General features: G+C 66.6%; 55 protein-coding genes (1 of these 55 cut by a window edge). 32 read left to right on the top strand and 23 right to left on the bottom strand.

All coding sequences use genetic code 11. The annotated features are described in order from the left end of the window. The 14 genes from rseP to EJI01_RS02320 form a co-directional block, all read left to right on the top strand. Positions 1-1,346: the 3' portion of an RIP metalloprotease RseP gene (gene rseP, locus EJI01_RS02385; protein WP_126835495.1), read on the top strand. The gene continues 25 nt to the left of window position 1, outside the view; the window shows 1,346 of its 1,371 coding nt (coding positions 26-1,371); its start codon lies off the left edge, out of view; its stop codon occupies positions 1,344-1,346. A 38-nt stretch (positions 1,347-1,384) separates the two neighbouring features. Beyond that, positions 1,385-3,799, top strand: a complete 2,415-nt coding sequence (bamA, locus tag EJI01_RS02380) for an outer membrane protein assembly factor BamA (RefSeq protein WP_126835494.1) — start codon at positions 1,385-1,387, stop codon at positions 3,797-3,799. Beyond that, complete coding sequence (locus tag EJI01_RS02375) at positions 3,799-4,332, top strand: OmpH family outer membrane protein (RefSeq protein ID WP_126835493.1); 534 nt, start codon at positions 3,799-3,801, stop codon at positions 4,330-4,332. Before bamA ends, EJI01_RS02375 begins: the two co-directional genes overlap by 1 nt. A gap of 14 nt (positions 4,333-4,346) precedes the next feature. After that, positions 4,347-5,333 carry a UDP-3-O-(3-hydroxymyristoyl)glucosamine N-acyltransferase gene (gene lpxD / locus EJI01_RS02370; protein WP_126835492.1) on the top strand — a complete coding sequence of 329 codons (987 nt, stop codon included), beginning with the start codon at positions 4,347-4,349 and terminating at the stop codon, positions 5,331-5,333. Next, positions 5,330-5,773, top strand: a complete 444-nt coding sequence (gene fabZ / locus EJI01_RS02365) for a 3-hydroxyacyl-ACP dehydratase FabZ (protein ID WP_076997069.1) — start codon at positions 5,330-5,332, stop codon at positions 5,771-5,773. Before lpxD ends, fabZ begins: the two co-directional genes overlap by 4 nt. Before the next feature lie 13 nt (positions 5,774-5,786). Next, complete coding sequence (gene lpxA, locus EJI01_RS02360) at positions 5,787-6,575, top strand: acyl-ACP--UDP-N-acetylglucosamine O-acyltransferase (RefSeq protein WP_126835491.1); 789 nt, start codon at positions 5,787-5,789, stop codon at positions 6,573-6,575. A 7-nt stretch (positions 6,576-6,582) separates the two neighbouring features. Then, positions 6,583-7,728: a lipid-A-disaccharide synthase gene (gene lpxB / locus EJI01_RS02355; protein WP_185878787.1), complete on the top strand. Its 1,146-nt coding sequence runs from the start codon at positions 6,583-6,585 to the stop codon at positions 7,726-7,728. Next, positions 7,700-8,407: a ribonuclease HII gene (rnhB, locus tag EJI01_RS02350; RefSeq protein ID WP_260602276.1), complete on the top strand. Its 708-nt coding sequence runs from the start codon at positions 7,700-7,702 to the stop codon at positions 8,405-8,407. Before lpxB ends, rnhB begins: the two co-directional genes overlap by 29 nt. Beyond that, the gene (locus tag EJI01_RS02345) at positions 8,404-9,183 is read left to right on the top strand and encodes a TrmH family RNA methyltransferase (RefSeq protein WP_126835490.1); all 780 of its coding nucleotides are present in this window, start codon (positions 8,404-8,406) and stop codon (positions 9,181-9,183) included. Before rnhB ends, EJI01_RS02345 begins: the two co-directional genes overlap by 4 nt. Before the next feature lie 136 nt (positions 9,184-9,319). Continuing rightward, positions 9,320-10,519, top strand: coding sequence for a glutamine-hydrolyzing carbamoyl-phosphate synthase small subunit (gene carA / locus EJI01_RS02340; RefSeq protein WP_126835489.1), 1,200 nt, complete (start codon positions 9,320-9,322; stop codon positions 10,517-10,519). After that, complete coding sequence (gene carB, locus EJI01_RS02335; RefSeq protein ID WP_126835488.1) at positions 10,512-13,748, top strand: carbamoyl-phosphate synthase large subunit; 3,237 nt, start codon at positions 10,512-10,514, stop codon at positions 13,746-13,748. The genes carA and carB overlap by 8 nt, the downstream gene beginning before the upstream one ends. Before the next feature lie 8 nt (positions 13,749-13,756). Continuing rightward, positions 13,757-14,626: a Kdo hydroxylase family protein gene (locus tag EJI01_RS02330; RefSeq protein ID WP_126835487.1), complete on the top strand. Its 870-nt coding sequence runs from the start codon at positions 13,757-13,759 to the stop codon at positions 14,624-14,626. Positions 14,627-14,692: 66 nt separating this feature from the next. Then, positions 14,693-15,172: a transcription elongation factor GreA gene (gene greA, locus EJI01_RS02325; protein ID WP_126835486.1), complete on the top strand. Its 480-nt coding sequence runs from the start codon at positions 14,693-14,695 to the stop codon at positions 15,170-15,172. A 10-nt stretch (positions 15,173-15,182) separates the two neighbouring features. Beyond that, the gene (locus EJI01_RS02320) at positions 15,183-15,599 is read left to right on the top strand and encodes a DUF4149 domain-containing protein (protein ID WP_126835485.1); all 417 of its coding nucleotides are present in this window, start codon (positions 15,183-15,185) and stop codon (positions 15,597-15,599) included. Here EJI01_RS02320 and EJI01_RS02315 read toward each other — a convergent pair whose 3' ends face one another. Continuing rightward, positions 15,600-16,364 (bottom strand): glycosyltransferase, encoded by a 765-nt coding sequence (locus EJI01_RS02315; protein WP_126835484.1) that lies wholly within the window; start codon positions 16,362-16,364, stop codon positions 15,600-15,602. A gap of 2 nt (positions 16,365-16,366) precedes the next feature. After that, the gene (locus tag EJI01_RS02310) at positions 16,367-16,846 is read right to left on the bottom strand and encodes a YhbY family RNA-binding protein (RefSeq protein WP_126835483.1); all 480 of its coding nucleotides are present in this window, start codon (positions 16,844-16,846) and stop codon (positions 16,367-16,369) included. A gap of 20 nt (positions 16,847-16,866) precedes the next feature. Here EJI01_RS02310 and EJI01_RS02305 point away from each other — a divergent pair, with 20 nt between their 5' ends. The 5 genes from EJI01_RS02305 (at position 16,867) to EJI01_RS02285 (ending at position 22,355) form a co-directional block, all read left to right on the top strand. Beyond that, positions 16,867-17,535, top strand: coding sequence for an RlmE family RNA methyltransferase (locus tag EJI01_RS02305; RefSeq protein WP_126835482.1), 669 nt, complete (start codon positions 16,867-16,869; stop codon positions 17,533-17,535). A 165-nt stretch (positions 17,536-17,700) separates the two neighbouring features. Next, positions 17,701-19,620 carry an ATP-dependent zinc metalloprotease FtsH gene (ftsH, locus tag EJI01_RS02300; RefSeq protein ID WP_126835481.1) on the top strand — a complete coding sequence of 640 codons (1,920 nt, stop codon included), beginning with the start codon at positions 17,701-17,703 and terminating at the stop codon, positions 19,618-19,620. A gap of 58 nt (positions 19,621-19,678) precedes the next feature. Then, positions 19,679-20,539: a dihydropteroate synthase gene (gene folP, locus EJI01_RS02295; RefSeq protein ID WP_260602275.1), complete on the top strand. Its 861-nt coding sequence runs from the start codon at positions 19,679-19,681 to the stop codon at positions 20,537-20,539. After that, positions 20,536-21,870, top strand: coding sequence for a phosphoglucosamine mutase (gene glmM, locus EJI01_RS02290; protein WP_126835480.1), 1,335 nt, complete (start codon positions 20,536-20,538; stop codon positions 21,868-21,870). The genes folP and glmM overlap by 4 nt, the downstream gene beginning before the upstream one ends. Then, a complete protein-coding gene (locus EJI01_RS02285; RefSeq protein ID WP_409513923.1) occupies positions 21,867-22,355 on the top strand; it encodes a GNAT family N-acetyltransferase in 489 nt (162 codons plus the stop codon). Before glmM ends, EJI01_RS02285 begins: the two co-directional genes overlap by 4 nt. Here the strand turns inward: EJI01_RS02285 and EJI01_RS02280 are convergent, their stop codons facing one another. The 5 genes from EJI01_RS02280 to EJI01_RS02260 form a co-directional block, all read right to left on the bottom strand. Then, the gene (locus EJI01_RS02280; RefSeq protein WP_126835479.1) at positions 22,356-23,627 is read right to left on the bottom strand and encodes an acyl-CoA dehydrogenase family protein; all 1,272 of its coding nucleotides are present in this window, start codon (positions 23,625-23,627) and stop codon (positions 22,356-22,358) included. Between the two features lie 122 nt (positions 23,628-23,749). Next, entirely contained in the window at positions 23,750-24,838 is a 1,089-nt protein-coding gene (locus tag EJI01_RS02275) for a phosphotransferase (RefSeq protein ID WP_126835478.1), read from the bottom strand. Between the two features lie 14 nt (positions 24,839-24,852). After that, positions 24,853-25,572, bottom strand: a complete 720-nt coding sequence (locus EJI01_RS02270; RefSeq protein ID WP_093107781.1) for a Crp/Fnr family transcriptional regulator — start codon at positions 25,570-25,572, stop codon at positions 24,853-24,855. A gap of 55 nt (positions 25,573-25,627) precedes the next feature. Continuing rightward, positions 25,628-26,407 (bottom strand): oxepin-CoA hydrolase, alternative type, encoded by a 780-nt coding sequence (locus tag EJI01_RS02265; RefSeq protein WP_126835477.1) that lies wholly within the window; start codon positions 26,405-26,407, stop codon positions 25,628-25,630. 12 nt (positions 26,408-26,419) lie between these two features. Further along, entirely contained in the window at positions 26,420-27,940 is a 1,521-nt protein-coding gene (locus EJI01_RS02260) for a 3-hydroxyacyl-CoA dehydrogenase (RefSeq protein WP_126835476.1), read from the bottom strand. Positions 27,941-28,087: 147 nt separating this feature from the next. On the opposite strand from EJI01_RS02260, the gene EJI01_RS02255 reads away from it, so the two are divergent. After that, positions 28,088-30,223, top strand: coding sequence for a tetratricopeptide repeat protein (locus tag EJI01_RS02255; protein ID WP_126835475.1), 2,136 nt, complete (start codon positions 28,088-28,090; stop codon positions 30,221-30,223). On the opposite strand, the gene EJI01_RS02250 is transcribed toward EJI01_RS02255, so the two are convergent. The 4 genes from EJI01_RS02250 to lexA form a co-directional block, all read right to left on the bottom strand. Beyond that, positions 30,213-31,385: an MFS transporter gene (locus tag EJI01_RS02250; protein WP_126835474.1), complete on the bottom strand. Its 1,173-nt coding sequence runs from the start codon at positions 31,383-31,385 to the stop codon at positions 30,213-30,215. The genes EJI01_RS02255 and EJI01_RS02250 overlap by 11 nt on opposite strands. After that, positions 31,382-32,389: a D-2-hydroxyacid dehydrogenase family protein gene (locus EJI01_RS02245; RefSeq protein ID WP_126835473.1), complete on the bottom strand. Its 1,008-nt coding sequence runs from the start codon at positions 32,387-32,389 to the stop codon at positions 31,382-31,384. Before EJI01_RS02245 ends, EJI01_RS02250 begins: the two co-directional genes overlap by 4 nt. A gap of 93 nt (positions 32,390-32,482) precedes the next feature. Next, positions 32,483-32,818: a hypothetical protein gene (locus tag EJI01_RS02240; RefSeq protein ID WP_126835472.1), complete on the bottom strand. Its 336-nt coding sequence runs from the start codon at positions 32,816-32,818 to the stop codon at positions 32,483-32,485. 121 nt (positions 32,819-32,939) lie between these two features. Beyond that, a complete protein-coding gene (lexA, locus tag EJI01_RS02235) occupies positions 32,940-33,614 on the bottom strand; it encodes a transcriptional repressor LexA (protein ID WP_093107767.1) in 675 nt (224 codons plus the stop codon). A 74-nt stretch (positions 33,615-33,688) separates the two neighbouring features. Between lexA and EJI01_RS02230 the strand changes: the two genes are divergently transcribed. Genes EJI01_RS02230 through EJI01_RS02220 form a run of 3 tightly spaced genes read left to right on the top strand, consistent with a single transcriptional unit; the run spans position 33,689 to position 35,600 of the window. After that, positions 33,689-34,684, top strand: a complete 996-nt coding sequence (locus tag EJI01_RS02230; RefSeq protein ID WP_126835471.1) for an asparaginase — start codon at positions 33,689-33,691, stop codon at positions 34,682-34,684. A gap of 4 nt (positions 34,685-34,688) precedes the next feature. After that, complete coding sequence (locus EJI01_RS02225) at positions 34,689-35,105, top strand: hypothetical protein (protein ID WP_126835470.1); 417 nt, start codon at positions 34,689-34,691, stop codon at positions 35,103-35,105. A gap of 21 nt (positions 35,106-35,126) precedes the next feature. Then, positions 35,127-35,600, top strand: a complete 474-nt coding sequence (locus EJI01_RS02220; RefSeq protein ID WP_126835469.1) for a DUF6152 family protein — start codon at positions 35,127-35,129, stop codon at positions 35,598-35,600. Here the strand turns inward: EJI01_RS02220 and adk are convergent, their stop codons facing one another. From adk to EJI01_RS02190, 6 genes are all read right to left on the bottom strand, one after another. Next, on the bottom strand, positions 35,601-36,257 hold the full coding sequence (adk, locus tag EJI01_RS02215) for an adenylate kinase (protein ID WP_126835468.1): 657 nt from the start codon (positions 36,255-36,257) through the stop codon (positions 35,601-35,603). A gap of 123 nt (positions 36,258-36,380) precedes the next feature. Beyond that, the gene (gene kdsB / locus EJI01_RS02210) at positions 36,381-37,145 is read right to left on the bottom strand and encodes a 3-deoxy-manno-octulosonate cytidylyltransferase (protein WP_126835467.1); all 765 of its coding nucleotides are present in this window, start codon (positions 37,143-37,145) and stop codon (positions 36,381-36,383) included. Between the two features lie 2 nt (positions 37,146-37,147). After that, positions 37,148-37,330, bottom strand: coding sequence for a Trm112 family protein (locus EJI01_RS02205; RefSeq protein WP_093107755.1), 183 nt, complete (start codon positions 37,328-37,330; stop codon positions 37,148-37,150). Continuing rightward, the gene (gene lpxK / locus EJI01_RS02200; protein ID WP_126835466.1) at positions 37,311-38,291 is read right to left on the bottom strand and encodes a tetraacyldisaccharide 4'-kinase; all 981 of its coding nucleotides are present in this window, start codon (positions 38,289-38,291) and stop codon (positions 37,311-37,313) included. The genes EJI01_RS02205 and lpxK overlap by 20 nt, the downstream gene beginning before the upstream one ends. A gap of 1 nt (position 38,292) precedes the next feature. Then, the gene (locus EJI01_RS02195) at positions 38,293-38,718 is read right to left on the bottom strand and encodes an ExbD/TolR family protein (protein WP_126835682.1); all 426 of its coding nucleotides are present in this window, start codon (positions 38,716-38,718) and stop codon (positions 38,293-38,295) included. A gap of 94 nt (positions 38,719-38,812) precedes the next feature. After that, positions 38,813-39,445, bottom strand: a complete 633-nt coding sequence (locus EJI01_RS02190) for a MotA/TolQ/ExbB proton channel family protein (RefSeq protein ID WP_126835681.1) — start codon at positions 39,443-39,445, stop codon at positions 38,813-38,815. A gap of 313 nt (positions 39,446-39,758) precedes the next feature. On the opposite strand from EJI01_RS02190, the gene xseA reads away from it, so the two are divergent. Together xseA and EJI01_RS02180 are read left to right on the top strand one after the other, a co-directional pair. Then, positions 39,759-41,069, top strand: a complete 1,311-nt coding sequence (gene xseA, locus EJI01_RS02185; RefSeq protein ID WP_126835465.1) for an exodeoxyribonuclease VII large subunit — start codon at positions 39,759-39,761, stop codon at positions 41,067-41,069. Between the two features lie 47 nt (positions 41,070-41,116). Then, positions 41,117-41,698 carry a superoxide dismutase gene (locus EJI01_RS02180; RefSeq protein WP_126835464.1) on the top strand — a complete coding sequence of 194 codons (582 nt, stop codon included), beginning with the start codon at positions 41,117-41,119 and terminating at the stop codon, positions 41,696-41,698. Positions 41,699-41,758: 60 nt separating this feature from the next. Here the strand turns inward: EJI01_RS02180 and EJI01_RS02175 are convergent, their stop codons facing one another. Next, positions 41,759-42,211: a DUF192 domain-containing protein gene (locus EJI01_RS02175; RefSeq protein WP_126835463.1), complete on the bottom strand. Its 453-nt coding sequence runs from the start codon at positions 42,209-42,211 to the stop codon at positions 41,759-41,761. Positions 42,212-42,353: 142 nt separating this feature from the next. Then, positions 42,354-42,671, bottom strand: coding sequence for a cell envelope biogenesis protein TolA (locus EJI01_RS02170; protein WP_126835462.1), 318 nt, complete (start codon positions 42,669-42,671; stop codon positions 42,354-42,356). Positions 42,672-42,865: 194 nt separating this feature from the next. Here EJI01_RS02170 and icd point away from each other — a divergent pair, with 194 nt between their 5' ends. From icd to EJI01_RS02135, 7 genes are all read left to right on the top strand, one after another. After that, entirely contained in the window at positions 42,866-44,125 is a 1,260-nt protein-coding gene (gene icd, locus EJI01_RS02165; RefSeq protein WP_126835461.1) for an NADP-dependent isocitrate dehydrogenase, read from the top strand. Positions 44,126-44,335: 210 nt separating this feature from the next. After that, on the top strand, positions 44,336-44,695 hold the full coding sequence (gene clpS, locus EJI01_RS02160; protein WP_106559544.1) for an ATP-dependent Clp protease adapter ClpS: 360 nt from the start codon (positions 44,336-44,338) through the stop codon (positions 44,693-44,695). Between the two features lie 54 nt (positions 44,696-44,749). Further along, entirely contained in the window at positions 44,750-47,071 is a 2,322-nt protein-coding gene (gene clpA, locus EJI01_RS02155; RefSeq protein ID WP_126835460.1) for an ATP-dependent Clp protease ATP-binding subunit ClpA, read from the top strand. Positions 47,072-47,150: 79 nt separating this feature from the next. After that, a complete protein-coding gene (gene cls, locus EJI01_RS02150; protein WP_126835459.1) occupies positions 47,151-48,608 on the top strand; it encodes a cardiolipin synthase in 1,458 nt (485 codons plus the stop codon). A 2-nt stretch (positions 48,609-48,610) separates the two neighbouring features. Beyond that, entirely contained in the window at positions 48,611-50,050 is a 1,440-nt protein-coding gene (gene sbcB / locus EJI01_RS02145) for an exodeoxyribonuclease I (protein ID WP_126835458.1), read from the top strand. Between the two features lie 17 nt (positions 50,051-50,067). Beyond that, positions 50,068-50,472 carry a DUF3224 domain-containing protein gene (locus tag EJI01_RS02140; protein ID WP_126835457.1) on the top strand — a complete coding sequence of 135 codons (405 nt, stop codon included), beginning with the start codon at positions 50,068-50,070 and terminating at the stop codon, positions 50,470-50,472. A gap of 22 nt (positions 50,473-50,494) precedes the next feature. Then, positions 50,495-51,016 (top strand): GNAT family N-acetyltransferase, encoded by a 522-nt coding sequence (locus EJI01_RS02135; protein WP_126835456.1) that lies wholly within the window; start codon positions 50,495-50,497, stop codon positions 51,014-51,016. Positions 51,017-51,018: 2 nt separating this feature from the next. Here EJI01_RS02135 and EJI01_RS02130 read toward each other — a convergent pair whose 3' ends face one another. From EJI01_RS02130 to EJI01_RS02115, 4 genes are all read right to left on the bottom strand, one after another. Next, complete coding sequence (locus tag EJI01_RS02130) at positions 51,019-52,299, bottom strand: amidohydrolase family protein (RefSeq protein WP_126835455.1); 1,281 nt, start codon at positions 52,297-52,299, stop codon at positions 51,019-51,021. A 4-nt stretch (positions 52,300-52,303) separates the two neighbouring features. After that, a complete protein-coding gene (locus EJI01_RS02125) occupies positions 52,304-53,227 on the bottom strand; it encodes an ABC transporter permease (RefSeq protein WP_126835454.1) in 924 nt (307 codons plus the stop codon). Next, a complete protein-coding gene (locus EJI01_RS02120; RefSeq protein WP_126835453.1) occupies positions 53,224-54,285 on the bottom strand; it encodes an ABC transporter permease in 1,062 nt (353 codons plus the stop codon). Before EJI01_RS02120 ends, EJI01_RS02125 begins: the two co-directional genes overlap by 4 nt. An 85-nt stretch (positions 54,286-54,370) precedes the next feature. Next, positions 54,371-55,897, bottom strand: coding sequence for an ABC transporter ATP-binding protein (locus EJI01_RS02115; RefSeq protein WP_126835452.1), 1,527 nt, complete (start codon positions 55,895-55,897; stop codon positions 54,371-54,373). Between the last annotated feature and the right edge of the window lie 95 nt (positions 55,898-55,992).

Raw genomic sequence — 55,992 nt, 5'->3', positions numbered from 1 at the left:
TCGCGCTCGGCTTGCTGATCGCGGTGCACGAGTACGGCCACTATCGGGTGGCGGTTGCATGCGGGGTCAAGGTGCTGCGCTTTTCGATCGGCTTCGGCAAGACGCTGTATCGCTGGCAGCCCAAGCGCCAGCACCCGGGGCAGGAAACGGAGTTCGTGATCGCCGCGTTCCCCCTCGGCGGCTATGTGAAGATGCTCGACGAGCGCGAGGGCCCGGTGGTACCCGAGGAACGGCACCGCGCCTTCAACACCCAGCCGCTGCGTTCGCGCGCCGCCATCGTCGCCGCCGGCCCGATCGCCAATCTTCTGCTGGCGGTCGTGCTCTACACCGTAGTCAATTGGATCGGCGTCGAAGAGCCCGTCGCGAAGCTGGGCCGGCCGGTGGCCGCTTCGCTGGCCGAGCAGGCCGGATTGCGGGGCGGCGAGCACATCACGCGCGCCGGTTTCGACGGTGACCTGGAGCCCGTGCAATCCTTCGAAGACCTGCGCTGGCGCATGACGCGCGGTGCGCTCGACGGCCGCGATCTGACGCTCGAAATCGCGGGGGAGGGCACCCGCTCTGCGCGCGAGATCGTGCTGCCGCTGAGTCGCATCGAGGCCAAGGATGCCGACGCGCAGATGTTCCGCAGGATCGGCGTGGTCGCACCGCTGACGCAACCCGAGATCGGCGAGGTGATGGCAGGAGGCGCCGCCGAGCGCTCGGGCCTGCGTCGCGGCGATGTGGTGCGCTCGGTCGGCAGCATGGCCATCGTCGACGGCCAGCAATTGCGCGACGTCATCCGCGCCTCTGTCGATGGCGGCCAGCCGCGCGCGCAGACCTGGGAGATCGAGCGCGGCGGCCAGATGCTCCGCATCGACGTCACGCCGGAGGTGCGCGACGAAGCTGCGACCAAGGTCGGCCGTGTCGGCGCCTATGTCGGTGCGCCACCCGAGATGGTGACGGTGCGGCTGGGCTTGGTGGACGGTGTCTGGCGCGGCGTGATCCGCACCTGGGAGGTGTCGACACTCACCGTGCGCATGCTCGGCAAGATGCTGATCGGCGAAGCCTCGATCAAGAACCTGAGCGGGCCGCTGACGATCGCCGACTACGCGGGCAAGTCCGCCAGCATGGGTCTCACGCAATACCTGGTGTTCCTCGCGCTCATCAGCGTGAGCCTCGGCGTGTTGAACCTCATGCCGCTGCCGGTCCTCGATGGAGGGCACCTGATGTATTATCTTTGGGAGGGCCTGACCGGTAAGAGCGTCTCCGATGCATGGATGGAACGGCTCCAACGCGGGGGTGTCGCGTTGCTGCTGGTCATGATGTCGATCGCACTCTTCAACGATGTGACTCGACTCTTTGGTTAACTTTCTGCCGGCCCATTCCGCGCCGGCTCAATTCACAGATGAACAATAAATTCAGTCGCTTTCGCCTGCGCAGCGTTGCCGCGGTGGTCGCCAGTGCACTCGCCGCCACGGCCGCCTGGGCCGTCGAGCCCTTCACGGTACGCGACATCCGGGTCGAAGGCCTGCAACGGGTGGAGCCCGGCACCATCTTCGCCTCGCTGCCGCTGCGCGTGGGCGACACCTACAGCGACGAGCGCGGCAGCGCCGCCATCCGCGCGCTCTTCGACCTGGGCCTGTTCAAGGATGTGCGCATCGACGTCAGCGGCAACGTGCTGGTGGTGATCGTCGAGGAGCGTCCCACCATCGCCGACGTCGACTTCGTGGGCACCAAGGAGTTCGACAAGGCTGCGCTGCAGAAGGCGCTGCGCGAAGTAGGGCTGGCCGACGGCCGCCCCTACGACAAGGCCCTGGCCGACCGCGCCGAGCAGGAGCTCAAGCGCCAGTACGTCAGCAGGAGCCTCTACAACGCCCAGGTCGTCACCACCGTCACGCCCATCGAGCGCAACCGGGTCAACCTCACCTTCACCGTGACAGAAGGCGAGTCCGCGCGCATCCGCGAAGTGCGCATCGTGGGCAACAAGGCCTTCAGCGAGGGCACGCTACTGGACCTGTTCGACCAGGACGCGGGCGGCTGGATGAGCTGGTACACCAAGAGCAACCAGTACTCGCGCGCCAAGCTCAACGCCGACCTGGAGACTCTGCGCTCCTACTACATCACCCGCGGCTACCTGGAGTTCCGCATCGACTCCACGCAAGTGGCGATCTCGCCGGACCGCCAGGACCTCGCGATCACGGTGAACATCACCGAGGGCGAGAAGTTCGTGGTGGCCGGGGTCAAGCTCGAGGGCAACTACCTCGGGCGCGAGGAGGAGTTCAAGTCGCTGGTGACGATCCAGCCCGGGGAGCCCTACAACGGCGAGCAGGTGACGGAGACCACCAAGGCCTTCACCGACTACTTCGGTACCTTCGGCTATGCGTTCGCGCGGGTACAGGCCGAGCCGGAGATCGATCGCACCAACAACCGGGTGTCGCTGACCTTGAAGGCGGAGCCCTCGCGGCGCGTCTACGTGCGCCGGGTGGCCATCGGGGGCAACAACCGCACGAGGGACGAGGTGATCCGGCGCGAGTTCCGCCAGTACGAGGCGTCCTGGTACGACGGCGACAAGATCAAGCTGTCGCGCGACCGGGTGGACCGCCTGGGCTTCTTCACCGAGGTGAACGTGGAGACGCAGGAGGTGCCGGGCTCTCCCGACCAGGTGGACTTGACGATCAACGTGGCGGAGAAGCCGACGGGCACGCTGCAGCTCGGTGCAGGTTTTTCGAGTGCCGAGAAGGTGTCCTTCACCTTCGGCATCGCGCAGGAGAACGTGTTCGGTTCGGGCAACTACCTGGGCTTGCAGGTCAACACCAGCAAATACAACCGGGCGCTCTCTCTGACGACCACGGATCCGTATTTCACGAAGGACGGCATTTCTCGCACCTTCGGCATCTATCACACGACCACGCGGCCCTATTACAGCGTCGACGGCGACTACCGGCTGGTCAACGAAGGCGCAAGCATCCGCTTCGGCGTGCCGTTCAGCGAGGTCGACACGGTCTTCTTCGGCATCGGATTGGAGCGCTATCGTTTCGATCCGGGCGGCAACGTCGCCTTCCTGACGCCGCAGTCGTACCGGAACTATTTCGGCTGCAGCACCAGCGCGTCGGGCCTTGTCACCGGCTGCACCAACGACAGCGTCTGGGGCGTGCCCTTGACCGTCGGCTGGTCGCGCGACGACCGCGACAGCGCCCTGGTGCCGACCCGCGGACGCCTGCAGCGCGCCAACCTCGAGGTGGGCGTGGGTGGCGACATGAAGTACCTGAAGACCAACTACCAGTACCAGCAGTTCTTTCCGATCACCAAGCAGTACACCTTCGCGATCAACGGCGAGGTCGGCTATGGCAAGGAGTACGGCGGCAAGCAATACCCGATCTTCAAGAACTTCTACGCCGGCGGCCTGGGGTCGGTCCGCGGCTTCGAGCAGAACTCGCTGGGCCCGCGCGACGTGCCGCTGCTGGGGCAAACCGAAGGCGCAGCGGTGGGCGGCACGAAGAAGGCGATCTTCAACGCCGAGCTCAGCACGCCGTTTCCGGGCGCCGGCAACGACCGCACGCTGCGCCTCTACGGCTTCTTCGACATCGGCAACGTGTTCGGCACGCGCGATGCCTTCTCGACCGATGCGCAGTGGAAAGCGGCGAAGAAGCTCCGCGCCTCCGTCGGCCTTGGCATCAGTTGGATCTCGCCGCTGGGGCCGCTGCGCCTGGCCTACGCCGTCCCTGTCAGGCACCAGGATGAAGACTTGACCGACCCGTTGCATCCGATCCCGAAGGATAGAATTCAACGCCTGCAATTCCAGATTGGAACCTCTTTCTAATGAATCCACTGCTTCGCGCCGCCGGTGCGCTGCTGATTCCCGCTTTCGCTCTGGCGGGTGCGCCCGCGCACGCGCAGGAAACCTTTCGCATCGGTTTCGTCAATCCCGATCGGGTGCTGCGTGAAGCGCAGCCGGCCAAGGCCGCGCAGGCGAAGCTCGAGTCAGAATTCCTGAAGCGCGAGAAGGACCTGACGGCGCAGGGCGAAGCACTCAAGGCCGCCTCCGAAAGGTTCGAGCGCGAGGCGCCGACGCTGTCCGAGAGTCAGCGCGTGAGCCGCCAGCGCGCACTGGTCGACCAGGATCGCGACTTCCAGCGCCGCCGCCGCGAGTTTCAGGAAGACCTCAACGCGCGCAAGAACGAAGAGCTGCAGCAGGTCTACGAACGCGCCAACCGCGTGGTCAAGCAAGTGGCCGAGGCCGAGAAGTACGACGCGATCCTGCAGGAAGCGATCTACATCAATCCGAAGCACGACATCACCGAGAAGGTGATCAAGGCGCTGAACGCGTCCACTTCTGCCGGCGGCGGCAAATAGCGCCGCGAACCGGCGTGGCACTGCGGCTAGGCGCAATCGTTGAAGCCCTCGGGGGCGAACTGCAAGGTGACCCCGCGCTGTCGATCGAGCGGCTAGCGCCGCTGGCGACGGCGCAGGCCGATGCGCTCAGCTTCCTGAGTCATCCAAAGTACCGCAAGGAACTCGCCGCCTCGCAGGCCGGCTGCGTTATCGTGTCGCCCGCCATGCGGGAACTCGCGGCGCAGCGCGGCGCCTTCATCGTGACGGCCGACCCGTACCTTTATTTCGCGCAGCTGACCCAGCTCTGGAAGAAGTCTCACGCCAGGCCGGCCGGCGCGCGCATCCATCCGAGCGCGGTGATCGACCCCGATGCGCAGATCGACCCCAGCGCCCTCATCGGCGCGCTGTGCGTGATCGAGCGCGGCGCGCGCATCGGCGCGCAGACGGTGCTGAAGTCCAGGGTAACGGTGAGCGAGGACTGCGTCGTCGGCGCGCGTTGCCTGCTGCATCCCGGCGTGGTCGTCGGCGCCGACGGCTTCGGGCTCGCGCCGCACGAAGGCGCCTGGGTCAAGATCGAGCAGCTCGGCGCGGTGCGCATCGGCGACGACGTGGAGATTGGCGCGAACACCTGCATCGACCGCGGCGCGCTCGAGGACACCGTGATCGAGGACGGCGTCAAGCTCGACAACCTGATCCAGATCGGTCACAACGTCCGCGTCGGCAAGCACACTGCGATGGCGGGCTGTGTCGGCGTGGCGGGCAGCGCGGACATTGGTGCGAACTGCACCATCGGGGGCGGCGCGATTGTGCTCGGCCACCTGAAGCTGGCCGACGGGGTGCACATTTCGGCCGCGACGGTGGTGACCCGGTCCATTCTCAAGCCCGGCCAGTACACCGGCATGTTTCCCATCGACGACAATGCCGCCTGGGAGAAAAACGCCGCCACGCTCAAACAACTGCACGCTCTGCGCGAGCGCCTGAAGGCGCTTGAAAAACCGGTGGTGCAAGACAGAAAATCATGACGCTCGACATCCATCAGATCCTCAAACTACTGCCGCACCGCTACCCCTTCCTGCTGGTAGACCGCGTGCTCGAGATGGAAAAGGGCAAGCGCATCACCGCGCTCAAGAACGTGACCATGAACGAGCCGTTCTTCAACGGCCACTTCCCGCACCGTCCGGTGATGCCTGGCGTGCTGATGCTCGAGGCGATGGCGCAGGCCGCCGCCTTGCTTTCCTTCCACTCGCTGGACATCGTGCCGGACGACAACACCGTGTACTACTTCGCAGCCATCGACGGCGCGCGCTTCAAGCGCCCGGTGGAGCCGGGCGACCAGCTCACGCTCGAGGTCGAGATCGAGCGCATGAAGGCCGGCATCTCGAAGTTCAAGGGGCGCGCGCTGGTCGGCAGCGAGCTGGCCTGCGAGGCCACCTTGATGTGCGCGATGCGCCAGATCAATTGATCGTGCTCGAGGCATGACGCAGGTTCATCCGACGGCCATCATCGACCCCAAGGCCGAACTCGACCCGACGGTCAGTGTCGGCCCCTATGCTGTGATCGGCCCGCATGTGCGGGTCGGCGCCGGCACCACGATTGGGTCGCATTGCGTGATCGAGGGCCGCACCACCATCGGCCGCGACAACCGCATCTTCCAGTTCGCATCGCTGGGCGCCATCCCCCAGGACAAGAAGTACGCGGGCGAGCCGACCGAGCTCGTGATCGGCGACCGCAACACGATCCGCGAGTTCTGCACCTTCAACATCGGCGTACCGGGTGCCGGCGGCGTGACGCGCGTTGGCAGCGACAACTGGATCATGGCCTACACGCACATCGCGCATGACTGCCGCGTCGACGACCACACCACGCTCGCCAACAACACGACGCTCGCGGGGCACGTTCACCTGGCGGACTGGGTGACGGTGGGTGGTCTGACCGGCATCCATCAGTTCGTCTCGGTCGGCGCCCACGCGATGATCGGCTTCGCCAGCGCGGTGGCGCAGGACGTGCCGCCTTTCATGCTGGTCGACGGCAACCCGCTCGCAGTACGCGGCTTCAATGTGGTCGGCCTGCGTCGCCGCGACTTCTCCGCGGCACGGATCGCAGCAGTGAAGCAGATGCACCGGCTGCTCTACCGCCAGGGCAAGACGCTCGAGGAAGCCCGCGCAGGGATCGAGGCGCTGGCCGTCGAGGTGCCCGCATCGGCCGCCGACGTCGCGCTGATGAGCGGCTTCCTGTCCACTGCCACGCGCGGCATCGCGCGTTAGGCGCTGCATGTCCGACACACAGCGGCAGTTCGCACTGGTCGCAGGCGAGCCCTCGGGCGACCTGCTGGCGGGGCTGTTGCTCGATGGCCTGCAGGCGCGCTGGCCGGCCATGAAGTCGATCGGTATCGGCGGCCCGCAGATGCTCGCGCGCGGCTTCGAAAGCTGGTGGCCGCAGGAAAAGCTGGCTGTGCGCGGCTATGTCGAGGTGCTGCGCCACTACGCCGAGATCGCCGGCATCCGGCGCCAGCTCCGCGCCCGGCTGCTGCTCGAGCGGCCCGAACTCTTCATCGGCGTCGATGCGCCGGATTTCAACCTGGATCTCGAAGCAGCCCTGCGGGCCCGCGGCATGAAGACGGCGCATTTCGTCTGCCCTTCGATCTGGGCCTGGCGCCCGGAGCGCGTGCAGAAGCTGCGCACGGCGGCGGACCATGTGCTGTGCATTTTTCCGTTCGAGCCCGCGCTGCTGGCCGAACACGGGATCGAGGCAAGCTACGTCGGCCATCCGATCGCCAATGTGATCCCGATGACGCCCGACCAGGCCGGCACACGCTCCTCGTTGGGACTGGACGCGCATGCGCCGGTCGTCGCCTTGCTGCCGGGCAGCCGGCGTTCGGAGATCCACTACCTCGCTGCTAGCTTTTTCGAAGCGGCCGCGTTGATGCTGCGCGCCCGGCCTGAACTCCAGTTCATCGTCCCCGTGCTGCCGGGCCTTCGGGACCAGGTCGAGCAACTGCTGCAGGCCAGCGGCATGGCCGGCCGCGTGAAACTGCTCGACGGCCGTTCGCACGCCGCGCTCGCGGCCTGCGACGCCACCCTGATTGCCAGCGGAACCGCGACGCTCGAAGCCGCGCTGTTCAAGCGGCCGATGGTGATTGCCTACAACATGAATCGGCTGTCGTGGGCGCTCATGCGCCGCAAGCAGCTGCAGCCCTGGGTGGGCCTGCCGAACATCCTGTGCGGCGAGTTCGTCGTGCCCGAGCTGCTGCAGGAGGCGGCGACCCCGCAGGCGATGGCCGATGCGACGCTCGCCTGGCTCGCTTCCCCGGACAAGGTTCACGCCTTGCAACAACGTTTTTGCACGCTGCATGCCGAATTGCAGCGCGATACGCCGACACTGTGCGCCGATGCGATCCAGAAAGTTCTTGAAGGCTGAGCAGGCCAGGCTGGCGTGGGATGCGCCCGGGCTTTTGGCCGGCGTCGACGAGGCTGGCCGCGGCCCGCTGGCCGGGCCGGTCGTGGCCGCGGCCGTGATCCTCGACGACCTGCGGCCGATCCGCGGGCTGGCCGATTCGAAGACCCTGACCGCGCTGCAGCGCGAGCGCCTGAACGACCAGATCCTGGCCAAGGCGCTGTGCTGCTCGGTCGCCCAGGCCAGTGTCGAGGAGATCGACACCCACAACATCCTGCAGGCCACGATGCTCGCCATGCGGCGGGCGGTCGAAGGGCTGCGGCTCAAGCCGGCCAAGGTGTTGGTGGACGGCAACCGGCTGCCCACGCTCGACGTGCTGGCCGAGGCCGTCATCGGAGGCGACGCGCGGGTCAAGGCGATCTCGGCTGCCTCGATCCTGGCCAAGGTGCACCGCGACAGGCTCTGCCAGGATCTGCATGCCGAATTCCCGCACTACGGCTTCGCAGGCCATAAAGGCTACGGCACGCCCGAGCACCTTGAGGCGCTGCTGCGTCACGGCGCTTGCGTGCACCACCGCAGATCCTTCAGCCCGGTCGCTGCCGTGCTCGCAGGCGCGGCGGGGCAGGCGGAGCCCATCACGGCGGCGATGCTGAGCGGGATGGTCGCGGAAACCACCCAGATCGAGGTGCGGATCTCCCAATGACCGCGGACGAGGTCAGCCACATCACGTCGCGGGACAACCCGCTCCTGAAGGAACTGCGCAAGCTGGCGCATGACCCGGGCGCCTACCGCAAGGCGGGCCGCATCTGGCTCGAGGGCGATCACCTCTGCCGGGCGGCGCGCGAGCGCGGCGTCCGGCCGGCCGTGGCGGTCTTTGCCGAGTCGCTGTGGCCTTCGGCGCGCTCCGAATGGAGCGGGGCGGCGGCCAAGACCGTGGTGCTGGCCGACGCCTTGCTCGCCGGCGTGAGCGGCCTGGAATCCCCCGCCCCGATGGGCTTCGTGCTCGATCTGCCGGCGCCATCGCCGCTCGCGCCCGATGCACCCACGGTAGTGCTCGACCGCCTGCAAGACGCCGGCAATGTCGGCTCCATCCTGCGCAGCGCGGCGGCCTTCGGCTTCGGCCAGGTGATTGCGCTCAAGGGCACTGCTGCGCTGTGGGCGCCCAAGGTCCTGCGCGCCGGCATGGGCGCCCACTTCGGACTGCGGCTGATCGAGGGCGCGGACGTCGAGATGCTCGATGCGCTGGCCGTGCCCTGGATCGCCACCAGTTCGCACCATGGCGACTGGCTGCATCGCACGCAGCTGCCGTACCCTTGCGCCTGGCTGATGGGGCACGAAGGGCAGGGCGTCTCCGCCGTCCTGGAGGCGCGCGCGGCCCGGCAGGTGCGCATTGCGCAGCCGGGTGGCGAGGAGTCGCTCAACGTCGCGGCGGCGGCGGCGATCTGCCTGCATGCGAGTGCCGCCGCGGCCAAGGGATAAGCCTGCGCCGGCTATAATCAAGGGCTTTCCCGCTCACACCCCGCCCACAGCGCACGCAAGCCAACTCCTCGACGAAAGTCGCAGCCCAAAGTCACTTCTTGGGTTCGCTTTGGGCGTCATCCATCCGGAGATCCCAGTGCTTTTGTCTCTCAAGGGAAATTTCCCGCCCGCCATCCTGGCGCTTGCAGACGGCACGGTCTTTCTCGGCAACTCGATCGGCGCCCAAGGCGCCACCACCGGCGAAGTGGTGTTCAACACCGCCATGACCGGTTACCAGGAAATCCTGACCGACCCGAGCTATTGCCAGCAGATCGTGACGCTCACGTATCCGCACATCGGCAACTACGGCGTCAACGAGGAAGACATCGAGGCCGACAAGATCCATGCCGCGGGCTTGATCATCAAGGACCTGCCGCTGCTCGCGTCCAACTTCCGCATGACCGCGACGCTCACCGATTACCTGGTGCGCGGCAATACGGTCGCCATCGCGAACATCGACACGCGCAAGCTCACGCGCCATCTGCGCACGAACGGTGCCCAGAACGGCTGCATCCTCGGCCTCGCAGCGGGCGAAAGCGTGACGCAGGCGCTGATCGACAAGGCGGTGGCCAGTGCCAAGGCTGCACCCAGCATGTCCGGCCTCGATCTGGCCAAGGTGGTGTCGGTCAAGCAGACCTACGAATGGACGCAGACCGAGTGGAAACTCGTGCATGTGGACGGCAAGCCGGGCTACGGCGTGCAGATCACGCCCAAGTTCCACGTCGTTGCCTTCGACTACGGCGTCAAGAAGAACATCCTGCGCATGATCGCCCAGCGCGGCGCGCGCATCACGGTGGTGCCGGCCCAGACGCCCGCGGCCGACGTGCTCAAGCTGCGTCCGGACGGGGTCTTCCTGGCCAACGGCCCGGGCGACCCCGAGCCCTGCGACTACGCGATCGAAGCCACGCGCGAGTTGATCGAAACCGGCATTCCGGTCTTCGGCATCTGCCTCGGCCACCAAATCATGGCGCTCGCCTCTGGCGCGAAGACCTTCAAGATGAAGTTCGGCCACCATGGCGCCAACCATCCCGTGAAAGACCTGGACAACGGCCGCGTGAGCATCACCAGCCAGAACCACGGTTTCGCGGTCGACGAAAAGACGCTGCCTGCCAACCTGCGGCCGACCCACATCAGTCTGTTCGACAACACGCTGCAAGGCCTGGCGCGCACCGACAAGCCGGCCTTCTGCTTCCAGGGCCACCCCGAGGCCTCGCCCGGGCCGCACGACATCGGCTACCTGTTCGACCGCTTCACGGCACTCATGCAAAGTCACAAAGAAGGACAGAAGAATGCCTAAGCGTACCGACCTCCAAAGCGTTCTCATCATCGGCGCCGGCCCGATCATCATCGGCCAGGCCTGCGAGTTCGACTACTCCGGCGTACAGGCCTGCAAGGCGCTGCGCGAGGAGGGCTACAAGGTCATCCTGATCAACAGCAACCCCGCGACGATCATGACCGACCCAGCCACGGCCGACGTCATCTACATCGAGCCGATCACCTGGCAGACGGTCGAGAAGATCATCGCCAAGGAGCGGCCTGACGCGATCCTGCCGACCATGGGCGGGCAGACTGCACTCAACTGCGCGCTCGATCTCTGGCGCAACGGCGTGCTCGACAAGTACAAGGTCGAGCTGATCGGCGCCACGCCCGAGGCCATCGACAAGGCCGAAGACAGGCTGAAGTTCAAGGACGCAATGACCAAGATCGGCCTGGGCTCGGCGCGCTCGGGCATCGCCCACTCGCTCGACGAAGCCTGGGCGGTGCAGAAGACGGTCGGCTTCCCGGTGGTCATCCGCCCCAGCTTCACGCTCGGCGGCACCGGCGGCGGCATCGCCTACAACCCGGAAGAGTTCGAGACCATCTGCAAGCGCGGCCTGGAAGCCTCGCCGACCAACGAACTGCTGATCGAAGAGTCGCTGCTCGGCTGGAAAGAGTACGAGATGGAAGTGGTGCGCGACAAGGCGGACAACTGCATCATCGTCTGCTCGATCGAGAACCTCGATCCGATGGGCGTGCACACCGGCGACTCGATCACGGTCGCCCCTGCCCAGACCCTGTCGGACAAGGAATACCAGATCCTGCGCAACGCCTCGCTGGCCGTTCTGCGCGAGATCGGCGTCGACACCGGCGGCTCCAACGTGCAGTTCTCGATCAATCCGAAGGACGGCCGCATGGTCGTGATCGAGATGAACCCGCGCGTTTCGCGCTCCTCCGCGCTGGCCTCCAAGGCCACCGGGTTCCCTATCGCCAAGGTTGCGGCCAAGCTGGCCGTGGGCTACACGCTCGACGAACTGCGCAACGAGATCACCGGCGGCGCCACGCCCGCGAGCTTCGAGCCCAGCATCGACTACGTGGTCACGAAGATTCCGCGCTTCGCCTTCGAGAAATTCCCGCAGGCCGATTCGCGCCTGACGACCCAGATGAAGTCGGTGGGCGAGGTGATGGCCATGGGCCGGACTTTCCAGGAGTCGTTCCAGAAGGCGCTGCGCGGCCTGGAAGTCGGCGTCGACGGCCTCAACGAGAAGACGCAGGACCGCGAAGTGCTCGAGAAAGAGCTCGGCGAACCCGGCCCCGACCGCATCTGGTACGTCGGCGATGCCTTCGCCATGGGCCTCTCCGTCGATGAAGTGTTCGCGCTGACCAAGATCGACCCGTGGTTCCTGGTCCAGATCGAGGAGATCGTGAAGATCGAGCTCGAACTCGAGACCAAGTCGCTGGACGACATCGACAAGAACACCTTGCTCGCGCTGAAGAAGAAGGGCTTTTCGGACCGCCGTCTCGCCAGGCAGCTCAAGACCACCGACACCGCGGTCCGCGAGAAGCGCCGCGCGCTCGGCGTGCGCCCGGTCTACAAGCGGGTCGACACCTGCGCGGCCGAGTTTGCGACTAATACCGCCTACATGTACTCGACCTACGAGGACGAGTGCGAAGCCGCGCCGACGGACAGGAAGAAGATCATGGTGCTCGGCGGCGGTCCCAACCGCATCGGCCAGGGCATCGAGTTCGACTACTGCTGCGTGCACGCCGCGCTTGCGATGCGCGAGGACGGCTACGAGACCATCATGGTCAACTGCAATCCCGAGACCGTCTCGACCGACTACGACACCAGCGACCGCCTGTACTTCGAGCCGCTCACACTCGAGGACGTGCTCGAGATCGTCGACAAGGAAAAGCCCACCGGCGTGATCGTGCAGTACGGCGGCCAGACGCCGCTGAAGCTCGCGCTCGATCTCGAAGCCAACGGCGTGCCGATCATCGGCACCAGCCCCGACATGATCGATGCGGCCGAAGACCGCGAGCGTTTCCAGAAGCTGCTGCACGAACTCCAACTGCGCCAGCCGCCGAACGCGACCGCGCGCACCGAAGCCGAGGCGCTCGAGAAGGCCGCTCAGCTGGGCTATCCGCTGGTGGTGCGCCCGAGCTATGTACTCGGCGGCCGCGCGATGGAGATCGTGCACGAGCAGCGCGACCTCGAGCGCTACATGCGCGAAGCCGTCAAGGTCAGCAACGATTCGCCGGTGCTGCTGGACCGCTTCCTGAACGACGCCGTCGAATGCGACGTCGACTGCCTGCGCGATGCCGAGGGCAACACCCTGATCGGCGGCGTGATGGAGCACATCGAACAGGCCGGCGTGCACTCTGGCGACTCTGCCTGCTCGCTGCCGCCTTACAGCCTCAAGGCCGACACCGTGGCCGAGCTCAAGCGGCAAAGCGCCGCCATGGCCAAGGCCCTCAACGTCGTCGGCCTCATGAACGTGCAGTTCGCGATACAGGAGAAGGGCGGCCAGGACGTGATCTATGTGCTCGAGGTGAATCCGCGCGCCTCGCGCACGGTGCCCTACGTGAGCAAGGCCACCGGCATTCAGCTGGCCAAGGTGGCGGCGCGCTGCATGGCGGGCCAGTCGCTGGTGGCGCAGGGCGTCACGCGCGAAGTCACGCCCCCATACTTCAGCGTCAAGGAAGCGGTCTTCCCCTTCGTCAAATTCCCCGGCGTGGACACCATTCTTGGCCCCGAGATGAAGTCGACCGGCGAAGTGATGGGCGTGGGCAAGACCTTCGGCGAGGCCTTCGTGAAGTCGCAGCTCGGCGCCGGCACGCACCTGCCGAAGTCGGGCAAGGTCTTCATCTCTGTCAAGAACAACGACAAGGCACGCGCGGTCGAGGTGGCGCGCGGCCTGGCTGCGCTGGGCTTCGAACTGATCGCGACCAAGGGCACTGCCGCTGCCATCAACGCGGCCGGCATCGCCTGCGCCGTGGTGAACAAGGTCACCGAGGGCCGGCCGCACATCGTCGACATGATCAAGAACAACGAGATCGCGCTGGTCATCAACACTGTGGAAGAGCGCCGCAACGCGATCACCGACTCGCGCCAGATCCGCACCTCGGCGCTGCTGGCCCGCGTGACCACCTTCACCACCATCTTCGGCGCCGAGGCCGCGGTCGAAGGCATGCGGCACATGGACGAACTCGACGTGATCTCGATCCAGGAGATGCACGCGCAACTCGCGCAGTTCGCACTCGCCTGAGGCGGTCGATGGAAACGCAGCTCGTCGAACTCGACCTGGCGGACTGGAACGGCGCTGCACCGAACGAGGCGTGGATCGCCGCGCTCGAAGCCGGCAAGGTGCTGTACTTCCCGCGGCTGGGCTTCGACGTGCTGCCGGAAGAGCGCGCCTTGCTGTCGCCCGCCGTGTTGTCGCCCGACGTGCGAAACATCAGCCTGGATGCCAACGGCCGCTTGAAAGGCGTGGTGGGCGACGAGAACATGCAGCGCGCCGTGGCGGCGATGGTCGGGCGTTTTCGTACGCAGGCGCAGCAACTGATCCACGGCTTGCTGCCGCACTACACGCCGGCCCTGCGGCTGGCGCCGACCAGCTACCGCCCGGCGCAGGTGGAAACACGCGTCCAGTCCTGGCGGGCCGACGATCGGCGGCTTCATATCGACTCGTTCCCGTCGCGTCCCAATTACGGCGAGCGCATCCTGCGCGTGTTCACCAACGTCAATCCCGAGGGCGCCCCGCGCGTCTGGCGGGTCGGCGAGCCCTTCGAGGCCGTGGCGAAGCGCTTCCTGCCGCGCGCCAAGCCCTACTCGCGCTGGCAGGCCCGCCTGCTGCGGGCGCTGCGCGTCACCAAGTCCTTGCGCAGCGAATACGACCATCTGATGCTGCAGTTGCACGACGGCATGAAGTCCGACCTGGAATACCAGACGAACGCCCAGCAGCAGACCGTCGCCTTCCCGGCCGGATCGGTATGGGTGTGCTTCTCGGACCAGACCTCGCATGCCGTGATGTCCGGCCAGTACATGCTCGAGCAGACGCTGCACCTGCCCGCCGCAAGGCAATACAATCCCGATTCGAGCCCGCTCGCCATCCTGAGCCGGCTCACTGGACGTCAACTCGTCTGATCATTTCCCTTCCATGAACCGCCGAACGGCAGCGTTCGGCGGTTTCGCTTTCTGGAGAGACAAAACATGGCCACCACCATCCCGATTACCAAGCGCGGCGCGGAGAAACTCCGTGACGAGCTGCAACGACTGAAGTCCGTCGAGCGGCCTGCCATCATCACGGCGATCGCCGATGCCCGCGCCCAGGGCGACCTCAGCGAGAACGCGGACTACGACGCCGCCAAGGAGCGCCAAGGCTGGATCGAAGGCCGCATCAAGCAGGTCGAGGGCATGCTCTCGAATGCCCAGATCATCGATCCTTCGGACCTCGATGCGGGCGGCAAGATCGTCTTCGGCTCCACCGTGGAACTCGAGGATGAGCACACGGGCGAGGCCGTGAAGTACCAGATCGTCGGCGAGGATGAAGCAGACCTGAAGCTGGGTCTCATCAACGTCTCCAGCCCGATCGCTCGCGCGTTGATCGGCAAGGAGGAGGGCGACACCGCCGAGGTGCAGGCGCCGGGTGGCGTCAAGCGCTACGAGATCGTCGGCGTCAGCTACCTCTGATTCGCCCTTCGTGAAAGACCGCCTCGCGCTGCTCCTGGCCGCCCTCTGGTGGGGCAGCCTGACGACGATCGGCTTTCTGGTCGTGCCGATGCTGTTCGCCCAACTCGGCAATCCGAGCCTCGCGGGCAATTTCGCGGGACGGCTGTTCGCGGCCCAAAGCTGGGTTGCGCTGGCCTGCGGGCTGGCGCTTTTGACCTATTTCAGGTCGAAGGTCCAGGAGGATCTCGCGGACAGGTCGTCACGTACTGCGGTCGGTTGGATCGTTGTGGCGCTGCTGCTGGCCCTGCTGCAGGAATACGCGGTCGCGCCTCGGATCCTCGCGCGCGAAAACCTTCGCCTTTGGCACTCGCTCGGCAGTGCCATGTACCTCGGCCAGTGGCTGTGCGCCGGCGTGCTGCTCTGGCGCATGGGGCGCCGCCTCGATTGATCAGGCCTTCCAGAAGCTGGTGATCCAGCGCGCCGGCCGGATGAAGCGGAAGCGCCGGTTGCGCCGCCCCGCCAGCGCGTCCGGCGGATTGCATTCCCCGTGGAACACCATGATCCGCGCGCCCTCGGGCACGAAAGGCTCGCGCCAATAGTTGGTGGGCCAGGTCGGAATGCCGTGGTACTTGAAGCTCGGGCACCATTCGGCGGGCCAGTAGGCGAGCTTGCCCTTGCGGTCCATGAAGTCCGACAGGTACGCCTGCTCGTTGCGATATTCGGCCTGCACCGCGTCCATGTTCTGGCGGAAATGCGCCAGCACGTCGGGGTGTGCACCCAGCTCGAAGCGGTATACCGACGAGTTGCCGGTGATGCGCCGGCGCCGCCAGGGCCGGGCGTAGTCATGGATGATCAGGAACTCGCCCGGATGCTCGAAAAAGGCGTCCAGGCTGCCTACGACGACCACGTCGAGATCGATGAAAAGCGCGCGGCCCCTCAGGCCGTAGAGGTCCTGCTCGAAGGTGGTCAGCTTCTTCCAGGCGCGGTCCGCCTGTCCCGGCTTGAGCTCGAGGTCGAGCGGCGGGATCGGAAAGCACTGGACCTCGCTGCGGATGCCTTGGCTGTTGTCGGTCAGGCAGACGAAGTTGAAGTCGCCGCGGAGGTGGCGCCGCACCATCGCATAGAGGCGGTTGACGTACTCGGCGCCGTACTTGGTGCCCCATTTCATGCAGAGGATGTGACGCTGCGGCGCTGCCGTCGGCTCGATCGGCATCCTCAGTCCGCCTGGCGACGTTTCTTGACCGACAGCGGCTTCTTGGCCTTGGCGCGCTTAATGGTGCCGCCGGGCGTCAGCCGCTGGTTGCCGAGCACGCGCAGGGTCTTGATCTCCGGGCGCTGTCCTCCGCGCTTGCTGTACTTGATCACCTTGACGTCGCGCGGACCCGGCATGCGGTCTTCGTCGATCTCGCGCTCTTTTTCGGGAATGGGGCGCCAGAGCACGAGCAGCTTGCCGATGTGCTGGATCGGCGCCGCGTTCAGTTCGTCGGCCAGGGTCTGGAGCATGGCTTCACGGGCGGGCCGGTCGTCGGAGAAAACGCGTACCTTGATGAGGCCGTGAGCCTTGAGCGCGGCATCGGCTTCTTTCCTGACGGCTGGTGTGAGCCCGTCGCCGCCGATCATGACGATCGGGTCCAGATGGTGCGCTTCGGAGCGGTGCACCTTGCGCTGCGCAGGGGTAAGTTGAATGGCGGGCATCCCCGTATTATCGAGCGTCAATGAATCCCAAACCCAAAGCCAAGAAGCTCAACAAGGCATGGCTGCATGACCACATCAACGACCCCTACGTGAAGCTGGCCACGCGGGAGGGATACCGGGCCCGCGCGGCCTACAAGCTCAAGGAAATCGACGAGACGCTGGGCCTGATCCGGCCGGGCAACCTGGTGGTCGACCTGGGCTCGACGCCCGGCGCCTGGAGCCAGTACGTTCGGCGCAGGCTGTCGCCCGGCGGGGCAGCGGCCGGTGAACTGGACGGCACGATCATCGCGCTCGACATCCTGCCAATGGAGCCGATCGAGGGCGTGACCTTCCTGCAGGGCGACTTCCGCGAGGCCGAGGTGCTTGAGCGGCTCGCGCAAGCCATGGACGGCCGGCTCGCCGATGTCGTCGTGTCCGACATGGCGCCCAACCTGTCGGGCATCTCCTCGGCCGACTCAGCCCGCGTCGCGCATCTGGTCGAGCTTGCAATCGACTTCGCGCGCCACCACATGAAGCCGGAAGGCGCGCTGGTCGCCAAGTTGTTCCACGGCAGCGGCTACAGCGAGCTGACGCAGCTGTTCAAGAGCAACTTCAGGGTGGTAAAGCCCTTGAAACCCAAGGCTTCGCGCGACAAATCGTCCGAGACCTTCATGGTCGGCATCGGGCTCAAGAACGTCGATACGAATTGATACCTGGGTGCCAATCGGCATCGGCATCCCAAAACCGTGCACGTCCTATGGCTGCTATAGGGAAATTCCGGCATTTCGCAGGTTGAAAAGCCTAAAATGAACGCCAATTGCGTGCCCTAGCGCGTTTTTTGTTTTCGTGTCACGCGCTTTCGACTGGAGCTTCGTTTGAACAATCAGTGGTTTTCCAAAGTTGCCGTCTGGCTCGTCATTGCGATGGTGTTGTTCACTGTGTTCAAGCAGTTCGACACCCGCGGTGTCGCCGGTGCCGGCAATGTCGGTTACTCCGACTTCCTCGAGGAAGTCCGCAGCAACCGCATCAAGAGCGCAACCATCCAGGAAGGCCAGGGTGGCAGCGAGATCGTCGCGATCACCAACGACGACCGCAAGATCCGCACGACGGCCACCTACCTCGATCGCGGCCTGGTCGGCGACCTGATCGCCAACAACGTCAAGTTCGACGTCAAGCCGCGCGAAGAAGGCTCCCTCCTCATGACGCTGCTGGTGAGCTGGGGTCCGATGCTGCTGCTGATCGGCGTCTGGGTCTACTTCATGCGCCAGATGCAGGGCGGCGGCAAGGGCGGCGCCTTCAGCTTCGGCAAGAGCAAGGCGCGCATGCTCGACGAGAACAACAACCAGGTGACCTTCGCCGACGTCGCAGGCTGCGACGAGGCCAAGGAGGAAGTCAAGGAAGTCGTCGATTTCCTGAAGGACCCAGCCAAGTTCCAGAAGCTCGGCGGCCGCATCCCGCGCGGCCTGCTGCTGGTCGGCCCCCCCGGCACCGGCAAGACCTTGCTGGCCAAGGGCATCGCCGGCGAGGCCAAGGTGCCGTTCTTCTCGATTTCCGGTTCGGACTTCGTCGAGATGTTCGTCGGCGTGGGCGCGGCCCGCGTGCGCGACATGTTCGAGAACGCCAAGAAGAACGCCCCCTGCATCATCTTCATCGATGAAATCGATGCCGTCGGCCGCCAGCGCGGCGCCGGCCTGGGCGGTGGCAACGACGAGCGCGAGCAGACCCTCAACCAGATGCTGGTCGAGATGGACGGCTTCGAAACCAACCTCGGCGTGATCGTGGTCGCTGCGACCAACCGCCCCGACATCCTGGACGCCGCGCTGCTGCGCCCGGGCCGTTTCGACCGCCAGGTCTACGTGACGCTGCCGGACATCCGCGGCCGCGAGCAGATCCTCAACGTGCACATGCGCAAGGTGCCACTCGGCCAGGACGTGAACCCGAGCATCATCGCGCGCGGCACGCCGGGCATGTCGGGCGCGGACCTGGCCAACCTGTGCAACGAGGCCGCGCTGATGGCCGCGCGACGCAATGCGCGCGTGGTCGAGATGCAGGACTTCGAGAAGGCCAAGGACAAGATCTTCATGGGCCCCGAGCGCAAGAGCATGGTCATGCCCGAGGAAGAGCGCCGCAACACGGCTTACCACGAGTCCGGCCACGCGCTGATCGGCAAGCTGCTGCCCAAGTGCGACCCGGTGCACAAGGTCACCATCATCCCGCGCGGCCGCGCGCTGGGCGTGACGATGAGCCTGCCGGCGCAAGACCGCTACAGCTACGACCGCGAGTACATGCTGAACCAGATCAGCATGCTGTTCGGCGGCCGCATTGCCGAAGAAGTGTTCATGCACCAGATGACCACCGGCGCCAGCAACGACTTCGAGCGTGCCACGCAGATCGCGCGCGACATGGTGATGCGCTACGGCATGACCGAATCGCTGGGCCCGATGGTCTACGCCGAGAACGAGGGTGAAGTCTTCCTCGGCCGCTCGGTCACCAAGACGACCAACATGAGCGAGTCGACGATGCAGAAGGTCGATGCCGAGGTGCGCCGCATCATCGACGAGCAGTACGCGCTTGCGCGTCGCCTGATCGAGGAAAACAGCGACAAGATGCACGCCATGGCCAAGGCGCTGCTCGAATGGGAAACCATCGACACCGAGCAGCTCGACGACATCATGGCCGGCCGCGCACCGCGTCCGCCCAAGGACTGGACGCCGCGCATCCCGCCATCGGGCAGCGGCGGCGGCAATGGCGGTACGCCGGCGGTGAATCCGGATCCGGCGCCGACAGCGGCTTGAGCATGATGCTTTGCCGATCGACGGGGCCTCTGGCCCCGTTTTTTCTTTGAAAGGGTGTATGACGATCTGGCGCACGACGCGCTTTGCCATCGACCTCGCGCAGCCGCGCGTGATGGGCATCGTCAACGTCACGCCCGATTCCTTTTCCGACGGCGGTGCACATGCCTCGACCGAGGCCGCCGTGCGGCACTGCGTTCAACTGGTCGAAGAGGGCGCCGACATCCTGGACATCGGCGGCGAGTCCACGCGGCCCGGCAGTCCTGCGGTGCCGCTGGCCGAGGAACTGGACCGTGTGCTCCCGGTGGTGCGCGAGGCAGTGAAACTGGGCGTGCCGGTCTCGGTCGATACCTACAAGCCCGAGCTGATGCGCGCGGTGCTGGAGCTCGGCGCCGACATCATCAACGACGTCTGGGCGCTGCGCCGGCCCGGCGCGCGCGAGGCCGTGGCGGCGCATCCCTCGTGCGGCGTCTGCCTGATGCACATGCATCGCGACCCTCAAACCATGCAGGCGGCGCCGATGGAGGGCGACGTGCTGCCCGCGGTGCATGCCTTCCTGACGCAGGGTGCGAAGGAACTGCTGGCGCTGGGCGTCGGTGCGGATCGCATCGTGCTCGACCCGGGCATCGGCTTCGGCAAGACCGTGGCGCAGAATTTCGCCTTGCTCGCACGCCAGCAGGAACTGCTCGCCGCCGGCTGGCCGCTCCTGATCGGCTGGTCGCGCAAGTCGTCGCTCGGCGCCGTCACCGGCATCGAGTCGGCGGCCGAGCGCATCGTGCCCAGCGTGGCGGCGGCGGTCCTGGCCGTCGAGCGCGGCGCCTCCATCTTGCGCGTGCATGATGTGCGCGAAACGACCGCCGCGCTGGCCGTATGGCGCGCCATGAGACAAGAACAACAAGCACGACAGGAGCCATATCCATGACAAGAAAATATTTCGGTACCGATGGCATCCGCGGCACGGTCGGCCAGGCGCCGATCACGCCGGACTTCGTGCTGCGGCTCGCGCATGCCGTCGGCCGCGTGCTCAAGAAGACGGAAGCGCGACCGGCCGTGCTGATCGGCAAGGACACGCGCATCTCTGGCTACATGCTGGAGTCGGCGCTCGAATCGGGGTTCAACTCGGCCGGCGTCGATGTGGTTCTGCTGGGGCCGCTGCCGACGCCGGGCGTGGCCTACCTGACGCGTGCCCAGCGGGCCAGTCTGGGCGTGGTGATCAGCGCCAGCCACAACGCCTATCCGGATAACGGCATCAAGTTCTTCAGCGCGCATGGCACCAAGCTCAGCGACGAATGGGAGCTGGCGGTCGAGGCCGCGCTCGAAGAGCCGCCCGTCTGGGCCGATTCGGCGCAGCTCGGCAAGGCGCGCCGGCTCAACGATGCGCCGGGCCGCTACACCGAGTTCTGCAAAAGCACTTTTGCCAACGACCTCACGCTGCGCGGTCTGAAGCTGGTGGTCGACGGCGCCCACGGCGCGGCCTACCAGGTGGCGCCGCAGGTGTTCCATGAGCTCGGTGCCGACGTGGTCAGCATCGGCTGCGCACCGGACGGCCTGAACATCAACAAGGGCTTCGGCGCCACGCATCCCCAGGCGTTGATCGACGCGGTGCGGACGCAGGGCGCGCACTACGGCATTGCGCTCGATGGCGATGCCGATCGCCTCCAACTCGTGGACGCAAGCGGGCGCCTGTTCAATGGCGACGAGCTTCTCTACCTGATGGTGATGGAGCGCATCGCGCGCGGCGAGAAGCCGACGGGCGTGGTCGGCACCCTGATGACCAACAAGGCCGTCGAGATGGCGCTGCGCGGCCAGGGCATCGAGTTCGTTCGCGCCCGCGTGGGCGACCGCTACGTGCTGGAAGAGCTCGAAAAGCGCCGCTGGCTACTCGGTGGCGAGGGCTCCGGCCACCTGCTCGCGCTCGACCGCCACACGACCGGCGACGGCATCGTGAGCGCGCTGCAGGTGCTGCAAGCTTGCCAGCGCAGCGGCAAGCGCGTGGACGAACTGCTGGCCGACGTCACGCTCTTTCCGCAGACCCTCATCAACGTCCGCTTGGCCCAAGGGCAGGACTGGAAATCGAATCGGGCACTGGCGGCCGAAACCCGGCGCGCCGAGGCCGAATTGGGCGATGCAGGGCGCGTGCTGATCCGCGCCAGCGGCACCGAGCCGCTGCTGCGCGTGATGGTCGAGGCGCGCGACGCGGCGCAGGCCGAGGCCTGCGCGAAACGCCTGGTGGCGGCTGTCGAGGCGGGTTGAAGCGCGTGATCGACATCCTGCTCGCGGACTACCGCAACCCCGCGCATGCGCGTGCGCTGGTCGATCTGCTGGACAGCTATGCGCGCGATCCCGCCGGCGGTGGCACGCCGCTGGCGCCCGAGGTGCTGGCCGAACTGCCCGAGGCGCTGGCGGCACGGCCGCAGGCCTTCAGCGTGCTGGCCTGCGACGGCGACCTGCCCATCGGCCTCGTCAACTGCATCGAAGGCTTCTCGACCTTCGCCTGCAAGCCCCTGGTCAATGTGCATGACGTGGTCGTGCTGGCCAGCCACCGCGGCCAGCGGGTCGCGCAGCGCATGCTGATGCGCGTCGAGGAAGAGGCCCGCGCGCGCGGCGCGTGCAAGCTCACGCTCGAGGTGCTGTCGGGCAACCGGAGCGCGCTGCGTGCCTACAAGCGCGAAGGCTTTGCCGGCTACCAGCTCGACCCGGCCTTCGGCTCGGCCATGTTCCTGCAGAAGAAGCTCTGATCAGAAGCGCGTGACGGGCATTTCGGCGTCGCCCTTGCCGGTGCCGTACTTGCCCAGTTCCCACTTGGCGATCGCATTGCGGTGCACCTCGTCCGGACCGTCGGCGAAGCGCAGGGCGCGCGCGCCCACATAGGCGTAGGCGAGCGGGAAGTCGTCGGACATGCCGCCGCCGCCGTGCACCTGCATGGCCCAGTCGATCACCTGGCAAGCCATGCTCGGCGCAACCACCTTGATCATCGCGATCTCGTTCTTGGCGACCTTGTTGCCGGCCACATCCATCAGCCAGGCGGCCTTCAGCGTCAGCAGCCGCGCCATGTCGATCTTGCAGCGCGCTTCGGCGATGCGTTCCTGCGTCACGGTCTGCGAGGCGACGGACTTGCCGAATGCCACGCGTGACGACGCGCGCTTACACATCAGCTCGAGCGCGCGCTCGGCCAGGCCGATCAGGCGCATGCAGTGGTGGATGCGTCCCGGGCCCAGGCGGCCCTGCGCGATCTCGAAGCCGCGCCCCTCGCCGAGCAGCATGTTGCCGGCCGGCACGCGCACGTTCTCGAAGTACATCTCGACGTGGCCGTGCGGCGCATCGTCGTAGCCCATCACGTTGAGCGGGCGCACGATACGGATGCCCTTGGCATCGGCCGGCACCACGATCATGCTCTGCTGCGAGTGGCGCGGCGCCTCCGGGTCGCTCTTGCCCATCGTGATGAAGACCGCGCAGCGCGGATCGGCCGCGCCGGAGATCCACCACTTGTGGCCGTTGATCACGTACTCGTCGCCTTGCCGCTCGACGCGGGTGGCGATGTTGGTGGCGTCGCTCGATGCGACCTCGGGCTCGGTCATCGCGAAGGCTGAGCGGATCTCGCCCTCCAGCAGCGGCTTGAGCCAGCGTGCCTTGATCTCGTCCGAGCCGTAGCGCGCAATGGTTTCCATGTTGCCGGTGTCGGGCGCCGAGCAGTTGAAGGCCTCGCTGGCCCATGGCACGCGGCCCATGATCTCGGCCAGCGGCGCGTATTCCTGGTTGGTGAGGCCGGCGCCTTCGTAGCCCGATGCAGCAGCGCTGTCGACCGGCAGGAACAGGTTCCAAAGGCCCTGGGTCTTCGCCTTCTGCTTGAGCTTCTCGACGGTCTTGAGGGCAGTCCAGCGCTTGCCGGCCGCGGTGTTGGCGGCCAGTTCAGCCGCGTACTCGGCTTCCGCCGGGTAGATGTGGTCTTCCATGAAGGCGGTGACGCGCTTCTGCAAGTCCTTGGTCTTGGCCGAATACTCGAAATCCATGGTGTCTCCTGGGTGAGTGAACGTTTAGGCGGCCGCCGCCGGGCCGCCCCAAGGCGAGCCGCGCCTCCCCCTCGAGGGGTGGCGAACTACACGCAGCGAAGCGAAGTGAAAAGCCGGGGGGCTCATGCTTTTTCTGCGAATTGCCAGGCCATCTCGGCCATCGGTCGCGCACCGCGGCCCGAGGCCACGGCTTGCTCGCTCGATGCGGTACCGGCCTCGACCCGCTTGGCAATGCCTTGCAGGATCGCGGCCATGCGGAACAGGTTGTAGGCCTGGTAGAAGTTCCAGTCGGTCGCGAGCGCCTCGGGCGTCGTGATCCCGGTGCGATCGCAGTACTTGCGGATGTATTCGCTCTCGGTCGGAATGCCGAGGCTCTTCAGATCGAGGCCGCCGATGCCGCGGAACGAGCCCGGCGCGATGTGCCAGGACATGCAGTGGTAGCTGAAATCGGCCAGCGGGTGGCCCAGCGTCGAGAGCTCCCAGTCGAGCACCGCGATCGCGCGCGGCTCGGTGGCGTGGAACATCAGGTTGTCGAGCCGGTAGTCGCCATGCACGATCGAGGTCATCTTCTCGTCGCGTGCACTGGCCGGAATGTGCGCGGGCAGCCATTCCATCAGGCGGTCCATCTCGGGGATGGGCTGCGTGATCGAGGCCACATACTGCTTGCTCCAGCGGCCGATCTGGCGCTCGAAATAATTGCCGGGCTTGCCGTAGTCGGCCAGGCCGCGCTCGGCGAACTTCACGGTGTGCAGGGCCGCGATGACGCGGTTCATCTCGTCGTAGATGGCGGCGCGCTCGGCATTGCTCATGCCGGGCAGCGACTGGTCCCACAGCACGCGGCCGGCCATGAACTCCATGACGTAGAAGGCACGCCCGATGACGGCTTCGTCTTCGCACAGGCAGTGCATCCGCGGCACCGGCACGCCAGTGCCGGCCAGGCCGCTCATGACCTTGAACTCGCGCTCGACCGCATGGGCCGAAGGCAGCAGCTTGGCGACGGGGCCGGGCTTGGCGCGCATCACGTAGCTTTGAGTCGGCGTGACCAGCTTGTAGGTCGGATTGGACTGTCCGCCCTTGAACATCTCCACCGTGAGCGGCCCCTTGAAGCCGTCGAGGTTCTTGTCGAGCCAGGCGGTCAGCGCATCGACGTCGAAAACGTGCTGCTTGGAGACGGCACGGGTGCCGACGAAGTTGTCGAAGTCCTGGGTCATGTCTCTGCTGTCTTTTATTGGTCGGCTTCGGAAATGCGCATCAGCGCCGCGCGGTCCAGCACTACCAGGCCGCCCGGCTCGATGCGGATCGCGTCCTCGCGTTCCATGGCCTTGAGCTCCTGATTCACGCGCTGGCGCGAGGCGCCGAGCAGTTGGGCCAGCTCTTCCTGCGCCAGGTGCAGCCCGATGCGCATCTGGCTTCCGTCCGCCAGGTTCGGCACGCCGTAGCTGCGCACCAGGTGGATGAGCTGCTTGGCGAGCCTGGCGCGCAAGGGCAGCGTATTGAGATCCTCGACCAGCCCGAAGAGCTGACGGATGCGCCGTGCCTGCAGGCGCATCAGGGCTTCGTAGAGCTCGACGTGGTTCGACAGGATCTTCTGGAAATCGGCGCGCGCCACGCAGAGGATCGTGGTCTCGCCATGCGCATAGGCATCGTGGGTTCGCCGGTCGCCGTCGAACATCGCCACGTCGCCGAACCAGATGCCCGGTTCCACATAGGTCAGCGTGACCTGCTTGCCCGAGACTGCCGTCGAGCTCACGCGCACCGCGCCCTTGGCGCAAGCGATCCACTGCTCCGGCGGGTCGCCGCGTGCAGCGATCAGCTCGCCGTCCTTGTAGCGTTTGACGAAAGCACATCGGAGGATGTCGTGACGAAGGGATGGAGAAAGAGAAGAGAACCAGCGACCACCATTGATCGCTTCTCGTTCTTCGATGGTAAGAATGGGGTCGTCCATGGACTGTCCTGTGCGTGACTGAAAGGCTGAGGGTTGTCGCGGGAGCGACGCATCGCTACTCGTAGCGCGGCGTTTCCTTTGCGAGGAAAGCGGCGATCCCGATGCCGGCGTTGCGGTGGTGCAGGTTGCGCACGAAGTGATCGCGCTCCTGCGAGAGCTGGGAGGCCAATGTGGCGCCGCGCGCCTCGCTCAGCAGCTCCTTGATGCTGGCCAGCGAGTTGGGTGCGCGTGCGTTGAGTCGGTTCGCCAGCGCGAGCGCCGCACTCAAGGCCTGTCCGCTCTCGGTGATCTCATTCACCAGGCCGAGCGCATGCAGGCGCTCGGCCTCGATGCGCCCTCCGAGCATGAGCCATTCGCTCGCGAGCTGCCGGGGCAGTGCCTGAGCGAGATGCCAGCTCAACCCGCCGTCCGGCGACAACGCGACGGTGCTGTACGAGGCGGCGAATACCGCATCTCGCGCGGCGACGATGAAGTCGCAGGCCGCGGCGAGCGAGAAGCCGGCGCCGGCCGCTGCGCCCTCGACGGCTGCGATCACTGGCTTCGGGAAGGTGCGGATCGAATCGATCCAGCTGTGCAGCGCTTCGATGCTTTCGGCCTGCACCGAGGGGTCGCGTTCGCGATTGGCCGAGAGGCGCTGCAGGGAGCCGCCGGCGCAGAACCATGCGCCTTCGCCGACCAGCACGACGCTGCGGATCTCGTCGCTGTTCTCGGCGCCGCTGAGCGCCTCGATGCCGGCCGCATACATCTCGGGGCCCAGCGCATTGCGCTGCGAGGGGTTGGAGAGCGTGAGGACCATGGTGTGTCCCTCGCTCGTGCTTTTCAGTTCTGCGCTCATGGTCGTGGTCTCTTACTCTTCTTCATGCGTGAGGCTTAGGCCGAGCGCGCCGCGGCGGCGCAGCCACGGGCTCGGGCGGTAGCGAGGGTCACCGTAGACGGTTTGGAGGTTGAACAGCACCTCCAGCACATTGGTCGGCCCGTAGAGATCGCCCATGGCGAGCGGGCCCTGTGGGTAGCCGAGGCCCAGGCGCACGGCGACGTCGAGGTCGGCGGGCGAGCAGACGCGCTGCTGGCACATGTCGGCGGCGATGTTCACGATGGTGCCGATCACGCGCTGGGTGACGAAGCCGCCGCTGTCGCGGATCACGCTCACCGCCTTGCCGTCGCGCGCGAACAGCGCATGGGCCGTATCACGCACATCGCGCCGCGTCGCGGGATTTGTGGCCAGCACGCGGCGCTTGGTGGCCGCGTCGTCCACCATCAGGTCAATGCCGACCGTGCGCGTGGCGTCGAGCCGTTCGACGGCGGCCACGGTCGTGACGTCGAAGCCCAGCGGCGCGACCAGAATCAAGGCGGCGGACGAGGGCGTGGCACCGCTTTCGAGCTGCGCGCCCAGCGCGTGCACCAGCCGCAGCAGCTCAGGGCGCCGCGCCGCGCGCGGTGAGACCCACACCGCCGGATTCGCGTCGATGGTCGGCGCGGGTGCTTCGGGCGCCATCTGCGCCACGCCCTCGACATAGCGGTAGAAGCCTTCGCCGGTCTTGCGGCCGAGCGCGCCGGCGGCGAGCCGCTGCGCGGTGATCACGCTGGGGCGGAAGCGCGGCTCCTCGTAATACTGGCGGTAGATCGACTCCATCACCGGATGGGAAACATCGAGCGCCGTCAGATCGAGCAGCTCGAATGGCCCGAGGCGAAAGCCCGCCTGGTCCTTGAGGATGCGGTCGATGGTGGCGAAGTCCGCCACGCCTTCGCCGGCGATGCGCAGCGCCTCGGTGCCGTAGCCGCGCCCCGCGTGGTTGACGATGAAGCCGGGCGTGTCCTTGGCCTGCACCGCGGTATGGCCCATTTGCGCGGCGTAGTCCGCGAGCCGGCGGCAGACGTCGGCTTCGGTCTTGAAGCCGGCCACGACCTCGACCACCTTCATCAAGGGCACCGGGTTGAAGAAATGAAAACCCGCCATGCGCTCGGGCTGCGCCATCACCGCGGCGATGGCGGTGACCGAGAGCGAGGAGGTGTTGGTCGCCAGCACGGCGGAGGGCGCAACCACCGCTTCGAGTTCGCGGAACAGCTTGCGCTTGACCTCGAGGTCTTCGACCACGGCCTCGATCACGAGCTCGCAGCTGGCGAGCGCCTGGACCGATTCGACGGCGCGGACTCGCGCGGACAGCGCGTCGCGCTGCGCCTGGTCCAGCTTGCCCTTCTCGTGCTGCTTCTGCCACTGTGCGAGGATGGCATCGCGTCCGCGGACCGCGGCGCCTTCGAAGCTGTCGAGCAGCAGGACCTCGCTCCCGGCCTGCGCTGCGATCTGCGCGATGCCGCGCCCCATCGCGCCGGCACCGATGATGCCCACATTGGAAAAGTTCACAGTCATTTGATAATTGTCTCTCTGAGGATGGCTGGCACGGACGCCCATGCCAGAATGTGTCTACTTTCGATTACTTTTTGTCGAACCATTTTGCAACTCCCACGTCTCGCTGCGGCCCTGTTTTTATTCGGGTTCGCACTTGAATCGCTTGCCTTGACGATCGGGCGGCCCCAAGGGGCTGTTTGGATCGGCAAGCCGCTGGATGTGGTGATCCCGCTGTCGCTGGATGCTGCCGGAGACAGCGGCGCGTTGTGCCTCGAGGCCGAGGTCGTGCAGGGGGACACCCGCATCGCCGATCGGAGCCTGACTGTATCGCTGGAGCCGGGGCCGAACGTCAGCAGTCCGCGCATGCATATCCGTTCCACCGTTGCCGTGGACGAACCCGTGGTCAATGTGAGCGTGCGCGCCGGCTGCGATACGAAGTCGACACGCAGCTATGTGCTGCTGGCCGACGTGCCCTCCGAACCCGTGCTGCCCGTTCTTGCGCCGGGTGCGAGGGCATCGGCCGAGACGCCGGCGCGAGCGCCCGCGCGCGCACCATCGCGTGCTGCGGCGGGAGGTGCATCGTCCGGCCTCGAAGGATCGGCCGCAGCGCCGGCGCGGCGCAGCGCTGCAGCGGCGCCTGCCGCACGTACGCGCGATGCCGACGCGCAGTCGCCGCGTCCCAGCACTGCTCCTGCGCCCGCGCCGCGCCGGGCCGCCGCCGCACAACCGCCCGCCGCACCGCGTGCGGCAGCACCGCGCACTGCCCCGACGCCAACGGCCGCAGAACCGAGGCGCGAGACCGCCGCCGGATCCCGGCTGCAACTCGAAACGCTGGAGCCGGTTCCCGTCGCGCAGCCCGGCCTCAAGGCAAGTCCGCTACTGACGCTGCCGGCCAGCGAAGACTCCGCGCGCCGCGCCGCGGCCGCCGCCGAATGGCGCGTGCTCAACACCGAGCCCGAAGCGGCGCAGCGCGAGGCCCAACGCATGCAAGCGCTGGAAGCCACGCTGACCGCGCTGCGCGAGCAGACGGCGCAGAACCAGCGCACCTTGCTCGAGATGCGCAGCGAACTCGCGCAGGCGCGCGACAGCCGCTACCGCAATCCACTCGTCTACGCCCTGATCGCCCTGTTGCTGATCGCGCTGGTGGCGATCGTGCTGTTGTGGCGCATGGCGCGCCGAGCCGCAGCGCCGGCGTGGTGGGGCGAGACGCCGTCGAAGGGCGAGGGCGGTCCCACGCGGCCGAGTTCCTTGCGCGCACTGCTCGAGGAGGAGCCGGACGTCGACTCCGTACCGCCGCGGCGGCGCAGCGCGAACGCCACCAGCTTCGGCGCGGCCACCTTTGCGGCCATGGAGCCCGACGACGACAGCGGCTTTGGCGAACCCGAACCCCAGCCTGCACGCACGCCCGACGGCGTGCCGGCGCGGCCGGTCAACACCGAAGAACTGTTCGACGTGCAGCAGCAGTCGGACTTCTTCCTCTCGCTCGGCCAGCACGACCAGGCGATCGCGGTGCTGCGCGAACACATCGCCGCCAATCCCGGCACCAGCGCGCTGGCCTACCTGGACCTGCTTCGGATTTTTCATTCGCTGGGGCGCAAGGAGGACTATGCGCGCCTGGCGGAGGAGTTCGAACGGGCCTTCAACGCCGACGTGCCGGCGTTCGAGAATTTCAATGAGACGGGCAAGGGCCTCGAACACTATCGCAGCACCCTCGCGCGCATCGAATCGCAATGGCCTGCGCCGGGCACCCTGGCGCTGATCGAGGAGCTGATATTCCGAAAGCCTGGCGCGCACGAGGACGAGGCCTTCGACCTGGCGGCCTACCAGGAACTGCTGCTGCTTTATTCCGTGGCCAAGGAAGTGATCGATCCGAACAGCGCACCGCCTGCGCCCGTCACGCCGCATTCCTTCGTCGACACCTTCGGCCACGACCAGCTGGCCACGACGCCTGCGCCGCTCGATCGCGAGCGCGCACCCGAGGCCGTCGAGTACGCCCCGACGCTGCCTCCCTCGATCTACGGCGCCATCGACGGCGACCTTCACCATGAGACCGTGCTGGTGCCGGATGAGCCGCTGCCGGCGCCTCCCGCAGGCCCCGGACCGGTGTCGCGCGCCAAGCCCGACATCGACCTGGACCTCGCCGAATTCGACAAGACGGCCTTCGAAACCATGCGAGCACCGATCGAGACGCCGAAGCTGGCGCCGGCACCGTCCAGCGACCCTCACGTGATCGATTTCGAACTCTTCGATCCGGCCACGGAGGCGGAGATAGCTCCCAAGCCGACCAGGCCGGTCAAGCGCTGAACGCAGGGGCGCGGCGTCGCGCCCGGTCGACCGCCAGGCTGAGCGCCAGCGCACAGAGCAGCATCGCCAGGCCGGCCCAGCTCATCCAGGCGATCGCTTCATGGGCCAGCAGCCAGCCTCCGGCCGCGGCACCCACCGCCTGCCCCACGTAGATGCCGGAACTGTTGAGCGCCACCGAGCCCGGTGCGAGGGCGGGCGCCATCGAGACCAGGCGAGCCTGCTGAGCCGAGTTCGTGGCGAAGCAGCCGAAGCCCCAGGGCACGATGATCAGCGCCAGCCATGCGAGCGTCACGCCCAGGGGCCACAGAAGAAGGCTCAGCGTGATCAGCGAGGTCGTGAGCAGCACCATCTGCGAGGCGCCCACGCGGTCGATGTACCGGCTCACAAGCATGTTGCCGAGAAGGCCGCAGATGCCGAACCAGCCCCACATCAGGCCTAGTGCCGTCGCGTCCGCTCCCAGCGTTTGCTTGAGCACGGGTGCGAAATAGCTGAACAGCACGAACTGGCCCGCGCCTTGCAGCGCGGTGACGGAGACAACACCCATCAGCAGCGGACTCTTGAGCACCCGGGCCCAGGCCGCGCGCGACAGCGCGGCCGGCCGGATGCCGGGCGGCAGCTTGCGCCAGATCCAGGCGGCGCTGAGGAGCGACAGGAGTGCGATCGCCGCGAACGCGGTGCGCCAGCCGAAATGGCCGCCGATCAGCGCGCCGAGCGGAAGGCCCAGCACCGAGGCCATGGACCATCCCAGAAAAACGAAGGTGACGGCGCGGCCGCGTTGCTCGAGCGGCACCAGCAGTCCGACGCAGGCGGCCGCCTGCGGCGTGAAGATCGCAGGCGCAACGACCGTCAGCATGCGCACCACCAGCAACCCGCCGAAATTCGGCATCAGCGTCGCGACCAGATGCCCTGCCGCATACCACAGCATGGTGCAGGCGAGCAGCATCCGGCGGTCCCAGCCCGCGACCACGGCCGCCAGCAGGGGTGCGCCGAGGCACATCACGATCGCGCCCGCGGTGATCAGCTGGCCGGCGGTGGCTGCACTGACCTGCAGCGAGGTGCTGAGTTCGTTGAGCGTGCCGGGCACCACCATCACGCCCGTCCCGATCACGAAGTTGCCCGCCAGCAGGGCCCACAGCGCCGCCGGCAGCGCAGGTTGTTTCAACGGCGGACCTGCAGGGCGCCCGGATTCACGATGTTGGTCGGGTTGCCCTTGATGAAGCTGACGACGTTGTCGAAAGCCTGGCCGAAGTACATCTCGTAGCTGTCCTGCTCGACGTAGCCGATGTGCGGAGTGCAGATGCAGTTTTCCAGGCGCAGCAGCGCGTGGCCTTGCAGCGGCGGCTCGCTCTCGAACACATCGACGGCCGCCAGCCCGGGCCGGCCGCGGTTGAGGGCCGCGAGCAGCGCGTCCTGTTCGACCAGTTCGGCGCGCGAGGTGTTGACGAAAAGGGCGGTGGGCTTCATGCGCGAAAGATCCTCGAGCGTGACCAGGCCCCGTGTCTCCTCCGCCAGACGCAGATGGATCGAAAGCACATCGGCAACACTGAAGAAGGTTTCCCGGTTCGGGGCCACCTGGAAGCCGTCCGACCTTGCCCGGGTGCAGCTCTCCTCGCGGCCCCAGATCACGACCTGCATGCCGAAAGCTTGCCCGTAGCGTGCGACCAGCTGGCCGATGCGCCCATAACCCCAGATGCAAAGCGTCTTGCCCTTGAGCACCGAGCCGAGCCCGAAATTGGGCGGCATCGAAGCCGACTTGAGCCCCGACTGCTGCCAGGCGCCATGCTTGAGATTGCTGATGTACTGTGGCAAGCGGCGCATCGCCGTCATGATCAGCGCCCAGGTGAGTTCGGCCGGCGCCAGCGGCGAGCCCGTGCCTTCGGCCACCGCGATGCCTTGCTCGGTGCACGCATGCACGTCGATGTGGCTGCCGACGCGGCCGGTCTGCGAAATGAGCTTGAGCTTGGGGAGCTTCTCGATCAGCTGGCGAGAGATCTGTGTGCGTTCGCGGATCAGCACGATCACGTCGGCATCCTTGAGCCGCACCGAGAGCTGCCCGATGCCTTTGACCGTGTTGGTGTAGACCTTGGCCGCGTATGCGTCGAGCTTGGAAGCGCAGCGCAGCTTGCGCACCGCGTCCTGGTAGTCGTCGAGGATCACAATGTTCATGGCATGCCATTGTGCCTCGCACCATCCACATGCTCCGTAGTCCGTCTTCCGCGGACGCATGGCGTCCGCGGACAACCCCGGCCCGGTACTACCTCAATGCAGATGCCGGGCGTTCGATATCGTGCCCGCAGCCTCCAGGGCGGCCAACCGGTCGAGTTCGGCGCAGACATCCGCCATGCGGCCCGAGATCACGACGCGGCCCGTGTTTCGGCCGGATTGCTGTGCATCGACTGTGCGCACCACGCGCAGGGGCCGCGCCGGTGCAGGCGCGTGGGCCGAGGCCGCAGCGCCGGCACGCGAGCCGCAGCTGGGCCGGATCCCGACATAGCGAAGGCCTGACGAGCGCCTGCGGCGCGAAGTCATCCAGCGATCGGCCAGCGATTGCAGCGGCATGAACAGATCAGCAAAACTGAGAAGAGCGATTCCCATGTGAACTCCAGAAAAGTCAGAGATTGAACACAGGCAGGATTGCTTTCATCGGCTGCTACAGGGTGATGGCCCCTCGGCCATACGCCCGCCACCTGTTACGGCCGGATAAGGAATGGAGGCCCTACATCAGCATCGTGTTGCGGATCAGGCCCACGGCCAGGCCTTCGATCTCGAAAGGCTCGCCGGGCTGAACGACGATGGTGGGGTAGTCGGGATTTTCCGCATGCAGCTCGATGACCTGCTTGTTGCGCTTGAGGCGCTTGACCGTGACTTCGTCGCCGAGCCGGGCCACCACGATTTGGCCGTTGCGGGCTTCCTTGGTGGCCTGTACAGCCAGCAGGTCGCCGTCCATGATGCCGGCGTCGCGCATGGACATGCCGCGCACCTTGAGCAGGTAGTCGGGCTGGCGCTGGAACAGGGTGTTCTCGACGTAGTAGGTCTGATCGACATGCTCCTGCGCAAGGATGGGCGAACCCGCAGCCACGCGGCCGATCAGCGGCAGAGCGAGTTGCGCCATGCCGGGCAGCGACAAGGAGAACTGGTTGTTGCGTGATTCGTTCAGCGAGCGCAGCGCGTCGCCCTTGAGGCGGATGCCGCGCGAGGTGCCGCTCACGAGTTCGATCACGCCCTTGCGTGCCAGTGCCTGCAAATGTTCTTCGGCAGCGTTGGCCGACTTGAAGCCCAGTTCGGCAGCGATCTCGGCACGCGTGGGCGGGGCGCCGGTACGCGCGATGGCGCTCTGGATCAGGTCCAGAATCTGTTGCTGGCGGGCGGTAAGCTTGACGGCGAACTGCATTGATGACTCCTTGCGGCACTGGCTGAATATCCAGTACCTGTATTTTTAACCAGTTTCCGGAAGTTTGGCAAGCCATGGTCGAAACCCCTCGAGAAGGCAAGCGCCGCGTGATTGTTCTGGGCACCGGCGGCACCATCGCCGGCCGGGCCGCGGCGGCTGGCGACAACATCGGCTACACCGCCGGCCAGGTAGGCGTGACGGAGCTGCTGGGCGGCATCGAAGCGCCCGACGGCATTGCGCTCGCGGCCGAGCAGGTGGCGCAGGCCGACAGCAAGGACATGAGCTTCGCGATCTGGCGCACACTGGCCGCGCGTTGCGCCCATTGGCTCGCTGAGACCGACGTTGCGGGCCTCGTCATCACCCACGGCACCGACACCCTGGAGGAAACGGCCTTCTTCCTGCAGTCGGTGCTGGCGCCGTCGAAGCCGGTGGTCCTGACCTGCGCGATGCGGCCCGCGACCGCACTGTCGCCCGACGGGCCGCAGAACGTGCGCGACGCGATCGCGGTCGCGTCCAGCCCCGGCGCGGGGGGCGTCGTGGCGGTTTGTGCGGGCACGGTGCACAGCGCCTTCGATGTGCAGAAGGTCCACACCTACCGGCTGGACGCTTTCGACTCCGGGGACGCGGGACCGCTGGCCTATGTGGAGGAGGGCGCGGTGCGCGGCCTGCGAAGCTGGCCGGCGTCGCCGCCGCAGCATGCGCGCGGCTTGTTCGAACGGATGACCCGGGCCACTCGATGGCCGCGTGTGGAAATCGTGGTGAGTCACGCGGAAGCGCGCGGCAGCCTGATCGATGCACTGGTCCGCGAGCGGCAGTCCGGGGCCGCCGAGCCGGTAGATGGACTGGTGCTCGCAGCCACCGGCAACGGCACCCTGCACCTTGCGCTGGAAGAAGCGGCGCTGCGGGCGCAGGACGCCGGCATTGCGATCGTGCGTGCCACGCGATGCATGCAGGGCCGCATCCTGCCGGCGCCGAACGCACCCTTGCGTGACGCGGGCGCGCTGACTCCGGTCAAAGCGCGTATCACGCTCGTGCTGGAGCTGATGGCCGATCATTCGGCCACCGATTGAGATCATGTTCAGCGCCCTGCAGTCGCATGCGTGGGCCTATCCGGCGCTGGAGGCGGTGCACATCGTGGGCATTGCGCTGCTGCTCGGCAATCTCGTCGCGCTCGAGCTTCGGGTGTTCGGGCGCGCGGCCGCCTTGCCGATGCAGCCGATGGCCAGGCTGTCGTTGTCGATCGCGCTCGGCGGCTTCACGCTCGCGGCGGCCAGCGGCTCGCTGATGTTCGCGACCCAGCCGGGCGAACTGCTCGCCAACCGCGCCTTCGTGATCAAGATGGGGTTGCTGCTCGCGGCCGGATGCAACGCCGGGTGGTTCCATGTACGCGGGTCCTTGCGCAAACTCGACGCGCTGGCGCGGGTACAGATGTTGTTGTCCACTGCGATCTGGCTGGCTGTCGTGTTCTGCGGCCGCTGGATCGCGTACTGAAGAGAAGAAGGAGTTTTTCCGATGAAACGTCGCAGCATCGTCATTGCCACCGCATGCCTTCCCGTTGCGGCCCCGTTCGCTTGGGCGCATCACGGCTGGAGCAGCTTCGACCAGGACCGTCCGCTCTACCTCGAAGGAAAGGTCGTGCGCGCGCGCTGGCAGAACCCGCATGCCGAATTGGTGATCGAGGTTTCGCCGGGTCTCAAGGTGCCGGCCGACCTCGCGACGCGGCAGCCGCCCGCGCAGAGCGCGCCGGTCGACGGCCCCGGGCTTCTTGCCAAGGCGAGCGCGCCGCGCCGCGCCGATCGTCAGTGGACGCTGGAGCTGGCGCCGCTGACACGCCTGGAGGCCTGGAAGATTGCGGAGATCAAGCCCGGCGCCAACATCTCGGCGGTGGGCTTCACCTTCAAGGAAGAAAAAGGCGAGCCGGTGATGCGGGTCGAATACCTGTTCGCCGACGGCAAGGTCTACGGGCTGCGCTCCAGCCCGGCCTGATCAACTGCCGAGGGCGGCGAGCGCGCGCTGTGTGATCTCGTCGACCGTGCCGACGCCGCTGATGGCGCGGTACTTCGGCGCGGCGGCCGGGTCCGCCTTCGCCCAGGCCGAGTAATAGTCGACCAGCGGCCGGGTCTGTTGGCTGTAGACCTCGAGCCGCTTGCGCACGGTATCTTCCTTGTCGTCCTCGCGCTGGATCAGGTCTTCGCCGGTGAGGTCGTCCTTGCCTTCGGTCTTCGGCGGATTGAATTTGACGTGGTAGATGCGTCCCGATGCCGGGTGCGAGCGGCGCCCGCTCATGCGTTCGACGATGTCGGCGAAAGGCACGTCGATCTCGAGCACGTAGTCGATCTTGACGCCCGCCGAGCGCATGGCCTCGGCCTGTGGAATGGTGCGCGGGAAGCCGTCGAACAGAAAGCCCTGGGCGCAGTCCGGCGACGCGATGCGCTCCTTGACGAGGTCGATGATCAGGTCGTCGCTCACCAGGGCGCCGGCATCCATCACGGCCTTGGCCTGGAGCCCGAGCGGCGTGCCGGCCTTGACGGCGGCGCGCAGCATGTCGCCGGTCGAGATTTGAGGAATGCCGTATTTCCGGCAAATGAAGGCCGCCTGCGTGCCTTTGCCTGCCCCGGGGGCGCCCAACAAAATCAGTCTCATGGTGTCCTCGGACGGTTCTTCGATTTCTGTCGCGCCATGCGTTTCACGAGTGAGATTGCAGGGCGGAGTTGCGTCGAGGATAGCACGCGCTCCACGGCCGATTGGGCCTGCGCAGGGACGAAATCAGGCGTCGGAAAGCAGTGCGCGGACGCGCTCCAGATCTTCCGGCGTGTCGATGCCCGGCCCGGGTGCATGGGCGCTTACGTGCACGGCGATGCGATGCCCGTGCCACAGCGCGCGCAGCTGTTCCAGGGCCTCCGTGGCCTCGACCGGTGCCGGCGGCATGCTCGGAAACTGGCGCACGAAGCCGGCGCGGTAGCCGTAGATGCCGATGTGGCGCAGTGCAGCGGGCGAGTCCGGCAACACCATGGTCCCGCCTTTCGCGAAGCCATCGCGCCAGCAGGGAATCGGTGCGCGACTGAAGTACAGCGCATTGCCCTGTGCGTCGAGCACGGTTTTCACGACGTTCGGATTGAGGAAGTCGTCGATGGATTCGATCGCGTGGGCGGCCGTGCTCATCGAGGCGTCGGGGTGCGAGGCGAGCGTGTGGGCCACGGCGTCGATCAACGCCGGGTCGATCAGCGGCTCGTCGCCCTGGACATTCACGACGATCGCGTCGTCGGCAAGGCCGAGCTGCGCACAGGCCTCGGCGAGACGATCGCTGCCGCTCGCGTGGTCGGTGCGCGTGAGCAGAGCCTGGACGCCGTGCGCCGTGCAGGCATCGACGATGCGCGCATCGTCGGCGGCCACCACCACGCGCTCGGCGCTCGATTGCAGCGCACGCTGCGCGACGCGCACCACCATCGGCAGGCCGGCAATATCGGCCAGAGGCTTGTCGGGCAATCGTGTGGACGCGAGCCGAGCCGGGATCAGGACGGTGAACCGCAAGGTCAAAGTCCCAACTCTTCGTCCGACAGCGTGCGCGCCTCGGTTTCGAGCAGCACCGGGATGCCGTCGCGCACCGGGTAGGCGAGGCGGGCGCTGCGCGAGGCGAGCTCCTGCTTCTCGGCGTTCCATGTGAGCGGACCCTTGGTCACGGGGCAGACGAGCAGTTCAAGCAGCTTGGTGTCCATCGAGCGATGATAGCTTTGCATCGAGCGCTGAAAAGAAGGCGGGCTCGGGTTCGAACACCAGCGGCAGCGCCAGCGCGTCGGGGGCGCGGCGCCACAGCTTCACAGCGTCTTTCTCGGTGCAGATCAGCGTGTAGCCGTTGCCCGGTGGCGGCGTCCAGTCGCTGAAATCGTGGTGATCCGGCAATGCAATGCCCTGCTGCGGTACCAGGGCGCGTTCGCGCAGCATCTGGAAGAAGGCCTCGGGCTTTGCGATCGCGGCGACCGCGACCAGCGCCCGGCCGGCCAGGGAGGCGAGCGGGACCGGCGTGCCATCGAGGCGCAGCGCATGGTCAGCCAGCGCACGTCGCGCCGTGAAGCCGGCGAAAGCGGGGCGCGTACCGGTGTGAATCACCAGGTCGCAGCGGCGCGGCCAACGCTCGCGCAGCGGGCCGGCCGGCAGCAGCCAGCCGTTGCCCGTGCCACGGTCGTCGAAGACGCAGATCTCGATGTCGCGCGCCAGCGCAAGGTGCTGCAGGCCATCGTCGCTCACGATGAGCTGCGTGTCCGGATGAAGCGCCAGCAGGGCGCGCACCGCTTCGGCACGCTGCCGCGCCACGAAGACCGGCACAGCGGTCGAGCGGCGAATCAGCGCCGGCTCGTCGCCGACCTCGCGCGGATCGCTGTCGTCCTGCACTGCGCGGCAGTCGTCGGTCGCTCGCCCGTAGCCGCGCGACACCACGCCGACCTTCCATCCTCGGGCTCGGAGGTGCCGAACGATCGCCATCACGACGGGCGTCTTGCCGGAACCGCCGGCGATCACGTTGCCGACAACGATCACCGGCACGCCGGCGCGCTCGGTCTGCAGAACGCCCAGGCGATAGAGCGCGCGCCGGATCGCAGCCAAGGCGCCATAGAGCAGCGAGAAAGGCCACAGCAGCCGCGCGAGCGTCCCGCGTTGCAGCCAGGCACGCTGCAGGCTCAAGCTAGCGTCCCGCCTGCGCGGCCGACTGCGTGGCGAAGGTGATTTGCATGAGGCCCGCGCGCCGCGCGCCTTCCATCACCGTGATCACGGATTGATGGGCGGCACTGGCATCGGCGCTGATGATGACGACGCTGTCCTTGCCGCCGTTCGCCGCGGTGCCCAGCGCTGCGGCCACCGTCTCCACACTGCGGTCGGGCAGCTGGGTCTTGTTGATCGAATAGCGTCCGTCGGCTGACACGGCGACGATCACTTCCTTCGGGTAGTCGCGCTGGGCCTCCACGTCGGCGACCGGAAGGCGCAACTGCATCTCGGTGAACTTGCTGTAGGTGGTCGAGAGCATCAGGAAAATCAGCACGACCAGCAGGACGTCGATGAACGGGATCAGGTTGATCTCGGGCCCTTCCTTCGAGCCGTGGCTGAAATGCATGCGTCTCATGACCAGCCTCCGCCGGGCCGTCCCAAGGAGGCTGGCGCCCCCTCGGGGGACAGCGCAGCACACGAAGTGGCAAGCATGGGGGCGTTCATGACCGCAGCGTATTCAGGTGGCGGGCAAAGCGTTCGCCGGCGAGTTCCAGGTTCAGCAGATATTCGTCCACCCGGCTGCGGAAATAGCGCCAGAAGATCAGGGCGGGGATCGCGACGATCAGCCCGAAGGCGGTGTTGTAGAGCGCCACCGAGATACCGTGCGCCAGCTGGGCCGGGTTGCCGGTGCCGACCGCGCCGCTGGCGGGCGACTGCGAACCGAAGATCTCGATCATGCCGACTACCGTGCCCAGCAGCCCCAGCAGCGGGGCCGCCGACGCGATGGTTGCGAGCGCCGGCAGGTAGCGCTCGAGCCGATGCGCGACCACGCGTCCGGCCGATTCCATAGACGCGCGCAGATCGTCTTCGGTCGAGAGGGGGTTGGAGTTCAAAGTGCGGAAGCCGGCGGCCAGCACCTCGCCGAGCCCCGAGTTTCTTTCCAGCTTCGTCACCACGTCCGGGCCCGGGACCGCGGTGCGCGAGACCGTGATGGCCTCGTCGAGCAACTTGGGCGGAAGGACCTTGGAGGTCTTCAGGCTGGTGAATCTCTCGATGACGAGCGCGAGCGCAATCACCGAACAAGCGAGCAGCGGCCAGATTGGCCAGCCCGCAGCAACTATGATCGAAAACAAGTATTCCTCCGGCCCCGTGGACTGCAAATGCGCGGCGATTATCCACTGCCGCGGAGCATTGTTCCGATTTGTATTCGCTGTAGGTTCAGACGCACAGTTTCTGTGGATAACTTTGTGGCTAACCCTCGGCGCAAGTCATCCGGGGCTATATGCGGCGGGCCTTCCGCCAGATCGACTGAATTTTGAGCAGCATTTTTTTCAATCAGATCAATGGCTTGCACGTGAACTCGTGGGTGTCGTGCGGATGCTTCGTGCAGCCGGAAGGCAGCGCCCCCGCTTGTGGACGACTGCCCGCCTGTAACGCCGCCGCGACATGAACGAGCGTGAAGCAATTCCGGCGGGACCACGGGTCTGGGCCGTGGGCGCGCTGTGTCGTGCGGTGGCCGATGCGCTCGAGGCGCGCTTCAATCCGGTCGCGGTGCGCGGCGAGATTTCCGGGTTTTCGCGTGCGGCCAGCGGCCATTGCTACTTTGCGCTGAAAGACGAATCGGGCCAGTTGCGCTGCGCCATGTTCCGGCGCGCCGCAGGCCTGCTCGATTTCTCACCGCGCGATGGCGACCAGGTCGAGGTGCGTGGCCGATTGGCGTTGTACGAGCCGCGCGGCGACCTGCAACTGGTGGTCGAGAGCCTGCGTCGAGCGGGGCAGGGCGCGCTGTTCGAACAGTTTTTGCAGCGCAAGGCGCAGCTGGAGGCCGAGGGTCTTTTCGATACCGCCCGCAAGCGACCGCTTCCCCCCATGCCGCGCGCGATCGGCGTCGTGACCTCGCTTGGCGCGGCAGCCTTGCATGACGTCGTCACCGCATTGCGCCGCCGCGTGCCGCACATCTCCGTGGTGCTGGCGCCGGCAGCGGTGCAGGGTGCCGGCGCGCCGCCGGAGCTGGTGCGCTCGCTGCAGTCGCTCTACGCGCTGCAGCCGGCGGTCGACGTGATCCTGCTGGTGCGCGGCGGTGGCTCTATCGAGGACCTTTGGGCCTTCAACGACGAGTGGCTGGCACGCACGATCGTGCAGAGTCCGGTGCCGGTGATCAGCGGCGTCGGCCACGAAACCGACTTCACCATCGCCGACTTCTGCGCCGACCTGCGCGCACCAACGCCGACCGCCGCGGCCGAACTCGTCGCTGCTCCGCGCGATTCGTGGCTCGGTGCGCTCGATCTGCTCGAAGAGCGGCTGCGCGATGCGATCTCCGCGCGCCTCGACACCCTGAGCCAGCGTCTCGATGTGGCCGCAGGCAGGCTGGGGCGCCCATCGACGCTGGTGACGCGGCAGCACCTGCGCCTGGCGCATCATGCGCAACGATTGCAATACGCCGTGCTCTCGAGGACGCAGCGGCTCGCGCAAACGCAGCAGGCCTTGCGTGCGGAGTTGCCGCTCAAGTTCACGCGTGCCCTGGTTCAGCGCAAGGAACGGCTCGAACGGGCTGCGCTGCGCCTGCAACTGCTCGATCCGGCGTTGGTCCTGCAGCGCGGCTACGCGTGGCTCACGAATGAACAGGGGCAGGCCGTGACCAGCGTGCGCGGCCTGACACCCGGCGATGCGGTGCGCGCGCGCCTCGCCGACGGCACGATCGACATGACGGTCAATCAAACGGGGACAACGGGAACGCGTCCGACGCGAGCCTCGTGATTCCTTTTTAGAATGCTTCGTCCCACAACCAACCCGCGAGAAAAGACATGGAACACGTCCTCCCACCCCTGCCGTACGCGCTGGACGCCCTGGCGCCCGAGTATTCGAAGGAAACGATGGAATTCCACTACGGCAAGCATCACAACGCCTACGTGGTGAACCTGAACAACCTGCAAAAGGGCACCGAGTTCGAGAGCATGACGCTCGAAGAGATCGTCAAGAAGTCCAGCGGCGGGATCTACAACAACGCGGCCCAGATCTGGAACCACACCTTTTTCTGGAACTGCATGAAGCCTTCGGGCGGCGGCGAGCCCACGGGCGCGCTGGCCAAGGCCATCGATGCCAAGTGGGGCAGCTATGCGGCCTTCAAGGAAGCCTTCGTGAAGTCGGCGGTGGGCAACTTCGGCTCGGGCTGGACCTGGCTGGTGAAGAAGGCCGACGGCGCGGTGGACATCGTGAACATGGGTGCAGCGGGCACGCCGCTGACCACGGGCGACACGGCGCTGCTGACGGTCGACGTCTGGGAGCACGCCTACTACATCGACTACCGCAACCTGCGGCCCAAGTACGTGGAGACCTTCCTGGCCAAGCTGGTGAACTGGGACTTCGCGGCCAAGAACTTCGGTTGAGTCGAGGCCTTGCAAAAAAGCCGACCTGCGGGTCGGCTTTTTCATGAGCGGGCGGATGGTTCAGCGCCTGGCCGCAAACAGGTCGCCGCCGAGCTTCGCCCCCTTCTTGATGTTCTTCTTGGCGAACCAGCCCTGGTTCATCTCGAGCACGAAGCGCACCGGCTCTTCGGAACAATGCGACTCCTCGGTCAGCGGCTTCATGTCGGCCAGGTTGACGATGCGGCCATCGTCTGCCACGAAGGCTGCGGTGAGTGGAAGCAGGGTGTTCTTCATCCAGAAACATTGGGTCGCGGGCTGCTCGAAGACAAAGATCATGCCCTCGGTTTGCGGCATTTCCTTGCGGAACATCAGGCCGACCTGCCGCTGTTCCGGGGTCTGCGCGACCTGCGCGTCGATTTGATACATGCCCGCAGACAGCTTCACGCGCTGGAGATTGGTTTGAGCTTCCTGACCGTGTGCAAGAGTCATCAATGAAGCTGACAGCGCAATCAGGGCCACAAAACGCTGGAACATGGGTCGACTTTCAAAACGGTGGAATACAAACAAAAATGCCCGCTGAGGCGGGCATGAATTTGCCTTGAAGCTTACATCTTCTTGAGTGCAGACGAAAAAAAGCGTTCCGAAGAACGCTTTCTTTTAGTGGCGCCAAACCAGCTTACTGGGGCGTGGTGCCTTGCGCGGGAACCGGCTTCTTGCCGCCGCCCTTGGCCGGACGGCGCGTATCGCGCGAGTCACGGCGTGCCTGGGCGGCCTTGTCGGCGCCGGTCTCGGTCACGCCGCCGCTACCCTCTGCCACCTTGCCCTGGTCGCCGCCAGGAGCTTTGACCTGGCCGGCAGGCCTCGCGTCTTTCTTGGCTTCGGCGCGTTCGGCCGCCTTGCCCTTGGCTGTGGGGTCGACTTCGGCGGGCTTCGTCTGGGCATATGCGCCAACGGCGAACAGGCCGGCGATCATGACTGCGAGAACTTTGCTCATTACGGGTTCCTCTGTGGAGATGGATTGAAAATGCCTCCCGGCCAGCAGAAGGTCAGCCAACAACGAGAGCCCTATGGGCTCGGTTGACAGAGCCTTCGGACTCCTCCGGTTGCGTCTAAAATTCTACGGCTATTCAGCCGGCTGGAAACCTAGTGTCTTTCCAGCCTTCAATTCATCCCCGGAGCCCTTGCCTCATGTCCAGCTATCAGCACATCAAAGTCCCGGCCGAAGGCCAGAAGATCACGGTCAATGCCGACAACTCGCTCAATGTGCCTGATCAGCCGATCATTCCCTTCATCGAGGGCGACGGGACCGGTCTCGACATCACGCCCGTGATGATCAAGGTGGTCGATGCGGCAGTGGCAAAGACCTACGGCGGCAAGAAAAAGATCCAGTGGATGGAGGTCTACGCCGGCGAGAAGTCGACGAAGGTCTACGGCCCCGACGTCTGGCTGCCCGAAGAAACCCTGCATGCGGTGCGCGACTACGTGGTCTCGATCAAGGGGCCGCTGACCACGCCGGTCGGCGGCGGCATCCGCTCGCTCAACGTCGCGCTGCGCCAGGAACTCGACCTGTATGTCTGCCTGCGCCCCATCCAGTACTTCGAAGGCGTGCCCAGCCCGGTCAAGGAGCCGCACAAGACCAACATGGTGATCTTCCGCGAGAACTCGGAAGACATCTACGCCGGCATCGAGTTCGAAGCCGAAAGCGAAAAGGCCAAGAAGCTCATCAAGATCCTGCAGGACGAATTCGGCGTCAAGAAGATCCGTTTCCCGAACACCTCGGGCATCGGCATCAAGCCGGTGTCGCGCGAAGGTACCGAGCGCCTGGTGCGCAAGGCGATCCAGTATGCGATCGACAACGACAAGCCCAGCGTGACGATCGTGCACAAGGGCAACATCATGAAATTCACCGAAGGCGGCTTCCGTGACTGGGCTTATGGCCTGGCCGCCAAGGAATTCGGCGGCGAGCTGATCGACGGCGGCCCCTGGATGAAGTTCAAGAATCCCAAGACCGGCAAGGAAATCACCGTCAAGGATTCGATCGCCGACGCATTCCTGCAGCAAATCCTGCTGCGCCCGGCCGAGTACAGCGTGATCGCCACGCTGAACCTGAACGGCGACTACGTGTCCGACGCGCTGGCGGCGCAGGTCGGCGGCATCGGCATCGCCCCGGGCGCCAACATGAGCGACACCGTCGCCATGTTCGAGGCCACCCACGGCACGGCGCCCAAGTACGCCGGCAAGGACTACGTAAACCCCGGTTCCGAGATCCTCTCGGCCGAGATGATGCTGCGCCACATGGGCTGGACCGAGGCGGCCGACTTGATCATCCGCTCGATGGAAAAATCGATCGCCAGCAAGAAGGTGACCTACGACTTCGCCCGCCTGATGGACGGCGCGACACAAGTCAGCTGCTCGGGCTTCGGCCAGGTGATGATCGACAACATGTAAATTCCGGCGCCCGAAGCGTCGGCTGACGCCTCGTGTGCGAAGCCCCGGCCCCGCAAGGCGCCGGGGCTTTTTCGTGGAGGGCCTGCGGCACGCAGCTTGCATGCGCCGATGGCGGCAGTTCCCCAGGCATCCGTCTTGAATGTCACAAAGCCGCCACCAGTTGTGCCGTTGCGCAAGTACAACCGGCGGCGCCTCTATAAAATGATTTTCATGGCTACCAAAATCCCCTCGACTCCCCCTACGCCGCCGGCGGTGAAGCCGGGGCGGGACGACGGCGATGCGGTCGTGATCGAGCGGCGGCCGCAAAAAACCGCGCCGCCGCAGATGTATCAGGTGGTGATGCTCAACGACGACTACACGCCGATGGAGTTCGTGATCGTCGTGATCCAGGAGTTCTTCAACAAGGACCGCGAGACCGCCACCCAGATCATGCTCAAGATTCATCTCGACGGTCGCGGCATCTGCGGGGTCTATTCTCGCGACATGGCGGCCACGAAGGTCAATCAGGTGATGGAAGCGGCGCACCAGGCCGGGCATCCGCTGCAGTGCGTCAGTGAACCGGTTGAATAAATCGCGCTCCAACCCATCTGAGTAATTATTTACAGCAAGGCAAAAGGAAATCACATGATTGCCCAGGAACTGGAAGTCAGCTTGCACATGGCTTTTGTCGAAGCCAGGCAGCAGCGCCACGAGTTCATCACGGTGGAGCACCTGTTGCTCGCTTTGCTGGACAACCCGAGCGCCGCAGAGGTTCTGCGCGCCTGCTCGGCCAACGTCGACGACCTCAGGGCGTCCCTCACCAATTTCATCAAGGACAACACGCCCCAGGTGGCGGGTACCGACGATGTGGATACCCAGCCCACGCTCGGTTTCCAGCGCGTGATCCAGCGCGCCATCATGCATGTGCAATCCACCGGCAACGGCAAGAAGGAAGTCACCGGCGCCAACGTGCTGGTCGCGATCTTCGGCGAAAAGGATTCGCACGCGGTCTACTACCTCCATCAGCAGGGCGTGACGCGCCTCGATGTAGTGAACTTCATCGCCCACGGCATCAAGAAGAGCGATCCGCCGGAAGCCGCCAAAGGCAGCAGCGAGTCGTCCTCCGGCGAAGGCGAGGAGGGCGGCGGCGAGAAGAACGAGAAATCGTCCCCGCTCGAGCAGTTCACGCAAAACCTCAACCAGCTTGCCAAGGAAGGCAAGATCGATCCGCTGATCGGCCGCGAGTACGAGGTCGAGCGCGTGATCCAGATCCTGTGCCGCCGGCGCAAGAACAACCCGCTGCTGGTGGGTGAGGCCGGCGTCGGCAAGACGGCGATCGCCGAGGGCCTGGCCTGGCGCATCACGCAGAACGACGTGCCCGAGATCCTGGCCGAGTCCCATGTCTACTCGCTCGACATGGGCGCGCTCCTGGCCGGCACCAAGTACCGCGGCGATTTCGAGCAGCGCCTGAAGGGCGTGCTCAAGTCGCTCAAGGACAAGCCGAATGCGATCCTCTTCATCGACGAGATCCACACGCTGATCGGCGCCGGAGCGGCGTCGGGCGGCACGCTCGATGCGTCGAACCTGCTCAAGCCGGCGCTTTCCAGCGGCCAGCTCAAGTGCATCGGCGCGACCACCTTCACCGAGTACCGCGGCATCTTCGAGAAGGATGCGGCCCTGTCGCGTCGTTTCCAGAAGGTCGACGTGGTCGAGCCGACGGTGCAGGAAACCGTCGACATCCTCAAGGGCCTGAAGTCGCGCTTCGAGGAGCACCACGGCGTGAAGTACGGCGTGGCGGCGCTGCAGGCCGCGGCCGAGCTGAGCGCCAAGTACATCAACGACCGTCATCTGCCCGACAAGGCGATCGACGTCATCGATGAGGCCGGCGCCGCCCAGCGCATCCTGCCCGCGAACAAGCGCAAGAAGACCATCAGCAAGGCAGAGGTCGAGGAAATCGTCGCCAAGATCGCGCGCATTCCCCCGGCCAACGTCTCGAACGACGATCGCGGCAAGCTGCAGAACATCGAGCGCGACCTGAAGAGCGTCGTGTTCGGACAGGACAAGGCCCTCGAGGTGCTGGCCTCGGCCGTCAAGATGGCGCGTTCGGGCCTGGGCCGCGAAGACAAGCCGATCGGCTCTTTCCTGTTCAGCGGCCCCACGGGCGTCGGCAAGACCGAAGCGGCCAAGCAGCTCGCCTACATCATGGGCATCGAGCTGATCCGCTTCGACATGTCGGAGTACATGGAGCGCCATGCGGTGAGCCGGCTGATCGGTGCGCCTCCGGGCTACGTCGGTTTCGACCAGGGCGGCCTTCTGACCGAGGCCATCACGAAGAAGCCGCACGCGGTGCTCCTGCTCGACGAAATCGAGAAGGCGCATCCGGACATCTTCAACGTGCTGCTGCAGGTCATGGACCATGGCACGCTGACGGACAACAACGGACGCAAGGCCGACTTCCGCAACGTCATCATCGTCATGACGACCAATGCGGGTGCCGAAACCATGAACAAGGCGACCATCGGCTTCACCAACCCGCGCCAGGCGGGCGACGAGATGGCCGACATCAAGCGCCTGTTCACGCCGGAGTTCCGCAACCGCCTGGACGCCACCGTGAGCTTCAAGGCTCTGGACGAGCAGATCATCCTGCGCGTGGTCGACAAGTTCCTGCTGCAGCTCGAAACCCAGCTGGCCGAGAAGAAGGTCGACGTTACCTTCACCGACGCGCTGCGTAAGCACCTGGCGAAGAAGGGCTTCGATCCGCTGATGGGCGCGCGGCCGATGCAGCGCCTGATCCAGGACACGATCCGCCGCGCCCTGGCCGACGAGCTGCTGTTCGGTCGCCTCCAGGAGGGCGGCCGCCTGACGGTAGATCTCGACGACAAGGAAGAGGTCCAGCTCGACATCCAGCCGGTCGCGAAGAAAGAAGGGCGCGCGAAGCCCGAAGCGGAAGAGGCTGCAACGGGCTGATCCGCTCGTCCGGAGTCCACTCCCGAGGCCGGTAGCATTGCGCTACCGGCCTTTTTTCATTCATCGACCTCTTTCGCCCTTGATCCTCCCCGAGCTCAGCCACGAATGGAAGACCGGCCTCTCCCTGGCATGGAGCGGCTACATCGCGGTGTTGTCCGTCTGGATCGTGATGCAGAAGCGCGCGCCGGTGTCGACGATGAGCTGGATTCTCTCGCTGGCGCTGCTGCCCTTCGCCGGCTTCGTTATCTACTACTTCCTCGGGCCGCAGCGCTTGAAGAAGCAGCGCCTCAAGCGGCTGCGCAGCCGTGCGATCGCCCAAGCGCCGGCCGACGTCGCCACGCTGCGCGAGGCCGCGGAACGTGCGCCGCCGGCCCTGCGCCAGATGGCCGCGCTCGGAACGGCCGCCTGCGGCCTGCCGGTGTCGAGCGCGACGGCGGCCGATCTGCTGTCCGGCGGCGCCAGCACCTTCGACGCCATCTTCGAGGCGATCAGCGGCGCACGCGATCACATCCACCTCGAGTACTACATCTTCGAGCCCGACACCATCGGCACCGCGCTGCGCGAGCTGCTCGTCGAACGCGCGCGGGCGGGCGTGACTGTGCGCCTGCTGCTCGATGCGCTCGGCTCCAAGCGCATCGGCCGCAAGTTCATGGCGCCGATGCATGCTGCCGGCATCCAGATTGCGCTGTTCCACGACACCCGCATCGGCCGCCGCTTGCGGCCCGTGACCAACTACCGCACCCACCGAAAGATCGTGGTGTGCGACGGGCGCATCGGCTTCACCGGCGGCGTCAACATCACCGACGACGAAGACCGGCGGGTGCGGCCCGACGCGTATCACGACGTCCACCTGCGCATCGAAGGCAGCGCGGTGCGCTGGCTGCAAACCACCTTTCTCGAAGACTGGACCTATGCCACCGGCGAAGACCCGCGCCGCATGGACGAAGCCATCGACAGGCTGCTGCCGCGCCTGCCGGCCGAGGAGGGCGCGGGCGACATCCCGGTGCAGATCATCACCAGCGGCCCCGACAGCGGCCTCGAAGCCATCCATCGCATGCATGTCGCTGCCATCCACTCGGCCGCGCAGCGCGCCTGGCTGACCACGCCGTACTTCGTGCCCGGCGAGCCCGCACTGATGGCGCTCACCAGCGCTGCGCTGCGCGGCGTCGATGTGCGCCTCCTGGTGCCGCGGCGCAGCGACTCGCTGATCGTGAGCGCCGCGGCGCGCTCCTACTACGACGAGCTCATCGCGGCCGGCGTCAAGATCTGGGAGTACAAGGCGCGCATGCTGCATTCCAAGACGCTGGTGGTGGACGACAACTGCGCGATGATCGGCACCGCCAATTTCGACAACCGCAGCTTCCGGCTCAACTTCGAGGTCTCGGCCGTCATCTACGGACCGGCGCTCGCCAAGCCGCTCGCCGCCCAGTTCGAAACCGACCTTCACAGCGCCGCGGCCGTGCGTGCCAACCGGAAGCGCAGCTTCCTTCCCCAGCTCGGCGACGCGACGGCACGCCTTTTCTCACCTTTGCTCTGACGATGTCCCAAACCTTCCTCTGGCACGACTACGAAACCTTCGGTGCCGTGCCGCGCCGCGACCGGCCATCGCAGTTCGCCGCCATCCGCACCGACGCTGCGCTCAACGAGATCGGCGAGCCCTTGATGATCTACTGCAAGCCCGCGCCGGACTATCTGCCGAGTCCGGAGGCCTGCCTGATCACCGGCATCACGCCGCAGATCTGCCTCGAACGCGGCGTTCCGGAGCATGAGTTCGCCGCCCAGATCGAGCGTGCGTTCTCGCAGCCCGGCACCATCGGCGTCGGCTACAACACCATCCGCTTCGACGACGAGGTGACGCGCTTCCTGTTCTGGCGCAATCTCATCGACCCGTATGCGCGAGAGTGGCAGAACGATTGCGGCCGCTGGGACCTGCTCGACGTCGTTCGGCTCACCTATGCCTTGCGGCCCGACGGCATCGAGTGGCCGAAGAAGGAGGACGGCACGCAGAGCTTCAAGCTCGAAGACCTGGCACGGGCCAACGGGCTGCTCCACGAATCGGCCCACGATGCGCTGTCGGATGTGCGTGCCACCATCGCGCTGGCGCGCCTGATCCGCGACAAGCAGCCCAGGCTCTTCGACTTCGCCTTCGCGCTGCACAAGAAGGACCGGGTCGCGAGCGAGCTCGGCCTGCCGGCCACGCGCGAGACGACACGGCCCTTCCTGCACGTTTCCGGCATGTTCCCGGCCGAGCGCGGCTGCCTGTCCGTGATGTGGCCGCTCGCAAGCCATCCGACCAACAAGAACGAACTGATCGCCTGGGACCTGGCGCACGACCCGAGCGAGCTGCGCGACCTCGACGTCGCGACGCTGCGCCAGCGCCTCTTCACGCGCAGCGCCGATCTGCCCGAGGGCGTGCTGCGCCTGCCGGTAAAGAGCGTGCACCTGAACAAGTCGCCGATGGTGGTCGGCAACCTGAAGACCTTGGCGCCGGCCATGGCCGCGCGCTGGAGCATCGATATCGAAGCGGCGCTGCGCAACGCCGCGCTGGCGGCCGCCTTGCCCGACATGAGCGCGATCTGGCCGCAGGTGTACGAACGCCCGCGCGAGGCAACGCCGGACGTCGACGAAGACCTCTACGGCGGCTTCGTCGGCAACGGCGACCGGCGGCGGCTCACGCAGCTGCGCAGCCTTTCGCCGGCCGAGCTCGCGCACGCGCGCACCGGTTTCGACGATCCGCGGCTCGAAGAGCTGTTGTTCCGCTACCGGGCCCGCAACTTCCCCGATACGCTGAACGAAGAGGAAACCGAACGCTGGGAAGCGCATCGCGTCGCGCGCCTGCTCGAAGGCGAGGGCGGGGTGCGCAATGTCGACCAGCTCTTCGCCGAGATCGACGCGCTGGCGGAGACGGCCGACGAACGGGGCGAAGAAATTCTCGGCGCGCTCTACGAATATGCCGAGGCGATTGCGCCTTCGGTTTGAGCAAAGGAATGGAAGTCATGAACGGGAAAGCAAGCGGCACATTCGAAGTACAGATGCAGCCGCTTTGGCAGAGCGAGCAAACCGAAGGTGCGACGCTTGGCCGCATGTCGCTCGACAAGAAGTTCCAGGGCGAACTTGAAGGCGCCGGCAAGGGTGAGATGCTGAGCGCGGTCACCGCGATCCCGGGCTCTGCCGGCTACGTGGCCATCGAGCGCGTAACGGCCAGCCTGCACGGCCGCGCGGGCAGCTTCGTGTTCCAGCACACCGGCACCATGACGCGCGGCGCGCAGCAACTGTCGATCGTCGTCGTGCCCGATTCGGGCACCGGCCAGCTTGCCGGGCTTGCGGGCAAGCTGGCGATCCGCATCGAAGGCGGCAAGCATTTCTACGACTTCGACTACAGCCTGCCCGACGGGCAGTGAAGAGCGGTGAAGTCCTGAGGCCATGAGCATTCGCCGCCTGACTCCTGCCGACGCCGAGGCCTACCGGGCGCTCATGCTCGAAGCCTACGAGCGCCATCCCGACGCCTTCACCTCGACGGTGGCCGAGCGCGGCACGCTGCCCTTGTCATGGTGGACGGAACGGCTCGATGCATCGACGATGGCACGGCAGATCGTGCTGGGTGCGTTCGCCCCCCAGGGCCTGCTGGCGGGCGCGGCCGGCATTCTTTTCGACTCGGGCGAGAGATCGCGGCACAAGGCGAAGCTGTTCGGCATGTATGTCGCGCCGGCCGCCCGGCAAGGCGGCTTCGGCCGCCGGCTGGTGCTGGGCCTGCTCGCCGAGGCTGCGGCGCGCGAGGGCGTCAAACTGGTCCAGTTGACGGTGACCGAGGGCAACGATGCCGCGCAGGCGCTCTACGAGCGCTGCGGCTTTGCCGCCTTCGGCGTCGAACCGTTCGCCGTCGCGCAGGGCGGCATCTTTCTATCGAAGGTCCATATGTGGCGCGCGGTCGCTGCGCTGGCCTGAGCTCAGTTCTTCGGATGCATCCAGGCTGTGGCCGCCGGCCGGTCCGCCAGGTGCAGGGCCGCCGTTGCAGCCGGCGTCTCGGCCAGCAGTCGGCCCTTGCGATACACCTTGAGCCGCGTCGCGCGCAGCCGGATCGCCTCTACGGAATCGCGCGCCTGCAGCAGCACGAAGCTCGCATCGCAGCCCGCTTCGAGGCCGTAGCCTTCGAGTCCGAACACTTTCGCGGCATTGACCGTGACCGCGTCGAAGCACTGCCGGATGCCGCTCTGGCTCGTCATCTGCGCCACGTGCAGGCCCATGTGCGCGACCTCCAGCATGTCGCCCGAACCCATGCCGTACCAGGGGTCCATCACGCAGTCGTGGCCGAAGGCGACGTTCACGCCTTGGCGCATCAGCTCGGGCACGCGCGTCATGCCGCGCCGCTTGGGGTAGCTGTCGTGGCGGCCCTGCAGCGTGATGTTGATCAGCGGGTTGGCAACCACGCTGACGCCGGCCTCGGCGATGAGCGGCAGCAGCTTGCTCACGTAGTAGTTGTCCATCGAATGCATCGAGGTGCAGTGCGAGCCGGTGACCCGGCCCTGCAGTCCGAGGCGCTGCGTTTCGAAGGCCAGCGTCTCGATGTGGCGCGAAAGCGGGTCGTCCGATTCGTCGCAGTGCATGTCCACCGGCAGGCCGCGCTCGGCAGCCAGCTCGCACAAGAGCTTCACGCTCGCGGCGCCATCGGCCATGGTGCGTTCGAAGTGCGGAATGCCGCCGACCACGTCCACGCCCTTGTCGAGCGCGCGTTTCAGGTTGGCTACGCCGCCGGACGAGCGCAGCACGCCGTCCTGCGGGAAGGCGACCAGCTGCAGGTCCAGGTAGGGTGATACGCGCCGCTTGACTTCGAGCAGCGCATCGACCGCGAGCAGGCTCGGGTCGCTGGTGTCCACATGGCTGCGGATCGCGAGCAGGCCCTTGGCGACGGCCCAGTCGCAGTAGGCGAGTGCGCGTTCGATCAGCGCCTCGGCCGTGAGAAGCGGCTTGAGCTCGCCCCACAGTGCGATGCCTTCGAGCAGCGTGCCGCTCTGGTTGACGCGCGGCTGGCCGTAGCTCAGCGTCGCGTCCATGTGGAAGTGCGGGTCGACGAAATGCGGCGCGACCAGCAGGTCCTGAGCGTCGAGCTTTTCGTGCGCCGGTGCATCGAGGCTCGCCGTCACTTCGACGATGCGGCCGTCCTGCACGGCAATCGACATGCCGGTGCGGCCGTCGGGGAGGGTGGCGTTGTGAATCAGAAGATCGAGCATGGCTTCAGCGTTCGCCTTTGCGGTACGGCTTCATGAGGGCTTGTGGATAGCTGGCCCTGCGCGCCACCAGCACCAGTGCCACGATCGACAGCACATAGGGAAGCATCAGGTAGAGCTGGTAGGGCAGCACGGCATCGCCCGATTGTTGCAGCCGCAGTTGCAGCGCGTCGAAAAAAGCGAAGAGCAGCGCGCCCAGCAGGGCCTTGCCGGGCCGCCAGGAGGCGAACACCACCAGCGCCACGCAGATCCAGCCGCGGCCGTTGACCATGTTGAAGAAAAAGGCGTTGAAGGCCGATAGCGTGAGGAAGGAACCCGCCACGCCCATCAGCGCCGAGCCGGCGACGATGGCGCCGCTGCGCGTGGCGGCCACCGAGACGCCCTGGCCCTCCGCCGCCTGCGGGTTCTCGCCGACCATGCGCAGCGCCAGGCCCAGCGGCGTGCGGTACAGGATGTACGCGAGCACCGGCACCAGCAAGAGGGCGAACAGCGTGAGCGGCGTCTGCGCATCGAGCACCGGGACATGCAGCCACTCCATCGGCGCGAAGGGCGTCACTGTCGGCGGCGTGTTCACCTTCGGAAAGCTCACGCGGTAGCCGTAGTAGCTGAGCGCCGTCGCCAGCAGCGTGATGCCGAGGCCCGACACATGCTGCGACAGCGCGAGCCCGACGGTGAGAAAGGCATGCAGCAGGCCGAAGACCGCGCCCGTCAGCGCGGCCACCGCGACGCCGATCCACAGCGGCGCTCCGGCATACACGGCGAGCCAGCCGGCGAAGGCGCCCGCAACCATGATTCCTTCGATGCCGAGGTTCAGCACGCCCGCGCGCTCGCACAGCAGCACGCCCAGCGTGCCGAAGATCAGCGGCGTGGCGATGCGCAGCACCGCGACCCAGAACGAGGCGTTCGACAGGATGTCGGCGATGTCGCTCATCTCCATCGCGCCCGGTATTGCGTGAGCAAGGTCGCCACCAGCACCGCGATCAGCGAGGCCGCCACGATCACGTCGGCGATGTAGGTCGGCACGCCGATCGCGCGGCTCATGGTGTCGGCGCCCACCAGGACGCCGGCGACGAACACGCCCGCCGCCAGCACGCCCAGGGGATGCAGCCCGGCCAGCATCGCGATCACGATGCCGCTGTAGCCGTAGCCCGGCGACATGTCGAGCGTGACGTAGCTGGTGCGGCCCGCCACCTCGATCGCGCCCGCCAGCCCGGCCAGCGCGCCCGAAAGCAGCGCCACCAGCACGACGGTGCGCGTGACCGGCACGCCCGCAAAGGCGGCAGCGCGCGCATTCGCGCCGGTCGCACGGATGTCGAAGCCGATCACCGTGTACTTGAACAGCACCCAGACCAAAACAGCCAGCGCGCCGGCCCACAACAGGCCGGTGTGCACGCGGGTCTGCGCGATCAGCCGGCCGAGTTCGAGCTCGGGCTGCAGCGACACGCTCTGCGGCCAGCCCATCGCCGTCGGGTCCTTCATCGGCCCGTCGAGCATCGCCGAGACGCCGAGCAGCACGATGAAGTTGAAGAGCAGCGTGGTCACCACCTCGTCGACGCCGAGCTTGTTCTTCATCAGCGCCGGTCCGAGCAGCAGCAGGGCGCCGACGGTCGCAGCCGCGCCCATCATCAGCGGGAACAGCAGCCAGGTCGGGAGCGCGAAGCCGGTGCCGCCATGCAGCCCGCCGACGGCCACGGCCGCGAGCGCGCCGCCGTAGAGCTGGCCCTCGGCGCCGATGTTGAAGAGCCGGGCCTTGAAGGCCACGGTGGCGGCCAGCCCCGTAAGGACCAGCGGAATGGCGCGCGTCAGCGTTTCGCTCCAGGCGAACACCGAACCGAAGCCGCCTTGCAGCAGCAGGGCGTAGGTGCGGCCTACCGGTGCGCCGGCCCAGAGCACCAGCAGCGCGCTGACCAGCATGGTGAACACGACCGCGCCGAAGGGCGCGAGCACCAGGGCCGCGCGAGATATTTCATGACGACGCTCCAGCCTCATGGATGTGGCCCCCACGCTCGGCACTGCGTGTCCTCGCTGCCTCCGGAGGGGGCGCGAGCTCGCTTGGGGCGGCCCGGCGCTGCGCTCATGAACCGGCCATCGCCAAGCCGATGGCTTCGCGCGTCCAGGCCGAGGCCGGCCGCGGCTCGCCGAGCTGGCCGCCGTGCATCACGGCCACGCGGTCGCCCAGCGCGAGCACCTCGTCGAGATCGTCGGAGATCAAGAGCACCGCGGCGCCGGCATCGCGCGCCGCGATCAGTTGCTGCTGCACATAGGCGACGGCGCCGACGTCCAGGCCCCAGGTCGGCTGGTGCGCCACGATCAGGCGCCCGGTCTTGCCATGGCTCTTCGGCGCATCGGGCGCCAGCAGTGCCCGCCCGAGGATCAGCTTCTGCATGTTGCCACCCGAGAGCGAGCGCGCAGGCGATTCGAGCCCGGCGCCGCGCACGTCGTAGGCTTTCTCGATGCGCCGCGCATGCGCGCGTGCGCCAGCGCGCCGCACCCACAGCCAGCGCGAGAAGGCCGTGCTGCGTAGACGCTCGGACACTGCGTTTTCCCACACCGGCAGGTCGCCCACCACGCCGACCGCGTGCCGGTCTTCCGGGATGCGCGCCACGCTGCGCTGGACCAGCCGCGCAGGCGATGCCGGCAAGGCACGTCCCATCAGCTGAGCCGTGCCGCCGGTGGCGCGGCGCGTGCCGCAGAGCAGCTCCGCCAGCGCGACCTGGCCATTGCCCGAAACGCCCGCGATCGCCGTGATCTCGCCGGCCCTGAGGGTGAGCGTCACATCCGTCAGCCGGTCGTGACCGCTGCCTGCCGTTTGCACATGGTCCAGCACGCAGACCGCGTCGCCCACCTGCCGCGCCGGGCTGCGCACCACGCCTTCGATCGCATGGCCGACCATCCACTGCGCGAGCTGCGCCTGCGTGGTCTCGGAGGTGCGCGCTTGGGCTACCAGCTTGCCGCCGCGCAGCACCGCGATGCGATGCGACACGCGCAGCACCTCGGCCAGCTTGTGACTGATGAAGATGATCGACAGGCCCTGCGCCACCATCTGCGCCAGTGTGCGGAACAGCGCCTCGCTCTCCTGCGGCGTCAGCACGGCGGTGGGCTCGTCGAGGATCAGGATGCGCGCGCCGCGGTACAGCGCCTTGAGGATCTCGACGCGCTGCCGCTCGCCGACCGAGAGGCTGCCGATCGTTGCGTCCGGCTGCACCGGCAGGCCGAAGCGCCGCGAAACTTCGAGCAGCCTGGCACGCGCCGCACTGCGCCGCGAGAAGCCCTGCCACAGCGGCTCGGTGCCTATCATCACGTTGTCGAGCACGCTCAAGTTGTCCGCCAGCGTGAAGTGCTGGTGCACCATGCCCACGCCCGCGGCCAGCGCCGCCTTCGGATTGCCGGGCGCGAGCGGCCGGCCGAAGGCCTCGATCTCGCCCGCGTCGGCTGTGTAGTGGCCGAACAGGATCGACATCAGCGTGGACTTGCCGGCGCCGTTCTCGCCCAGGAGCGCCAGCACTTCACCGGAGCGCAGTTCGAGCGAGATGGCATCGTTGGCGACCAGCGTGCCGAAGCGCTTGGTGATGGCCCGAAGCGAGAGGACGGTCGCCAACAATTATTCTCAGTTGGGACAAAGGCCCCGCGCAGCGGCGGCCTTCGTTCGGGAAACACCGCGGAACCGGCTTTGCCGGGCCGCTGGTGTTGCCCCCG

Origin of the sequence: Variovorax sp. MHTC-1 (assembly GCF_003984645.1) — a bacterium.
Classification (GTDB): domain Bacteria; phylum Pseudomonadota; class Gammaproteobacteria; order Burkholderiales; family Burkholderiaceae_C; genus Variovorax.
Note: the sequence above shows the minus strand (reverse complement) of the source record. Positions and strands in the feature narration are given on the sequence as shown.

What these genes read in the sequence shown, in the direction of transcription:
- EJI01_RS02135 (WP_126835456.1), top strand. Translation starts at nt 50,495, where the DNA reads ATGAGCATTCGCCGCCTGACTCCTGCCGACGCCGAGGCCTACCGGGCG.
- adk (WP_126835468.1), bottom strand. Translation starts at nt 36,257, where the DNA reads ATGAGACTGATTTTGTTGGGCGCCCCCGGGGCAGGCAAAGGCACGCAG.
- folP (WP_260602275.1), top strand. Translation starts at nt 19,679, where the DNA reads ATGACGATCTGGCGCACGACGCGCTTTGCCATCGACCTCGCGCAGCCG.
- EJI01_RS02315 (WP_126835484.1), bottom strand. Translation starts at nt 16,364, where the DNA reads ATGCCGATCGAGCCGACGGCAGCGCCGCAGCGTCACATCCTCTGCATG.
- EJI01_RS02230 (WP_126835471.1), top strand. Translation starts at nt 33,689, where the DNA reads ATGGTCGAAACCCCTCGAGAAGGCAAGCGCCGCGTGATTGTTCTGGGC.
- carB (WP_126835488.1), top strand. Translation starts at nt 10,512, where the DNA reads ATGCCTAAGCGTACCGACCTCCAAAGCGTTCTCATCATCGGCGCCGGC.
- EJI01_RS02130 (WP_126835455.1), bottom strand. Translation starts at nt 52,299, where the DNA reads ATGCTCGATCTTCTGATTCACAACGCCACCCTCCCCGACGGCCGCACC.
- xseA (WP_126835465.1), top strand. Translation starts at nt 39,759, where the DNA reads ATGAACGAGCGTGAAGCAATTCCGGCGGGACCACGGGTCTGGGCCGTG.
- EJI01_RS02280 (WP_126835479.1), bottom strand. Translation starts at nt 23,627, where the DNA reads ATGGATTTCGAGTATTCGGCCAAGACCAAGGACTTGCAGAAGCGCGTC.
- EJI01_RS02220 (WP_126835469.1), top strand. Translation starts at nt 35,127, where the DNA reads ATGAAACGTCGCAGCATCGTCATTGCCACCGCATGCCTTCCCGTTGCG.
- EJI01_RS02270 (WP_093107781.1), bottom strand. Translation starts at nt 25,572, where the DNA reads ATGGACGACCCCATTCTTACCATCGAAGAACGAGAAGCGATCAATGGT.
- EJI01_RS02305 (WP_126835482.1), top strand. Translation starts at nt 16,867, where the DNA reads ATGAATCCCAAACCCAAAGCCAAGAAGCTCAACAAGGCATGGCTGCAT.
- clpA (WP_126835460.1), top strand. Translation starts at nt 44,750, where the DNA reads ATGATTGCCCAGGAACTGGAAGTCAGCTTGCACATGGCTTTTGTCGAA.
- EJI01_RS02245 (WP_126835473.1), bottom strand. Translation starts at nt 32,389, where the DNA reads ATGAACATTGTGATCCTCGACGACTACCAGGACGCGGTGCGCAAGCTG.
- greA (WP_126835486.1), top strand. Translation starts at nt 14,693, where the DNA reads ATGGCCACCACCATCCCGATTACCAAGCGCGGCGCGGAGAAACTCCGT.
- EJI01_RS02240 (WP_126835472.1), bottom strand. Translation starts at nt 32,818, where the DNA reads ATGGGAATCGCTCTTCTCAGTTTTGCTGATCTGTTCATGCCGCTGCAA.
- EJI01_RS02140 (WP_126835457.1), top strand. Translation starts at nt 50,068, where the DNA reads ATGAACGGGAAAGCAAGCGGCACATTCGAAGTACAGATGCAGCCGCTT.
- EJI01_RS02225 (WP_126835470.1), top strand. Translation starts at nt 34,689, where the DNA reads ATGTTCAGCGCCCTGCAGTCGCATGCGTGGGCCTATCCGGCGCTGGAG.
- EJI01_RS02195 (WP_126835682.1), bottom strand. Translation starts at nt 38,718, where the DNA reads ATGCATTTCAGCCACGGCTCGAAGGAAGGGCCCGAGATCAACCTGATC.
- EJI01_RS02345 (WP_126835490.1), top strand. Translation starts at nt 8,404, where the DNA reads ATGACCGCGGACGAGGTCAGCCACATCACGTCGCGGGACAACCCGCTC.
- rnhB (WP_260602276.1), top strand. Translation starts at nt 7,700, where the DNA reads ATGCGATCCAGAAAGTTCTTGAAGGCTGAGCAGGCCAGGCTGGCGTGG.
- fabZ (WP_076997069.1), top strand. Translation starts at nt 5,330, where the DNA reads ATGACGCTCGACATCCATCAGATCCTCAAACTACTGCCGCACCGCTAC.
- EJI01_RS02375 (WP_126835493.1), top strand. Translation starts at nt 3,799, where the DNA reads ATGAATCCACTGCTTCGCGCCGCCGGTGCGCTGCTGATTCCCGCTTTC.
- EJI01_RS02205 (WP_093107755.1), bottom strand. Translation starts at nt 37,330, where the DNA reads ATGGACACCAAGCTGCTTGAACTGCTCGTCTGCCCCGTGACCAAGGGT.
- sbcB (WP_126835458.1), top strand. Translation starts at nt 48,611, where the DNA reads ATGTCCCAAACCTTCCTCTGGCACGACTACGAAACCTTCGGTGCCGTG.
- bamA (WP_126835494.1), top strand. Translation starts at nt 1,385, where the DNA reads ATGAACAATAAATTCAGTCGCTTTCGCCTGCGCAGCGTTGCCGCGGTG.
- EJI01_RS02170 (WP_126835462.1), bottom strand. Translation starts at nt 42,671, where the DNA reads ATGAGCAAAGTTCTCGCAGTCATGATCGCCGGCCTGTTCGCCGTTGGC.
- EJI01_RS02180 (WP_126835464.1), top strand. Translation starts at nt 41,117, where the DNA reads ATGGAACACGTCCTCCCACCCCTGCCGTACGCGCTGGACGCCCTGGCG.
- EJI01_RS02265 (WP_126835477.1), bottom strand. Translation starts at nt 26,407, where the DNA reads ATGAGCGCAGAACTGAAAAGCACGAGCGAGGGACACACCATGGTCCTC.
- EJI01_RS02310 (WP_126835483.1), bottom strand. Translation starts at nt 16,846, where the DNA reads ATGCCCGCCATTCAACTTACCCCTGCGCAGCGCAAGGTGCACCGCTCC.
- icd (WP_126835461.1), top strand. Translation starts at nt 42,866, where the DNA reads ATGTCCAGCTATCAGCACATCAAAGTCCCGGCCGAAGGCCAGAAGATC.
- EJI01_RS02175 (WP_126835463.1), bottom strand. Translation starts at nt 42,211, where the DNA reads ATGTTCCAGCGTTTTGTGGCCCTGATTGCGCTGTCAGCTTCATTGATG.
- lpxA (WP_126835491.1), top strand. Translation starts at nt 5,787, where the DNA reads ATGACGCAGGTTCATCCGACGGCCATCATCGACCCCAAGGCCGAACTC.
- EJI01_RS02330 (WP_126835487.1), top strand. Translation starts at nt 13,757, where the DNA reads ATGGAAACGCAGCTCGTCGAACTCGACCTGGCGGACTGGAACGGCGCT.
- EJI01_RS02275 (WP_126835478.1), bottom strand. Translation starts at nt 24,838, where the DNA reads ATGACCCAGGACTTCGACAACTTCGTCGGCACCCGTGCCGTCTCCAAG.
- EJI01_RS02260 (WP_126835476.1), bottom strand. Translation starts at nt 27,940, where the DNA reads ATGACTGTGAACTTTTCCAATGTGGGCATCATCGGTGCCGGCGCGATG.
- glmM (WP_126835480.1), top strand. Translation starts at nt 20,536, where the DNA reads ATGACAAGAAAATATTTCGGTACCGATGGCATCCGCGGCACGGTCGGC.
- EJI01_RS02120 (WP_126835453.1), bottom strand. Translation starts at nt 54,285, where the DNA reads ATGAGGCTGGAGCGTCGTCATGAAATATCTCGCGCGGCCCTGGTGCTC.
- lexA (WP_093107767.1), bottom strand. Translation starts at nt 33,614, where the DNA reads ATGCAGTTCGCCGTCAAGCTTACCGCCCGCCAGCAACAGATTCTGGAC.
- lpxB (WP_185878787.1), top strand. Translation starts at nt 6,583, where the DNA reads ATGTCCGACACACAGCGGCAGTTCGCACTGGTCGCAGGCGAGCCCTCG.
- EJI01_RS02125 (WP_126835454.1), bottom strand. Translation starts at nt 53,227, where the DNA reads ATGAGCGACATCGCCGACATCCTGTCGAACGCCTCGTTCTGGGTCGCG.
- clpS (WP_106559544.1), top strand. Translation starts at nt 44,336, where the DNA reads ATGGCTACCAAAATCCCCTCGACTCCCCCTACGCCGCCGGCGGTGAAG.